Genomic DNA, 41424 nt, shown 5'->3' on the forward strand with positions numbered 1-41424 from the left:
TGTTCCGATACAAGTTTCAGATGGTACGTTGGTAACACAGTACGATAAAGATCGTGTCGAAGAGCTTGGTTTGCTTAAAATGGACTTTTTAGGACTTCGAACTTTGACGGTTATCAGTGATTGCCTGGATCATATAAAAGCAAATAGAGGAATTGACCTTGATTTAGACAGCATTCCACTTGAAGATGAAAAAACGTCACAAATGCTTTGCTTAGGTGCGACTGGCGGAGTGTTTCAGATGGAATCATCAGGGATGACAACGTTGGTAAAAGATTTGAGACCGACCGGTTTTGCAGACTTGATCCCATTAGTTGCTTTATACCGCCCGGGACCACTTGGCAGTGGAATGGTTACGGACTTCATCAATGGACGCCACGGGAAAAAAGAAGTAACATATATGCATCCGTTGTTGGAACCAATTTTGAAAGAAACGTTTGGTGTGGTTTTATACCAGGAACAGGTTATGCAAATTGTTCAAACTCTGGCAGGTTTTACGTTAGGACAGGCCGATCTTTTAAGGCGTGCTATGGGGAAAAAGAAACATTCTATTTTGATGGCACAAAAAGAAAACTTCTTAAAAGGAGCAAAAACAAAAGGTCTGGAAGAAAAAACAGCGAATACGATTTTTGATCTGCTGACACATTTTGCCGATTATGGTTTCAATAAATCACATAGTGCGGCATACGCTTTGGTGGCGTATCAGACCGCTTATTTAAAAGCCAATTATCCACAAGAATTTATGGCAGCGATGTTGTCGAGTGTTATGGGGACGAACGATAAGATCGGTACATATATCGAACAATCGCGCCATATGGGAATTGATGTGCTGCCACCAGATATTAATGCCAGCAAATCTTCCTTCACCGTTGATGGAAATGCGATTCGGTTTGGTCTGGCCGCTGTAAAAAATGTCGGAGAGGCAGCTCTGGTCAATTTAATCAAAGTCAGGGAAAAAGATGGACTGTTTAAATCATTGGTTGATTTTTGTGCGCGAGTTGATATGAGGACTGTTAATAAACGCGTCATGGAAAGTTTAATTAAATGCGGAGCCTTTGATTCAATGGGCGGGAAAAGATCACAGTTTTTGGCAGTGCTAGATAGAGCTGTTGATGCGGCAGGCGCCAAGCAGCGTGATGCGGCAAGTGGACAAATGGGCTTATTTGGTATGGAGGCAATGGAAGAGGTCGATGATCTTGCGCTGCCAGATATTGAAGAATTGCCTAAAAATGAAATATTGACGTTGGAAAAAGAAATCACAGGGTTTTATATTACAGGGCATCCACTTGATCAGTATCGTGATAAAATGCAAAGCTTTGTATCAATTCAAGACCTTTTAGCTGGTAAGTTTAAAGAGGGAAATGTAATCAAAATGGCAGGGATCATTTTATCGGCAAAACGGATTACCACTAAAAAAGGTGATACAATGTGTTTTATGGAAGTTGAAGATTTTACGCATGCGATTGAAGTAATTGTTTTCCCAAAAGTTTTTTACCAGAATGTAAATACGTTAGTACCAGATTTTCCTGTCGTAGTCAGCGGCCGTGTTAATGTAACGGATGATGGTGTGAAAATTATTGCGGAAAACCTGTGCTTAATTGCTGATTATCAGCCGGAAGTACGGATAAAACTTCGTAAGGATCAAGAACAGGCCGAGGTTTTTGAGGCATTGAAAAATGTGTTCCATGAATACCACGGCGATCATATTGTTTTTTTACATTTGATTGACAGCCGCAAGGTTATCAAAACAGAACCCGGTTTTTGGGTTATGCCATCGGAGCAATTTCTGGGGAAAATCGAAAATCTGCTGGGAAAAGGTGCCGTGCATTTTACATAAGTTCAATTAAATGATGTAAAATGCTTGATAAATTCTGTAATACAGGCAGGAATGAATCTTTTTATGGAGAAAAACATATAAAAATATAAAAATATAACTTTTATTGAATGGAGGGATGCTAAATCTAAAAATGTTATCTGGATACTTTGTGAGGACCTAGAATGTTTTCTTACGAAGTCGATAAAGAATGTTTTTTGGAGGAAATGTGCATGTGGACGTCTATATATATTGCAAATAACAGAAAGCAGGCAGATCATTTAAAAACCTTGTTGAGTAATGAGGAAATTTTAACCAATATTCGTCCGGTTGGTATTGCTGCAACAACCGGTGAAGGCATGTTTGAGATACAAGTCTTGGAATCAGAAGTCGATGAAGCACAGGCTATTGTTTGTCAAGGTTCAGCGAATCATTGATCTAAGCAATAAAAAACGGTCTCCAAAATGGAGACCGTTTTTTTGCTTATTTATTTTTAGGATAGATGCCAATTAATAGACTATTAATTATTGGATAAAATGTGCCGATTTTTCTAAATAAGGCGCCTGCTGCAATACTAACTATCGTGACTAGAAAATAAAACAAAATGGCAACAGGGGCAGTCATGATTTTTCCTTGCCAAGTAAGCAACATAGCTAAATAGGTAATGGCAAATGGATGAAATAAATAGGCAAAATAGGAATGCTTGCCTAGAATCGATAGTATGGAATGAACAAAAACTGGGAATTTCGTATTGGAAAATAGGGTGAAAAAGAAAAGTGAGGCACCAATCGTATAAAAAATACCGGCTGGGCATAGCTGATGGGCTGTATTGATTGCAGCTTCCAACGAATAAGATCGTTCGTAAATTAAATAGTAATAATAAATGACTAAAGAAGATAAACTTGCAATAAAAAAAGAACAAATCGAATTATAGTGTCGACTCATATAAATTTCAAATTTATTGTAATGGATCGCCAGATATCCACCAAAGAGAAAAATAAATATGTAATGCAGTACCCAATAATTTAAGCGATATTCAAAAAGGGCTTTGATAACAGGGTTTTCAATGCTATATGGATTCATAATAAAACTGGAATAATAGTCAAAGGCAAGCTGAAATAGAAGCAGCATCAGCAATCGACCAGCACTCATGTGTCGAATCATATAGATCCACACGGGCATAAGTGCATAAAACCAAAGTAAAATTACTAGAAAATATAATTGGTATGATGCAAAACCAAAAAATAAAAACTTTATCAAAATTGGAATTGATAGCAAGGACGTATCATGATATAAAAATGTATAATGGGCAATGTAGAGAAAAGACCATACGACATAAGGAATCAGGACCGTTTTGAAACGTTTTGTCATAAAGTTTTTATAACTGAATTTTTCAGTTAGATCGATATTATAAAATAAGCCAAAAGCTGAAATGAAAAAGAAAATTGGCACACTGAAACGTGTAAGAATTTCAAATATAGCAATCAGATGAATATTACTCGTGGGATTGCTGAGATATTGTGAACCGGTATGTATACCGATGACACCAAGCATAGAAATGCCACGAATATATTCGATGGCTAAAATACGATTTTTTTTCATAAATATATAAGCTCCTCTATATAACATATAAACTCTATTATAAAAGCTGACTATGAATAAGTAAATGCACAGATCTGAATAAATGATGATTTTGAAATTTATTGCGCCAAATTAGAGCGGCTATAGCCAAACAAGCTGGTAAAATGGTAGAATAAAATATGCAAAACATAAAGGGGGATTTTATATGCAGCCAATGATTATACGATTGCTGGCCATTTTTGTTGTAAGCGGCATAATTAAACTAATTCTTCAGATGACCGTAGGAGGCCCAATTGCTGTTGTTCTCGGGGTTTTGGTAGATATCGGGGTTTTATGGTATATTTATCAGCTTTTACGTCGTTATGGATATGTAGATTTAAAAAGGATTATGCTTTTTCTGAGTGGAATCACGTTGATTTCAATTTTAGTTGAAGTGGGGGTTTTACGAGGAGATCTTGGCAATTTGATTATATTATTGGCCATCGCCTGGATTCTGTTTGGTAAAGATGGACTTTGGGGTGGACGTCGCCGTGGGCGAAATTGGTTTTAAATAGTTTCGAATAAAAACAGTCCAATATCAAGTGTACTTGATATTGGACTGTTTTTGATTTAGGTAATTAATCCATTATAAATTGAACTTGTACAGTAGAATTAATATGGATTTCATCTGGTTCAATTGGTGTAGACAGTCCATCACTCTTTCGTAGGGAGAAACTGGCGAAATTACGCGATTCTATATAAGAATTGTTTTCACTGACACTGACAACGTTCGTTACATGTTTGCCAAGTGCTTTAGCAATACTGTCTGCTTTTTCACGAGCATCTTTTATTGCGGTTTGCAGAGCTTTTTGCTGCATATCTTTTGGATTTTTCATCGTGAAATTGATAGAATTGACCTTGTTAGCACCACTTTTGATACTAGAGTCGATTACGTTACTGAGCATAGCAATATCGTCGAGGGTTACGGATACTGTATTATCCGCTGTGTACCCGGTGATCTCATTTGCATGATCGGTAGTTGTATTATTGTTATATGTGGGATAAAATGTATAATTTTTTGTATGAATTTTATCTTTGGCGATGCCGAGTGCAGCTAAATTTGTTTGAATATCATTGGCAATTACGGCATTTTCTTGTGCGGCAATATTTGCTGTTGCTGCTGTAGTCGTTATACCAATCGAAATGTCAGCTTGATCTGGAGTTGCGGTAAGGGAGGAATTTCCCTGTACGGAAATGGTGTGGATGGCTGTGTTTTCAACACTTTCTGCCTGAACAGTACTGAGTGGCAGCCATAACAATGTGCATATAAACATTAAAAATGTAATTTTTTTCATAATAAATCTCCTTTTATATAATTTGAAATATTTCGTGGCTGTGCTGTTTTAACCACAATTTGTGCTTTGCGTAATCTGGCTGATGACTTTGGACTAAATACCAAAATTCTTTCGAATGGTTCATATAGTGACGGTGGGATACTTCGTGAATCACTAAATAATCAATCGTTTTCTCTGGAGCCATAATGATACGCCAATTATAATTGATATTGCCTAAAGAAGAACAACTTCCCCAACGGGTTTTTTGTTCTCTAATGGTAATTTTCCCAACATTTGTATTGAGTCTTTGGCACCAAAACTGGGTTTTTTGCAATAGAATTTTTTTCGCTTGCAGGATAAACCAAGTTTTTAGACAAGTTCGTAAATCTTGTGGTCGTGGTGCATATAAATTGACACATAATTCTTGCGCTGCTAAGGTAATGGCAGGTTTACAATAGGTCGATTTTACACGTAAGATGGTTTCATTTCCTTTAAATAACAAGATAGAACCATCTTTTAAATCGTTAAGAGGTGAGGCTTCTGTAAGTGGTTGATTTTGTAATATATTATTTTTTTGTTGAATCCAATCTGCTTTTTGTTGAATAAATGCAAGAATTACATCCAAGTTTATGCTTTTTGGTGCTTTGATGGACAGCGTATCAATTGCTGTAAGCTGCAATTGCAGTGTCTTGCGAACTTGTCGTTGTAGTGTATATTGATAGATATGCTGTTTGATTGAAATAGATGCCATATTTACCTGCCCCAAAAATCAGATTCACTTGTATCATAGCGGTATTTGGTTGATTTGTAAAGTTTGAATTTTATAAAAAAGGATATAGTGTGCCTCGGATTATACAAGATTACACAAGTTTTGCTTTATAAGGCTGGTTAAATATGATACTATAAGTAAGTAATCATAAATATTTATGTGGTAAAAAGATAGATACAAGGGAGAGATTTGCTATGATGTCATTGAATTTCCAAGCGAAAAAACATGAAAAATTATTAATTGCCCGTCAAAAAAATTGTACGGTTCGACTCGGTGATGTTCGTAAACATTATCCGGAAAGTTCCATTGTGTGGATTACAACTGGTGCAAAATTGGAAACAAAACATAAGTTGTTTACAGCTTTTATTGATAAAACGCAGGTCAAAACAATGGCTGATTTAACATCGAATGATTTAGGCCATCAAAATCCGGAAATTAATTCACGAGAAGAGCTCATTGCTGATTTTGAACGTATTTATAAAAAAAGAATTACCATGGATGATACTGTAACTGTAATTTATTTTTCAGAAGTAAATGAATAGAACGAAATAAGCTGTAAATTCTTTTCTTTAATAAGGGTTAATAATTACGGCGAATATCGATGTTGACATTTTGTTGACATCGATATTTTTTTGCTCATTTATTTTGTGAATTAAGTTTCGGTAGTACGATAGAGCATAAAACGGGTGTTTGTTGGTAAAAAGCAAAGTGCTGACTTTCTATTTGCGATGATACCCTTTGCTTGATCTGTGTTATGATGGAGTAATGGAAAGTGAAAATTCCTATTTGTGAAACTGGCGGGCCGCGCTCGTATTCATAACGGATGAAGCAAGGAGCTGAAAGCATGTTTAATAAAATAAAGAAATTTGTTTTGGGAAAGTCGTTACGCAGTAAACAGCTGGGAGAGCAAAAGTTTAATGTGTTTTGGGGACTGCCCATTCTTGCCAGTGATGCAATTTCTTCGGTTGCTTATGCGGGCGAAGAAATTCTTTATGTTTTGGTACCTATCGTCGCGCTAGCGGCTTATGCACAAATGTTTTATGTATCTTTAGCAATTGTGGCACTATTATGTATTTTAGTTTTTTCCTATCGCCAAACGATTGATGCATATCCTTGTGGCGGTGGTTCTTATATTGTAGCTCATGATAACTTAGGCGTTATTCCGGGTTTGACTGCTGCGGCTACGTTGTCGATTGATTATGTTTTGACAGTTGCCGTTAGCGCTTGTGCCGGTACGGCTGCGATTACTTCGGCTCTGCCGAGTTTGCTGCCGCACAAAATTTTAATGACGTTGTTTTTTATTTTCATTTTAACGATTGGTAATTTGCGGGGCCTTAAAGATTCATCGAAAATGTTTGGTGTTCCGACTTATACATTTATAATATCTATACTTATTATGATTGTTTATGGTGTCTTCAAAGTGAAAGTACTGGGCTTTGTACCAGTTGATCTAGTGCAAATGCCGGAAGTTACTGGAGATCTTACCATTTTTTTAATTTTACGTGCTTTTGCCGCTGGCTGTACAGCTTTGACTGGCGTGGAAGCTGTAAGTAACGGGATTCCTAATTTTCGTGAGCCCTCCCAAAAAAATGCGAAATCCGTTTTGGTTTTACTGGCATTGGTTGTTTTGGCTATTTTTAGTGGAACCTCTTATTTGGCAACATTGTATCATGCGGTGCCAAATCCGGATCAGACGGTTATTGCACAAATTGCTATGCAGGTTTTTGGGAATGGCGTATTTTATTATTTTATGCAGTTTACGACGGCACTGATTCTTATTATGGCGGCGAATACAGCCTTCAATGATTTTCCCTTACTCTTGTCGTTACTGGCTAAAGATTCATATGTACCACGTCAATTTGCCCAACGGGGCGGACGGCTTAATTATTCAAATGGTATTGATTTCCTTGCCTTGGCAGCGGGTATTTTGGTCGTTGTTTTCAATGGTGAAACGCATTTGCTATTACCATTATATGCAGTTGGGGTGTTTGCTTCGTTTACTCTTTCGCAGTCTGGCATGTGGCTGCGCTGGGTCAAAAATAAAACGCCGGGGTGGCGATACAAAGCCTTCATTAATGGGCTCGGCGCTATGGTGACTTTTATTACGATGATTATATTGGGTGTAACTAAATTTATGGCAGGTGCGTGGATTGTCTGTATTTTAGTTCCTATCTTTATTTATGGGATGCTGCAAATTAAATCCCACTATAATGTTGTGGCTGAACAACTGCGCCTGCCATTGCCAGAAGTTGCCAATGCAATGTCTTGGCGTGAACGAGAAATTAATCATGTGATTGTCCCCGTGGCATCAATTAATAGGGCCTCACTCAAAGCGTTGCTTTACGCGAAAGAAATTTCAAAAAATCAAAATATTATTGCTTTTCACGTAGCGATGAATGAACAATTCGCGAAAGAATTGCGTGCCATGTGGGAAGATTTTCAGCTTGGAATCCCTTTGGTTATTTATGCATCTCCGTATAGAGATTCTGTTAAACCACTGTTGGCGTTTATTGCATCACAAGAATACGCTGCTAAAAAAGATGATATCATTACAATTGTTTTACCTGAAGTAATTGTGAACAAAAAATGGATGAATATTTTGCATAATCAGACCAGCTATTTTATGCGGGGAGAGTTGATTCACGATCCGCGTATTGCAATTATTACAGTACCGTTTCAACTTAAGAAATAGCTTGGTATAGAAATCTTTATATAATGCAACTTATATAGTAAATATTTCTTGTATTATATAAAATGATATTGATTTTCGTTATCATGTATGTTATTCTATATGTATAGCTCTTCATTCACATCTCCCTTATTAATACATCGAAAAATACTCACCGATTTGGTGAGTATTTTTTATTGTAGTTGGTGTAATGTTTACATAATAATTTTTGTATGGGATAATCATATTTAGGTTTTAGTTCGTGTACTTGAATTTTATAGGGAGTTGAAATATATGTTTTTAGAAATTTTTGTAATTGGTATTTTAGCGGGAATGTCTCCGGGACCTGACTTTTTTATTGTAATGAAAAACAGTTTAGGGTTTGGGAAAAAAATAGGGATTGCATCGGCACTGGGTATAGGTGCAGCACTTATGATCCATGCAACATACACGGTTTTAGGTTTAGCTGTTATCATACAGACGTATATATATGTTTTCAAAACAATACAAATAATTGGAGCTGCTTATTTGGCGTATTTAGGTGTACAGGCGTTACTTTCTCTATTTAAAAAAGAGAAGTTGACACTAGAAGCACAAGTGGAGTCAGGAACTGGAAAGAGCTTTTGGCAAGGCTTTAAAAACGGATTTATATGTAATGTATTTAATCCAAAGGCATTTTTGTTTTTCCTTAGTGTATTTTCACAATTTTTTTCAGTGGATACACCAAAATGGATTGAGTGGGCTTATGGATTAGAAGTTGTGATGGCAGTTACGGGGTGGTTTATATTTCTTTCCTTAATGATTTCGTCAAAATTTTTTCGATCATTGTATCAAAGAGGCCATAAGGTTCTAGATGGTTTTTTTGGTGGTATTTTATTATATTTTTCTTATCGATTATCTAAAAATATTTTTGACTGATTTTTCTTTGTAGTTCTTTTTAGTTAAAAAGTATTGATTCTAAGCTTGAGATGCAGTATTATTAGAACATGTGTTTACTGGAAAATAAAGCCAGTTGATATACTGCAAGGTGGTGATAGGATGAATATGGATGCGTTATTTAATACATTTTTACATGGTATTGCATGGCATACTGGTGGAAAGTTAGTAAATATGTTTTTTGTGCCAATTCTTTTATGCTTTATAGCATATGGTATTTATAAATTCATTAAACGTAGAAAAAAGTAAAATTTATAATCGTGAATTAAAAAATGCAGAGTTATGTCTGTCCACGGGGTTTTAGAAATCTTGCAAAAGTCGTACTTTAAGGGTACGGCTTTTGTTTTGACCGAGCAGGACGGTTATTTCGTTCTATGTTGTAGCTGTAGTTTCTCGAAGTACCGTTTTTCTGCAATAAATAAGTCATAGGTACTATAGGGAAAATAGGCTGTAAATTGCAGGAGAAGTGCTGGCTGTGTTATAATAATTGAGGAAGATTCGTTGTGACTGCCTATATAGTGGTAGCCTGCTATACAAAAATAATAGAATAATTTTATGTAAAACCTGGATTTAAAATTATTTTTATAATGTGTTGACAACCTAAAATTAAAATGGTATTATATTACATGTTCGGTATGGCATTAATTGCTTTACAGAATAATGAATAGGAATATGCCGAAGTGGCGGAATTGGCAGACGCACTTGACTCAAAATCAAGCGATTTCCCAATCGTGCCGGTTCGAGTCCGGCCTTCGGCACCATTCAATAGTTTCATACTGTTTTAACTTTAATATGCCGAAGTGGCGGAATTGGCAGACGCACTTGACTCAAAATCAAGCGTTTTCCCAAACGTGCCGGTTCGAGTCCGGCCTTCGGCACCAGTACATCCAAGCCTTCCAGGGGTTTCCTCGGGAGGCTTTTTTTAGTGCTTACTGTCATGTGGATATTGCGGCAGCACTGGTTATTTTTTTATATAGATTCTAGGGGGAAGAGATGTTTTTATGTTAAAATATATGTTTTTTATTTTATGTTCCATTTTATTTTGTAACTCAATTATTCCGGCTGTTGAAGCAGCTGAATTGACGGGATTACAGTCAGCACATAAAATGAAAATTATGATTAATATACCAAGTCGATTGCTGACCTTGTTTTCGGATGGGAAAGCAGTTCGTATGTATGCGGTTGGAATTGGACGATTCGATGCACCGACACCAGTGGGGGAGTATCAAATTCTTTCAAAGGAAATCAATCCGACCTGGATTAAGCCGGGAGAAGAAGTAGTGAAAATTGAATCAGGCCCAGATAATCCTTTAGGTTATCGGTGGATGCAGATTGAGGGGAATTATGGGATTCATGGAACGAATCAACCCAATTCAATTGGCGGGTACGTTTCGAGTGGCTGTATTCGGATGCGAGAAGCCGATGTTGAAGAATTATATGATTTAGTGCCGATTGGCACGTCAGTAAGTATTCTTTATAAACGTTTAGTCATTGAAAAAAATCCAGATAAAGTCGTGACTTTTTATATTTATCCAGATGAATATCATTCACAGCCTTTGGATATTCAAGCTGTTAATAAAAAATTGGCTGAATTTGGTGTAGATCGTTTTGTCAGTGATGAAAAAATATCAGATAAACTGTTGGCAGCAAATGGTGAAGCTACATTTGTAGGAAAGTCTTTTTCTGTTATGGTAAATGAGCAGAAGCTTAATGTGGCTGGTGTCGTACAGAATGGTATGGTTTATTTGCCGGTGATACCGATTGCTTCTCAATTGAAATTAGCTGTGACTTGGAATAAAGAGAGTGAATCATTGAATACTGCCTATGGAACGGTTCCAGGATATGTGAAAAAAGATATTCTGTATATGAATGCAAATGATGTTGATCGTTTGTTTCATTTAGAACTTGATTGGCATGATAGTGATACTTTGTTTTTGAATCGAAAGATAAGTGTAGATACAGCTTTGCCAACACCACCAGTTACTTCAAGACCGGTTTCAAAAAACGATGTTGTCATGAAACATGCTAATGAATCTACACACACTACACCGATGATGCCTGATTTTGGGAAAATGGATCAAGTAAAAAATTAACCGATATTTAAACGAATGAATCGGCTGTGTTACAGTGGAATTGATTTTATAAAAAACTAGAGTGCTGCGTATAAGGTTGAATTTGGGGAGTGAATTGTGTGCAAAAACGATTTATTATAATTGATGGAAGCAGTCTTATGTATAGAGCATTTTATGCTTTACCGTTGCTGACAACAGCGAATGGCGAATACACAAATGCCGTATATGGCTTTGCGACCATGGTAACGAAACTGATTGATGATTTGAAACCAGATTTATTGGTGATTGCCTTTGATAAAGGGAAAAAAACATTTCGAAATGAAATGTTTGCTGACTATAAAGGTACACGAAAGCCAACACCTACCGAACTTTCGTCACAGATTCCTTTGATTCATGATTTGGCGGATGTATTTGGTATAAAGTTAGTGGAAAAAGCTGGCTTTGAAGCAGATGATATCATTGGAACATTGGCTACGAAGGCAGCGACGGCTGGACATGAATCCATTATCGTGACGGGAGATCGTGATGCATTACAGCTTGTTGGACCGAATCTTACGGTAATGTTGACGAAAAAAGGTATTTCAGAACTGGAGAGTTTTGATGAGACAGCTATTATGGAGAAATATGGCGTATCACCAAAGGCATTGATTGACTTAAAGGGCTTGATGGGAGATTCTTCGGATAACATTCCTGGTGTTCCAGGGGTTGGCGAAAAGACGGGCTTGAAATTGCTTTTGGAATATGGTTCTTTAGAAAATGTTTTGGCTCATATTGAAGATGTTACTGGTAAAAAATTAAAGGAACGTTTAACCGAAAATAAAGAGTTGGCGATTCTTTCGAAAAAGCTGGCAACTATTATTCGAGATATGGATATTCCTTTCGATGAAGACGAGTACGAGATTACGCCGGATGTTGCCAAACTTAAAAATTTTTGTTTGCGGTATGAATTTAGAAGTGTTGCGGCAAAAATAGAAAAATTATTTCCTGAAGTGGATGGCTTGGGCTTTGGTACAGTTGTAGAAAACGTATTGCCACCATTTGAAAAAATAGATGATCCGGAAAAACTTGTAGGCATTGCAAGCGAAGTAGAATCTGCAAAAAAAATAATTTTTTATCCAATCCTTATAGGAAAAATGCCAAAAATCGAGTTGCGGGGTATGGTTTTATGCCTTGAAGCAGGTATGGTTTATGTGGAGGCGGCTCTGCGAAATTGGAATTTAATCATGGACTTACTGGCTGATCCAAATGTTGTAAAGATAACGCATGATTTTAAACCTTTATACCATACCGGACAAGTCATTGATGGTATGGTTTTTGATACGATGCTGGCGGCTTATTTATTGGAACCGGCCGACACGAAATATGAAATTTCTACTTTGATGGAAAAATATCTTAATGAATTCAGCCAGCCTGAACAATGTGATGCTATTGAACATGGTGTTTGGGCCGGTTCGTGTATTCGTGATTTATATATTCCATTACAAGACGGACTTGAAAAAGCTCAATTAATGGATCTTTATCAAAAAATTGAAGCTCCCTTATTGCGAGTTTTGGCAGAAATGGAGCATAATGGAGTTTGTGTAAATCGTAACCATCTTGAAGTGATGTCTGCTGAAATTGCTGTGCAGATTGATGAATTATTAAAAGAAATTCATGCTTTGGCAGGGCTGGAATTCAATGTAAATTCACCGAAACAATTAGGTGAGGTGTTATTTGAACGGTTGCAATTGCCAGCGGTAAAAAAAACAAAGACAGGTTACTCAACGAATGCGGAAGTTCTTGAAGAACTTTTGCCGCAGCATCCAATTGTTGCAAAAGTTCTCGAATATCGTACCTGGACAAAGCTTAAATCAACCTATTTAGATGGTTTGGTAGTTTTGATTGACCCAGAGACAAACCGTATCCATACGAGTTTCAATCAAATGGTTACAGCTACTGGGCGCCTTAGCAGTTCAGATCCGAATCTGCAAAATATACCGGTTCGGACGGAAGCTGGTAAAAAGATCCGGGAATTATTTGAACCTGGAATCGGTTATCAGTATCTTATGTCAGCGGATTATTCACAGATTGAACTCCGTGTTTTGGCTCATATGTCCGAAGACAAAAATTTTGTGGAGGCTTTTACCCATAATCAGGATATTCATACGCGGACAGCTTCGGAGGTCTTTGGTATCCCTATGGATGAAATGACGCCGGAAATTAGAAATAAAGCAAAGGCCGTCAATTTTGGTATTGTATATGGGATTAGTGATTATGGTTTATCACGTGATTTGCATATATCTCGGAAAGAGGCAGCCCTTTATATCGAAAGCTATTTTGATAAATGCAGTGGTGTTAAACATTTTATTGATCGAGTTGTCGAAGAGGCTCATACAAATGGTTATGTAACGACATTATTTGGCAGACGCAGAAATTTGCCGGCGATTAACAGTTCAAACTATAATCAGCGTACTCTGGCGGAACGAATGGCAATGAATACGCCAATTCAAGGAACGGCAGCCGATATTATCAAAAAAGCGATGATTGAAGCATATCGTGAGCTTAAACAAAAAAATCTCAAGAGTCGTATCTTATTGCAAGTACACGATGAACTTGTTTTAGAGGTTATTGAAGAAGAGATTGAAATTGTTTCTTCTATATTAAAGAATACTATGCAAAATACCGTAAAGTTGATTGTTCCACTTACCATTGATATTAAAGTTGGGGTAAATTGGGCAAGAGCAAAATGAAGAAATCATAGGGGGCTGCAACATGCCAGAGTTACCGGAGGTCGAAATCATCAGACGCAGTTTGGTGGATAAATTAAAAAACAGGCAGATTATCAATACGAAAATCGATTTACCACGTCTTATCAAGTGGCCAAACCTAACAGGATTTCAGTCCATGGTCATAGGAAGATCCATTGTAGATATGACGCGGCAGGGTAAATATCTACTTATTGCCCTTGATAATGGCAATTTAATCGTGTTCCATCTGCGCATGACGGGTCGGCTGCGGTATCTTGATAGTGGAACCTCGGGTGATCCGTATACCAGGATTGTGTTCCAACTTGATAATGGGGCAATGCTGGTGTATGCAGACACTAGGACACTGGGAACTGTTTATGCGCTTTTACCAGGGGAAGCATGGCGTATATCCGGTCTTTCGACGATGGGGCCGGAACCTTTGTCGGCTGAATTTACAATTGTTTACTTGACAAGTCTGTTAGAGAAAAGCCGTGGTAAGATTAAATCGTTTTTATTGAATCAGAAATATATTGGAGGTCTGGGGAACATTTATGCAGATGAATGTTTGGCTCTGGCAAAGATTTATCCGGAAAGAACCGGTGCTAGTCTCACGGGCGCGGAAATCACAGCCTTATATGGGGCTATTAACCAAGTAATCACCGATGGTATTCGCGATGGCGGCACGACTTTTCGTGATTATCGGGATGGAAATGGTGAAAAAGGACATCATCAAGATCATTTATTGGTTTATGGAAGAACCGGAAAACCTTGCCATAATTGTAATGCATTGATACAGAAGATTGAAGTGGGCGGCAGGGGCACGCATTTTTGTCCACAGTGTCAAAAATAGGAGGCGTAGTTTTAAATATGTTTGTTATTGGTTTAACCGGAGGTATTGCTAGCGGGAAAAGTACGGTTTCTAAAATTTTGGCGCAGGCAGGGGCCCATATTATTGATGCAGACAAGATAGCTCATGACGTCGTGATGCCAAACCAGCTGGCTTGGCAAAAAATTGTGAGTCATTTTGGTATGTCGATAATTCTGGAGAATGGACAGTTAGACCGGGCTGCTCTAGGAGCAACGGTTTTTTCGAATCCGGCTCAGCGCAAATGGCTGGAAGAACTTATTCACCCGTTTGTTCGGGCGGCTATTGAAAAAGAAATTCAAGTCTGGAATGCAGAAAAAAAAGAAATTGTTGTTTTGGACATTCCACTTTTATATGAAGCTGGCTGGGATACCTTAGCAGATGAAACTTGGGTGGTCTCGGTAGATACAGCTACTCAGCTGAAACGGCTGGTGCACAGAGATCGACTTTCTCTCATGCAGGCTCAAAAAAGGATTGATTCACAAATGCCGCTTACAGAAAAAGTGAAGCGCGCAGACTATGTGATTGATAATATGTTTGATTTGGCAAAGACAAGAGAACAGGTATTAAAACGCTGGAATCAGATTCGAAAGAGGTGAACGGAGGCAATGGATAATGTGATGAGTCGTAGTTCAAGAAGCCGTGCGGTTAAAATTTCAAGCCGCCGTGTTTTATTTATAAGCAGTGTGATTTTATTTATCTGTATATACCTTGGCGTTCAATCGAATTGGTTCCAAAAAAAATATGTATATCCATATCCCTATCAAAATGTGATTGCACAATATGCAAAGTCACATAATTTAGAAACACATTTGGTTGCTGGTGTTATTATGAGTGAAAGTAAATTTCAAGATGAAGTGCATTCAGATACAGGGGCGATTGGTCTGATGCAGGTAATGCCTGAAACAGCAGAGTGGATTGCACAACAAATTGATGAACCGTCTTTTTCGGTTGAAAAATTACATGATCCTGATACAAATATTCGTTTTGGTACATGGTACTTGTCTTCTCTGCAAAAAGAATTTTGCGGGAATGAAGTTCTGATGCTGGCTGCCTACAATGCTGGGCGAGGAAATGTTCATGAATGGATGGATAAGTATGGCTGGGATATGAATTTTAAGGATATTAATCAGATTCCTTATCAGGAAACACGTGAGTATGTAGCGCGTGTTTTGAAAAATAAAACGAAATATCGCAGCTTATATCAATAATAAATTGACAAGGGCTGTTTACCGTGTTATCATATTGAAAGTACAATATTTGTAAGTGCCTTTAAGTATCGGTCCTGTGAGGCTGAGAAGGAAAGCTTTTTTATGATAGTATAGCTTATCTAGCTTTCTCATGTCTTCATATGGGAAAGCTTTTTTTGTATATTCATACAAAAAAATAGATTTTAGTTGAAAGTTTATGCACAAATAAGGTATAATTATTTATAGTTCATGTAAAAGTAAGACCAATACGGTGAATAAAAAGTAGTTATAGCTTTATGATTGAAAGATACGATCCTTTAAGTGATCCAGAGAGGTTGGCTAAGGAGTGTGTAGGGGAAGCAATTTCTGAAATTGCAGCACCAATATAACTTCTTGCCGCCGGTAAGAAGTTTATTTTTTATTAGAGGAGTGATTGGTTTGAGTAAAAACAACGTATCCTTAAGTGGAAAAAGTATTCTTGGTTTAGAATATTTTAATGCAGATGAAATTCAGTTGGTGCTTGAAACAGCAAAGGAAATGAAAAATATCATCAATCGTGATATTAAAAAAGTTCCTACATTACGTGGTAAGTCAATTGTGAATTTATTTTATGAACCGAGTACAAGAACTAGAAGTTCCTTTGAATTAGCTGGTAAATATTTGGGTGCCGATGTCATTAATATTACTGCTGGAACAAGCAGTATCGTAAAAGGTGAAAGCCTTCGTGATACATTGCTTACAGTTGAAGCCATGGGGGTTGATGCGATTGTAATGCGCCATAAATCAGAAGGTGCAGCAGAATATGCACATCAAGTCGTCAAACCAGCCATTATAAACGCTGGTGATGGAGCACATGCGCATCCATCACAAGGCCTTTTGGATTTATTTACAATTGCTCAGCATAAAAAAACATTAAAAGGCTTGAAAGTCGCCATTCTTGGTGATATTTTACATAGTCGGGTAGCGCGTTCTGATATATGGGGGATGCGTAAGATGGGAATGGAAGTTCATCTTGCCGGACCGCAAACATTATTGCCGCGATTCTTAACCGCAGAAGAAGGGGTTTTCGTCCATGAGCGTATTGAAGATGCCGTTGAGGCTGCCGATGTAATCAATGTACTTCGAATTCAGCTCGAAAGACAAAAATCAGGGTTGTTCCCATCGCCTCGTGAATATGCAAGAATTTTTGGCTTGAATCGTGAACGGTTATCAAGAGCGAAAGAGGATGTGCTAGTATTGCATCCGGGACCGATGAATAAAGGTCTTGAAATTTCACCGGATATCGCTTATTCAGATCATTCGGCAATTCAGGAACAAGTTCAAAACGGTGTTGCAGTCCGTATGGCTTTGTTGACTTTAGTTTTGATGGGAGGAAAAAATCTTGAAATTAATGCTTAAGGGTGGACGCATAATCAATCCAGGTAAAAGTTTTGATCAAATTGGTGATGTTTTAATAGAAAATGGGAAAATTAAAGAAATCGGTGTTGATTTACCAGCAGGAGATGCCACAATTATTGAAGCAGCAGGTTTGGTTGTTACACCAGGCTTGATCGATATGCATGTACATTTGCGTGAACCTGGTCAGGAAGCAAAAGAGGATTTTTCTTCGGGATCAAAAGCGGCAGCAGCCGGTGGCTATACAAGAATTGCTTGTATGCCAAATACAAAACCAGTTGTCGACAACGCAATTTTAGTGAATGGACTAAAAGAGAGAGCTAGGCAGGCAGCTGTGGTTCATATTGATATCATTGGAGCTTTGACCAAAAATCAAAAAGGTACAGAGCTTGCTGAGGTTGGTGATATGACCCAAGCTGGGGCAGTGGCTTTTTCCGATGATGGACATTACGTACAAAGTTCCAAAGTTCTGCTAAACGGACTGGATTATCTGCGTACGTTTGATAAACGAATTATTTCGCATGCGGAAGAAACGACTTTAGTCGAAGATGGTATTATGAATGAAGGCCATCGATCAGCGATGCTGGGAATGAAAGGGCGTCCAACCGTAGCCGAAGATATTGCTGTAGCAAGAGATATTTTACTTGCCGAATATGCCGATGCTAAAATCCATATCGCACATATTAGCTCGAAAAATGCAGTGGAAATTGTTCGCCAGGCGAAAAAACGTGGTGTAAAAGTTACAGCAGAAGTAACGCCGCAGCATCTTACGATGACAGATGATATGGTAAATGCCTTCGATACATCAACAAAAGTGAACCCACCCCTTCGTTCACAAGAACATTTAACAGCAATGATCGAAGGGCTTAAAGATGGAACGATTGATGCGATTGTAACCGATCATTCGCCACATGCCTATGAAGAAAAAGATGTTGAATACAATTATGCACCAAGTGGATTTCCTGGACTTGAAACAGCAGTGGGGATTTTGCTGACCGATTTGTATCATGAAGGAAAACTGGATTTACCAGAAATTATTGAAAAAATGACGTATGGCCCAGCCAAGACCTTTGATTTAACGGCGGGGGTACTTGAAGCTGGTGCTACAGCGGATGTTACCATTATTGATCCAAATCTGAACTGGACAGTTGATGCTGAAAAGTTTTATACACGCGGCACACATTCTCCCTTTGTTGGTAGAAAATTAAAAGGAAAAGCAGTTATGACAATTGTTGATGGTAAGATTGTTATGAAAGATGGCAAAATTATCGATTAAAAATTCATGTAAATAGAGTATGGAGGTGCTTTTTTGAAAGGGAAATTAATACTTGAAGATGGCAGTGTTTTTACTGGCAGACTTCTTAATGATGCAAAAGCAACCGGTGAGGTTGTTTTTAATACAGGTATGACAGGTTATCAGGAAATTTTGACAGATCCATCGTATTGTAGTCAAATTGTTACGTTGACGTATCCAATGATTGGCAATTATGGTGTGGCGGAGCTTTTCAACCAATCACGTAAACCCTTTGTTAATGGTTTTATTATCGGCGAATTGTGTGAAGAAGCTAGTAACTGGAAAATGCAAGGGAGTCTGGCGGACTTTTTAAACCAGCAGAAAATACCTTGTCTGTTTGATGTTGATACACGTGCGGTAACAAGAAAAATTCGTTCAGCAGGTACACTTCGTGGTGTCATTGTTCCAGATGATGCACCACAAGCTGAAATTGATAAACTTTTGGCAATGCCGATTAAAATCGATGTTGTACAAGAAGTAACAACACCGGAAACCTATACGATGGATTCAGATGGTCCGACCGTTGTGGTAATGGACTTTGGTATTAAACAAAATATCTTGAACTCACTCCATAAATTAGGCTGTAATTTGATTATTGTTCCGGCTGATACCACGGCGCAAGCGATTTTGGAACTCAATCCAGCGGGTGTCTTTTTATCCAATGGTCCTGGTGATCCGAAAGATTTGCCACAGGTCATTGAAAACATCAAAGGTTTGATTGGTAAAAAACCTTTATTTGGAATTTGCTTAGGACATCAACTTTTAGCATTAGCATTAGGTGCGGATACGTATAAATTGAAATTTGGTCATCGTGGTTCAAACCAGCCAGTTAAAAATCTGGCAACAGGAAGAGTGCACATTTCCTCACAGAATCATGGATATGCTGTAGATGAAAAATCGCTGATAGGCTTACCACTTAAAGTAACACATACTGCCGTAAATGATGATACTGTAGAAGGCATGCGTCATACAGAGCTGCCCATCTTTTCGATCCAATATCATCCAGAAGCTTCACCAGGACCGGATGATAATTTATATTTGTTTGACGAATTTTGGATAATGCTTACAAAGGGGGAATAATTAGTGCCGAAAAAAGAATATCTAAAAAAAGTTATGGTAATCGGATCTGGTCCAATTATTATTGGACAGGCCGCTGAGTTTGATTATGCAGGGACACAAGCCTGTCGCGCCTTGAAAGAAGAAGGACTTGAGGTTGTACTGGTCAACAGCAATCCGGCAACAATTATGACCGACACGCATATTGCAGATCGTGTATATATAGAACCACTCACCGTTGAATTTCTTGAAGAAATCATCAGCAAAGAAAGACCAGAAGGTTTATTGGCAACTTTGGGCGGGCAAGCTGGTCTGAATTTAGCCGTAAAACTTTCGGAGCAGGGGATTTTGAAAAAGTATAATGTTGAACTTTTGGGAACATCATTAGAAGCAATCAAAAAAGCGGAAGATCGTGAATTATTCAAAGAAACGATGCAGAAACTTGGCGAACCGATTCCGGCGAGCACGATTGTTGAAGATGTTGCGGCTGCGGTTCAATTTGCGAATGAAATTGGTTATCCGCTTATTGTGCGCCCGGCTTATACGATGGGCGGCAGTGGCGGCGGTATTGCCGATACGGAAGAAGAACTGATTGCCATTGTTATTCGTGGCATCAAATATAGTATGATCGGTCAAGTTTTGATCGAACGCAGTGTTGCAGGTTGGAAAGAAATTGAATATGAAGTTATGCGGGATTCAAATGATAACTGTATTACAGTATGTAATATGGAAAACTTTGACCCGGTTGGCGTCCACACCGGTGACAGTATTGTTGTTGCTCCTTCACAGACGTTAAGCGATCATGAATATCAAATGCTTCGCAGTGCATCCTTGCGTATTATTCGTGAACTTGGGATTGCTGGTGGTTGTAATGCACAATACGCACTGGATCCAGACAGCGATCAATATTATGTAATTGAAGTAAATCCGCGGGTAAGCCGCTCAAGCGCCCTAGCTTCTAAAGCAACTGGTTATCCAATTGCTAAGGTTTCAGCAAAAATCGCTATCGGTTATTCGCTCGATGAAATAACGAATGCAGTTACCCAGAAAACGAAAGCTTGTTTTGAACCAGCTCTTGATTATTGTGTCGTAAAATTCCCTCGCTGGCCATTTGATAAATTTATCTTTGCCGATCATACCTTAGGCACACAGATGAAGGCAACCGGCGAAGTTATGTCGATTGACCGAAATTTTGAAGGTGCTATCTTAAAAGCAGTTCGTTCGCTGGAAATCGGCGTTAACCGTCTGCATATGGAAAAAATGGATGAATGGGACGATGCGAAAGTCCTGAAAAGTTTAAATCGTATCAATGATGAACGTATTTTTGTTGTAGCGGAAGCCCTGCGCCGCGGTATTGCGACTGTAGACGAAATTCATGCGGTGACAAAGATCGATGAATGGTTCTTATCAAAAATTAAACATATCACGGATATGGAAAATTGTATTATTAAAAATGAACTTACACCAAAACTGATGCTTGCAGCGAAAAAACTTGGATTGGCAGATCGTTCGATTGCAGAAATTACTGGAAAAACAATGGATGAAATCCGGGTTACGCGCAAAACAATGAATATTCTTCCTTGCTATAAGATGGTTGATACTTGTGCGGCTGAGTTTGAAGCGGCTACGCCGTATTATTACTCTACTTTTTCGGCACAAGAGGATGAAGTTTTAACTTCTAATAAAAGAAAAGTACTGGTGCTGGGGTCTGGACCAATTCGTATTGGACAAGGGGTCGAATTCGATTATTGTTCTGTTCATTCCGTATGGGCACTTCGCGAGCTGGGCATTGAAGCTATTATAGTAAATAATAATCCCGAAACAGTTAGTACGGATTTTGATATTTCGGATCGACTTTATTTTGAAGCACTTACGACCGAAGATGTATTAAATATTATTGATAAAGAAAAACCAGAAGGTGTCATTGTTCAGTTTGGTGGGCAAACGGCAATCAATCTGGCGGATTCTCTGCAAAAAGCAGGTGTCAAAGTTTTTGGTACATCCGTTGATGATATTGATCGTGCCGAAGATCGGGAACGATTTGATGAACTTTTAGAACAAACGGGAATTCCACGTCCAAATGGTGCCAGTGTAACAACTCCAGATGCTGCGATTACAGCTGCCAATCAAATTGGTTATCCGGTAGTGGTCCGCCCGTCCTATGTACTGGGTGGTCGCGCGATGGAAATTGTTTATAACGAAGAAGAACTCCGCGATTATATGGGACGTGCCGTGAAGGTAACACCAGAACATCCGGTCTTGGTTGATCGTTATATGCAAGGAACTGAAGTTGAAGTAGACGGTATCGCTGATGGTACAGATGTTGTTATACCAGGCATTATGGAGCATATCGAACGAGCGGGTGTCCATTCGGGTGATAGCATCGCAGTTTATCCACCGCAGACTTTATCTGCAAAGGTAATTTACACAATTATTGACTATACAAAACGGCTGGCACTTGGCCTACATGTTAAGGGCTTGCTCAATATCCAATATGTTGTTATGAATGATGATGTTTATGTAATCGAAGTAAACCCACGGTCAAGTCGTACGGTACCATTTTTAAGTAAAGTAACCAATATTAAAATGGTCAATCTTGCTACGCAGATTGCTCTGGGAGCTACACTCAAAGAACTTGGTTATAAATCGGGCCTTGTGCCGCCGAAACCATATGTTGCGGTTAAAGCACCAGTGTTTTCGTTTGCTAAGATGCAGGATGTAGATATTTCGCTCGGACCTGAAATGAAATCAACTGGCGAAGTTATGGGAATTGATTATCACTATGCCAGGGCTTTATACAAAGCTATTATCGGTGCTGGTATGAATATTCCAGTCGCGGGAACGATCTTATTTACAGTCGCTGATAAAGATAAAGAAGAAGTAAAACAACTTTCTAAAGCGTTTGCAGAACTTGGCTTTCATCTTGTAGCAACACAAGGAACTGCGCAGACGATACAGTCCATCGGAATTGATGCCGATATTGTCGGCAAAGTACATGAAAGAAGCATTGATATCATTCAAATGATTAAAACAGGTAAAATTAATATGGTCATTAACACGTTAACGCAAGGTAAAGGTTCAGAACGCGATGGCTTCCAGATTCGTCGTGCAACAGTAGAACATGGAATTGCCTGTTTGACTTCGATGGATACCGCCTGGGAAGTGCTGCGCGTCTTAAACTTTATGCGGGAACGCCGATTGATTTACTCGCTGGCCATTCAAGACTATGTTGGTGGAGGGGATACGCTTGCCTAAGGTTGCTATGGATGTAGTAGTACTTGAAAATAAACATCTTTCCGATGACGTAAAGGAACTTATTGTTTATGCCCCTGACATTGCAAAGCAAGCGATGCCGGGACAGTTTGTTCATCTGAAAGTAATAAAAAGTGAACCTCTTTTACGGCGTCCAATCAGTATTGCATCGGTTGATGAAGCAAAAGGTACTTTGAGCTTAATCTATCGTATTGTTGGGAAAGGTACTGCTGCTATAGCAGATCTTAAAGCAGAAAATCAGGTCAATTGTCTAGGCCCTTTAGGGCATGGGTTTGATTTGAATTGTAAAAGACCCCTTCTTATTGGAGGAGGTATGGGAATTGCGCCGCTGATCTTTTTGGCTCAGCGGCTTTGCCCTGCAACAACATCGATATTGATGGGTGGACGAAATAAAGCGGAACTGTTTTGGCAGAAACGCTATGAAGGGCTCGTTAATGAAATATTTATCACAACCGATGATGGTTCGCTCGGGGTTAAAGGATTTACCGTTACTTTACTGCCAGAATTACTCAAAACAAAACAATATGATCGTATTTTTGTTTGCGGTCCTGAAATCATGATGGCAGGGGTTGTCAAAATAGCACAAAGTCAGGGTATTGCCTGCCAGGTTTCGCTGGAAAAACACATGGCCTGCGGTCTTGGTGCCTGCTTATCTTGTACACGCGAAAGCAAGGATGGCAGTAAACGCAAAAAAGTCTGCAAAGATGGTCCTGTATTTTGGGCACAGGAGGTTTTTTAATGAAACAAAATTCGAGGCTCGCTACCGAAATTGCTGGAATCAAGATGAAGACTCCCGTAATGACAGCTTCGGGAACCTTTGGTTTTGGCGAAGAGTTTAGTGAATTTGTCGATCTCAATCAAATCGGAGCTATTGTGGTTAAAGGTACGACACTAAAACCGCGTAGTGGTAATACTGGGGTTAGAATCGCAGAAACGCCAAGTGGCATGCTCAATTGCATTGGGTTGGAAAATCCTGGCATAGAATATTTTTTAACGGATATTTTGCCACGCATTTCGCACTATGATGCACCGATTATCGTTAATATATCAGGTAGCTCGGTTGAAGAATATGGTATTTTAGCTAAAAAGCTCGATATTCCAGAAATTGCGGCTATTGAACTTAATATTTCCTGTCCGAACGTCAAAGAAGGCGGGATTATTTTTGGTACAGATCCCCTTAGTGCTGCTGCGGTTGTAAAAGAAGCAAAAAAGAATACAAAAAAGCCGGTTATTGCCAAGCTGTCTCCAAATGTAACAGATATTGTAGTTATGGCAAAAGCAGTGGAAGAAGCCGGTGCCGATGTGATTTCAATGATCAATACATTACTGGGAATGGCCATTAATATTAATAGCTGGAAACCGGTTCTTGGCAATATGACGGGTGGACTTTCTGGTCCGGCTGTAAAACCAATAGCCTTACGGATGGTTTGGCAGGTAGCACAGGCAGTACATATCCCTATTATAGGTATGGGGGGGATTATGAAAGCAGAGGATGCTATTGAATTTTTTCTGGCAGGAGCTAGTGCGGTAGCTGTCGGCACAGCAAACTTTGTTAATCCATCTGCCGCCGAGGATGTTGCGAAAGGGATTATTAAATATCTTGAGAAAAAAAATGTAGAACATATCAGTCAATTGGTGGGGCAGCTAAAATGTAATTGACCTGTTTATTTGAATGATAGAAATTAAACGTGAGCGGAGGATGAATATGGCTGATGAAAGATTGATTGTTGCCTTGGACTTTCATGAAATGGATAAGGTACAAGCTTTAGTTGAAAATTTAGGTGAGAGTGTATCTTATTATAAAGTTGGAATGGAATTGTTTTATAGTGTTGGTGCAGAAGTTGTTACATATCTGAAACAACAAAACAAAGAAGTTTTTCTTGATCTGAAATTGCATGATATTCCAAATACAGCAGCCCAGGGCTTATGTTCTTTGGCACGGCTTGGTGTTTCAATCTTGAATGTCCATGCATCGGGCAGTTATACGATGATGAAGACAGCCATAGATCAATTAAGGCAAGAAACAGCTCGGACGGGTATACCTTGTCCAAAATTGATAGCAGTAACGGTTTTGACTAGTATCGACCAAGCGGATTGGACGGCGATTGGACAAAAGACAAATATCCAAGAGCAGGTGGTTCGTTTAGCGAAACTGACAAAACAAGCTGGACTCGATGGTGTAGTCGCTTCGCCGCAGGAAGCACAGTCGATTCGTCAAGCTTGTGGTGAGGAGTTTATGATTGTAACACCAGGCATTCGTCCATCTGGTGTGGCAACCAATGATCAGAGCCGCATTGCTGTGCCGATGCAGGCTCTTAAAAATGGTGCATCGCATTTGGTTATTGGCAGACCAATTACTGCAGCGAAAGATCCGCATGCGGCAGCTTTGGCAATTATAAAAGAAATGGAGATGGTGAGATAAATGACAGAAGCACAAGTAAAAGAGTTGTTTATTAAAACAAATGCAATTATGGAGGGACATTTTTTATTAACATCTGGGCTGCACAGCCCTATGTATGTAGAAAAGTTCAATGTTTTGCAGCATCCTGTTTATACAGAACAATTATGTACAGCTTTAGCTGAAAAATTTGCTGATCAAAAGATTCAAACGGTTGTGGGTCCGGTAACGGGTGGCATTTTACTTGCACATGAAGTGGGCAAAGCCTTGGGAACAAGGGCTATTTTTACGGAACGAGAAAATGGGAAAATGGCATTTCGCCGTGGCTTTAAGCTGGAAAAAGGTGAACGAGTCCTCATTGTAGAAGATATTGTAACCACAGGCGGATCGGTTAAAGAAGTGATTGATGTTGTAAAAGCACAGGGAGCAATCCCTGTGGCTGTGGGGATGCTTGTGGATCGAAGCGGTGGGGCGGCAAACTTCGCTGAAGTACCATACCAAGCTCTATTATATCTTGATGTTACAACATATCCGGCCGCCAGCTGTCCGCTTTGTGCAGCGGCTGTACCGATGACAAAACGTGGTCGTACTGGTAAATAAGTAGTCTATAATCCATATAAATTTCATCTAGACTATTAGGTTGCCATGCAAAATACTTAATGTAACTTATATAGTAACAGAAAAAGCCTCAATACATTTTCGAGTATTGAGGCTTTTTCTTGTGTTGTGTTTTTGTTATTTTACTTTCAAGCAGTCGTGCAGCCATAGGCAATCGGTGCGATCACAATGGTTATTGTCTGACAGTCCAAAACAAGGAATATTGTTTTCTGCTTTTTGAATTTCATGGATTAAATCAGCTTTTCTTAGATTTCGCGAAACGACTCCCAGTGATTTTGCTTTTACACGGATCTCTTTTAAGGTCATGCCCGTTCACTCCTTGATACAAAAATTTTAAATATATAAAATCTGTGAAAATAAGATTTATTCACGATACTTGGATACATTTCGTAGTAAAATAAATAGATAAAAATACAAAGGGACAGATAAGTATCGTTAATGAGAAAAGTATATACTTTTTTGCAGGTTTTTGTCAAATTAAAAAGAATATTTACATATATGGGTTGTAGAAGTGGGGTAGAAAAGTGAAAGTAGAAACAAAAGAAAAAATTGAGGCGGAAATTCAAGATTGGCAATATATGAAGGATTTGCCTCCAATGTGGTTTGGCTTTGTCTTTACCTTGGAAATGAAAGTATATGGTGATGTCTATGATTTGTATAGTTATGAAAATGCAGCCATCCATCGAAAAATCACTGTGTATTATCATGAAGAAACAAAAGAGTATAAAGTGCGTGTTTTGATCGGATTGACCGAATTTTGTAATATAGAATATATATCACCAACACGAGCGGGTTTAGAGAAAATTCTCTTGGAGCGTTTTGAAACGACATTGCAGTCACTGGCGAAATTTAATGCGGATACAGTCAGTTGTATTGTACTTGAAAAAAAAATATTAGAGTGGGATTATGTTGCTAAGCTTCCTGAGACAATTGAAGGATTCAAGCTTTTTATTAAACCGGATCAGCCGGTAAAGACAATCAATGGTTCTTATATTTTATTTGATTACTGTGATTTTGCTACTGACAGCAATTTTATTATTTATTATAATGTATTTCGGGATGAATTTTTTGGCGAAGCCAAGATACGGAAAATACCAGAAGTGAATTATGTTTTTGATTCGCATGAATTAATTGAACTAGAAGAAAAATTAGATGAGCATCTTTTGGCAAGATTAAAAGAAATTCGTTCGAGAATAGATCAATAAGGGGATATATATTATGAAAACAGCATTGACGATAGCAGGTTCTGATTCAAGCGGCGGAGCAGGAATACAAGCAGATTTAAAAACATTTTCTGCTTTGGGAGTCTTTGGAATGAGTGTCATTACTGCAATTACTGCGCAAAATACATGTGGTGTTACAGCAATACGAGAAATGGATACAGACATCATCAAGGCACAAATCCATGCAGTATATGATGATATTGAAGTAAATGCGGTAAAGATAGGGATGCTGTCTAGCTCGGCAATTATTAAAGAAGTAGCAGCTGGCATTGAAGCCTATACCATTCCGAAGGTTGTATTAGATACCGTTATGATATCAAAAAGCGGGAGTTACTTACTGCAGAAAAATGCTGTACAGACATTGATTACAGATCTTATACCAAAGGCCTTTGTTGTTACACCAAATTTACATGAAGCAACTGCTCTAGTTGGATTTGAAGTTGTCGATCAGCCGACGATGCAAAAAGCGGCAAAAGTGATAAAAGATATGGGGGTAGAGTATGTTGTAGTCAAAGGTGGACATTTAGAAGGGGATGCCTGTGATTTGCTTTATGATGGAAAAACGATGGAGTTTTTTCCTAATAAACGAATTCAGACCATTCATACGCATGGAACAGGATGTACGTTTTCGTCCGCAATTGCTGCTGGTTTGGCGAAAGGAATGGATGTATATAATGCTGTTGCTGAAGCTAAGAAGTATGTTACAATGGCAATACAACATGGGTTTCCGTTAGGAAAAGGGGTTGGACCTACAAACCATTTTTTTGCATTATATGAAAAAGTTGGAATACTTTAAAAAAGTATTGACAAGATTAGGAAGCGTAGGTATAATAGTATTTGTCGCTGAGATGAGTGGCAATGAAAAATTATTTTATTAAAGAAAAATACGGCCCGGTAGTTTAGTTGGTTAGAATGCCGCCCTGTCACGGCGGAGGTCAGGGGTTCGAGTCCCCTTCGGGTCGCCATGCGGAAATAGCTCAGCGGTAGAGCATCGCCTTGCCAAGGCGGGGGTCGCGAGTCCGAATCTCGTTTTCCGCTCCAATTTAACTTTTATGGCGACATAGCCAAGCGGTAAGGCAGAGGTCTGCAAAACCTTTATCCCCAGTTCGATTCTGGGTGTCGCCTCCATAAAAGAATATATTGCCGGGGTGGCGGAACTGGCAGACGCACGGGACTTAAAATCCCGCGGTTGGTAACAACCGTACCGGTTCAATTCCGGTCCTCGGCACCATATATAGTGTAAGTTGTCTTTTTTTGATTAATTGAATATTGATATGCATGCGGAAATAGCTCAGCGGTAGAGCATCGCCTTGCCAAGGCGGGGGTCGCGAGTCCGAATCTCGTTTTCCGCTCCAATTTAATTTTTATGGCGACATAGCCAAGCGGTAAGGCAGAGGTCTGCAAAACCTTTATCCCCAGTTCGATTCTGGGTGTCGCCTCCATAAAAAAATATATGCCGGGGTGGCGGAACTGGCAGACGCACGGGACTTAAAATCCCGCGGTTGGTAACAACCGTACCGGTTCAATTCCGGTCCTCGGCACCATTTGCCAATTAAAGACACAAGCAGTTGTGTCTTTTTGTTTTATAATACAATAATTTTATATATAGAAACAAAAAAGCAATGTTTTTTCATTCGAAAAATACATTGCTTTTAATTTTCAATCAATCGACGGCATCGCAAGAGCGCATGGCAAGAATTGTTTTGGTAATGAGTTCTTCAAGACTCCAGCCAAGCATTGCAGCACCACGTTCAATTACTTCACGTGAGCAGCCTGCCGCAAAACCTGTCGATTTATACTTCTTTTTTACAGATTTGTATTCGAGGTCTTTGACACTTTTTGATGGTCGCATCAAAGCTGCGGCACCGATTAAGCCGGTTAACTCATCCGTGGCATAGAGTATTTTTTCCATCATATGTTCGGGTTTAATATCCACTGTGATAGAATAGCCATGACTGGCGGCTGCATGAATCATCCGTTCATCGATATTGTTTTTTCGCATCAATTCCTGCCCTTTTATACAATGCTGGTCTGGATATTGCTCAAAATCAAGATCGTGAAGTAAACCTACAATGCCCCAAAAATCTTCTTCATCGCCATACCCTAATTCTTTCGCAAAATAACGCATAACTCCTTCGACAATCAAAGCATGTTTTAAATGAAAGGCATCTTGATTGTATTCATTCAATAATTGCCAAGCGGCATCTCTCGTAATGGCTGTACTCATGTGATAACCTCCTTGATATATAGACTGGAATGTATGATTTTTAAGACTCGGTAATATACAATCTAGCCATTATCTTACGCGTGTAAAAAAGAAAAGTCAAATAACAGTTATGGGATTGTACGTTTGCTCCTGTTTCGTTTTTGGCGGAGTCTTATTTGATTTTGCCCAATGATTCGTCTATAATAAGTTTATTGGGAAAATGCTCATGAGCGATCAGGAGCTTTTTTTATGGAAAATACCTGAAAGTAAATAGGGGTGTGAAATGGAAAATCAAGTACAACCAGAAAATATTACAAATCAATTATTGAACGTGTTTAATTATGCATTTGTGGAGTCAGCACCATATAGTTTTTTTGTGCCAAAAAAAGAAAAATACGTTGCTGTTCATGTAACGAAAAAAATATACACTTGTTTAGCTTGTACAAGACAAATTGAAGTCAAATACCATGAAGCTGGTGTGGTGTATTTTTCGAAAGACCGTTTTGAAAAGCAGCGGGCTGTATATGAAAAAAAAGGTCTGCCTTTTTTAGATGAAAAAGATTTACAGGCGGAAAAAGAATTTATTTATCAAGAAACAGGGTATTGTGAGCAGTGTGCGCCAGAGCTCCTTTTAACAGGCGATGTGAAACAAAAAATTTATAATATATGCCAAGAAATACATAAAGAAGATGAATTCCTTTTGGTAGCGGCTAAAGTTTGTATGGAAGAACAACTTAAAAAATGGCTAAAGACGATTACGAATTCTTCACAACTTATACAGTATGACCTATCTAGTTACAATGGCCTTAAAGATTTAGTTTGTGCGGCAATTTTGGACGATACAACTGGTGTGGAACACTGTCTAATTTCTTATAAAAATAAAACAGAAAAAATGATTGCGGACACAGAACAATTGCTGCGTACGATGCCGGCCAAATGGTCGATTTATGCAGCTAAGTCGACGGCGATTTACGAATCCATGTCGGATGAAGTATATCATGAATATACGGTTGTTTTTCCCGAGAAAAATACCATACCACAGGATTTCTTTATAAATCGCGTTATTGAAAAAATACGGATTGAAATGTTTTTAAAACAAAATAGAATCTTCAGCGTTGAACAACTGATGCTTGAAGCAGGTTTTGAAACTGCTTGGCTTGATTTGCTTATTGACCATATCGCAACTTTCGAGAAATAAAAAAAGCTCTCAATTGAGAGCTTTTTTTATAAAATAGAATACGAACAAATGTTTATTAGAACGAGGAGGTCATTGGAAAATGGAAACTATTCTTATAATATTAGCTATTTTACAGCTTATATTAATCTTTTGTGTTTTACTGTATTTGCTTAAAAACCAAGATAAAAATAAAGATATGAACCGGAATTTCACACTATTGCAAGATACTTTTTTGCAGATGAATCATTTGCTGCGTGATGAAATGAAAGAAACAAGGGTCGAAAACAAGGCGGAAATCAGATCCTTTCGCGAAGAGCTTGGGCAGACGATGAATCAGTTTAATGAATCTGTTATTACGAGAATTTATGAAAATAGTACGAATCAATTAAAACAACTTGACAGCTTTTCGCAGCAGTTGTCACAATTGACACAACTCAATGAGACTAAATTTGAAAAACTGCGTGAGGTAATCGAACGTCATTTGAATCAATTGCGTCTTGATAACCAGACCAAATTGGAAGAGATGAGAAAAACGGTTGATGAAAAATTAAATGATACCTTGGAAAAACGACTGGGCGAAAGTTTTCGTATGGTGAGTGAAAAACTGGAACAAGTCCATCGTGGTCTAGGCGAAATGCAAACACTGGCGGTTGGTGTTGGTGATCTCAAAAAAGTATTATCAAATGTCAAAACCCGTGGTATTTGGGGGGAAATCCAGTTGGGAAATTTACTGGAACAGATTTTGACGCCGGAGCAATATGCAACGAATATTGCGACTGTGCCAAATAGCAATGAGCGGGTAGAATTTGCTTTAAAGCTTCCTGGACGTGATGAAAAAGGTACGCCGGTATGGATGCCGATTGATGCAAAATTCCCGCAAGAGGATTATCAAAGACTCTTGATTGCCCAGGAAAATGCAGCAACGGCTGAAGCAGAAGAATCGGCGAAGGCACTTGAGGTTCGCATTAAAGCGGAAGCGAAAGATATTCATACGAAATATATTAGTGTTCCATATACGACCGATTTTGGCATCTTGTTTTTACCAATTGAAGGGCTATATGCGGAAGTTTTACGTCGACCAGGTCTTTGCGAATACATTATGACAACGTATCATGTCGTTGTGGCAGGACCAACAACACTGGCGGCACTTCTCAATAGCTTGCAAATGGGCTTTCGAACTTTAGCAATCGAAAAACGCAGCTCGGAAGTTTGGTCGATTTTAAGTGCGGTAAAAACAGAGTTTGGTAAATTTGGTGATTTATTAGATAAGACGCATAAAAAATTACAAGAAGCAAGTAATTCGATTGACACGGCAGCTCGAAAAACAAGAACTATTGAACGTAAATTAAAAAATGTTCAAGAGCTGCCACAAAATGAAACAGCGGCTGTTTTTCAATTAGACGACACAGAAGAAGATGATGTAGACGAAAATAAAATAAATGTTGAATAAATTTGCAAAATATAGCCTTTAAATTTTTGTATACATGAAAAAGACCTAGACAAATATTGCGGAAATGTGTTATTATATGGCTGTAAGAAATACCAGAATATTGGCAATGGAGCCATATGATAGGGCATATTCTATTATGCGTGTGCATTTGTACTTGTATAGTAAAGTGCAGTCATATGGTTTTTTTATCGTTGAAATTTTGTTGTCATTAAAATTCTACATATAATATTAAAAAAATTTAAAGGTGGTACAAAAGATGAGTGATTTATTGTATGTGATTCCTGCAGATTCCAAGAAAGAAGACGTACTTGAGCTGCTTAAAACGCATCCGGAAATTAAATTTGTTTCATTAGTGGGTATTGATCTTGCCGGAAATGATACAGATGAAAAAATTCCAATGAGTTTATTCTTAAAAGATATCGATGATTTTTATGCGGGCACAGCTGTTCAAACAGATGGATCGTCTGTTGTATTAACAGGTATTGCCGTATTGAACAATGCAAAAGTAGATATGCCAATTGACCCAAGTGTGAATTGGTTTGTTGATTATAACGTTGAACATTATGATGAAGAATTAGAAAAACCAGTTGGTACTTTGCGTATTCCAGCGTTTTTGATTCATGAAGGCAAACGTGTGGATTCACGTGCTGTTCTTGCTGAAACATTAGTTCATGTTAAAAAAGAACTTTTAGAATTATTCAAAAAACATCCAAAAGTTTCTGGTCTTGAACATATTGATGGTGCTGATATAGCAGATATCTTATTTACATCAGCTACAGAACTTGAATTTTGGGTAAAAACTCCACTTGTTGAAGCTGAAATTGCTGAAATGTCTGCTTCTCAGGTTATGCAGGAACAATACTGGCAGCGTACTCGTGGGGCTGTTCGTACTGCACTTGAACAATGCGTATTGACAATGGATCAATATGGATTGGGTACAGAAATGGGTCATAAAGAAGTTGGCGGCATCAAAGCTCATATTGATGAAGCTGGTAATTTGACACATGTTTGTGAACAAATTGAAATTGACTGGAGATTTGCTGATGCTTTGCAAGCAGCAGATAATGAACTCTTAGTTCGTATTCTGGTTAAAGAAATCTTTAGAGAAAACGGTTTAGAAGTGAATTTCAAAGCCAAACCAATGATTGGTCTTGCCGGCAATGGTGAACATACTCATATTGGTATGGCAGCAAAATTGAAATCGGGTAAAATTGTAAACTTGTTCTCTCCAACTAAAATGGATAAAGATTTCATGAGTGCTGTTGGTTATGGTGCAATCATGGGTTTACTTAAAAATTATGAAGTAGTTAATCCGTTTGTTTCGGCAACGAATGACTCTTTAAATCGTTTAAAACCTGGGTTTGAAGCTCCTGTATGTATTGTTACATCTCTTGGTCATACACCAGCAATTCCATCGCGTAACCGCACAATCTTAGCAGGTCTTGTACGTGATTTGAATAATCCGTATGCAACAAGATTTGAACTTAGAGCTTGTAATCCTTATACAAATACGTATATTGTTTTAGCTGCTATTTATACTGTTATTCTTGATGGTGTTAGAGCTGCTATTACAAAAACTACTGATGAACTTTTAGCCGAACTTTCCAAAAATGCCGGTGAAGAAGGCTTCTACCTTGAAAAAGACAGAGCATATCGTAGTGAAGAAGATGTTTTCGAAGATTATACAGAAGAAGAACGTAATCGTTTGTTTGGTGCGCCTCCTGCAACTGTATGGGAAAATATCAATAGTATTGAAAATCATCCAGATAAACGTGCTGTTCTTACTTCGGGCGGAGCTTTATCGGATACGATTATCAATGCGTTTTCAGCAGGGGCTTTGCTTCGTTGGAAAACAGAAATCATCAGCCGTATTATCCCTGAAAACCTTGATATTGTAAGAGGCAGTAAAGAAATTCACTCTACTTACGTAACGGATCAAGATTCTTATACTTGGAATAAAATTAATAATATTCGCTGTTACTTAGCAAAAGACAGCATTGATGAAAAATCCTTGTTTACTTTGCTGATTAATTCATTAAATGAAGGCGATTATGCCACAGCTTCTGGACTCCAAGTTGAAATGTATGATAAAGTACAAGAGCTAAAAGCTTTGTATGTTGCTTATAAGAAAAATATGATTTAATTTTTTGGAGTAAAGTCGCTCTCTTTTTTGGGAGAGCGGCTTTTTTAAAATAAAAAAAGATTGAATTGTCTGAAAATGCTGTTTTTTTGACGCAACGTTTTGTCCATAGTATAATGATATATAAATATTTTTTTGAGGTGATGCTATTGAAGAAAAGATTTTGTGTATTGATTACAGTCGGAATGTTTGTTTTTATGATGCATACAGTTGTTTTTGCGTCTGCTTTTCTTGTGAAATCAGGTATGCAGGGAGAAAATGTTAAAATTGTACAGAACTTACTTGTTGAATTGGGATATTCGCTAGGGACTGTTGACGGGGTCTGTGGTTCAGCAACAGTAGCTGCTATCAAGAATTTTCAATCAACCCAAGGTTTAACCGTTGATGGTGTTGTAGGTGATCTTACCTATTCCTATTTGACTCGGTCTGTACCAGACAGCGACAGAGGAGGACAGCGGACACTTTATATGTCAGCATCAGCTTACAGTGCACACGATCCAGGAAATTCAAATCGTACAGCTACCGGGAAATTGGTCAAAAAAGGATTGGTTGCAGTAGATCCTAATGTGATTCCTTTAGGAACACATTTATATATCCCAGGCTATGGTGAAGCCATAGCAGCGGATGTTGGGTCCTCCATTCAGGGGAATCGCATTGATATCGCCTTTGATACACACGAAGAGGCTATCGATTTTGGCCGGCAGTCTATTACTGTATACATAATAGATTAAGTTGCCATGCTATTTACTAACTTGACATCTCTTTTTATAACGTAGTATACTATATAGGTAATTGAATATCGTTGTATGACCTGAGAGGGAGTAACTAGAGAATTACTGTCAACAAATATGTTGTGTTTTATGCAGCTGGCAGTAGTGTTAAATAGTAAATATTTAATTAGTGAGACTTTTAATGTAGTGATTAGTACATAAAATCATTATAATAAGAGTCTTTTTTTGTTGCTGCACCTTATAGAGTTGTGCTTGAATCAGTATAGTATAGTAAATTAAAATTAAAGGGAGATTGAAATGGAGATTTTATCAGTACAATTTTTAATGGCATTAGGATCGATTATTATATTGGATTTGGTTTTGGCAGGTGACAATGCTGTTGTTATTGCACTAGCATCGAGGTCTTTGCCAGATGAATTACGGCAAAAAGCCATCTATATTGGTACAGTGGGAGCCATTGGTATTCGTATGCTGATGACAATCGTAGCCGTATGGATCTTAACAATTCCTTTTTTACAAGCAGTGGGTGGTCTGGTTTTGATTCCAATTGCGATAAAATTATTAAAACATGAAGATTCAAGTGCAAATGTTGAGTCGGCTCATGACTTTTGGGGTGCGATCAAGACGATTATTGTTGCGGATGCGGCTATGGGGATTGATAATGTTTTAGCTATTGCTGGTGCTGCCCATGGAAATTTTATATTAGTCTTTATGGGATTGCTGATTAGTGTGCCAATTGTGGTTTGGGGCAGTCAACTGATTGGTACGCTTATGCAAAAATATCCAGTGTTAATCTATTTGGGTTCGGGGATTTTGGGCTGGACGGCCGGGACAATGGTTATACATGATAAAATCATTGGTGCTTATATTACAGCTATATCACCAATGCTCCTTTATGGATTACCGGCATTTATTACGGTTATTGTTTTACTTAGCGGTTGGATGCTTGCTAAAAAGACCGCATAAGATCTATGAATTTGCACGAGACATTCTAAAAAAACACTTGCATTTGCAAAGGAAAAGAGTTAATATAGATAAGTAAGTTAACCGACTTGCGAATCTTGTATGACTCACTAGCTCAACTGGCAGAGCAACTGACTCTTAATCAGTAGGTTCGGGGTTCGATTCCCCGGTGTGTCACCATTTGAATATTATTCTCATTCATATGTAGATATAGTGAGAGTTTAAAATCCGATCCTTTGTGATCGGATTTTTTTAGATTCGTCTTTTATTTCTGCTAAATGTATTTCTTGACGGAAAAATCTTATAGTAGTATACTAAAAAATAAGCATTATCAACGGAGATCATAGCTGTAACAACAGTTATGATCTTTTTTTAACCATTACTTCTACTTCGAAAAAGATGGTCAGGTATTTTATACTATAAAGAGTAAGGCACTGCTGCCGTGGAGATTTTGTATCTCTTGGCGGCTTTTTTTGCGTGAAATGAGAAACTTATTGTATGAGGGAGGGGATATCATGATGCTAGTGAAAATAATTCTAACAGCTATTCCTTTTATATGGACGATTGGTATGGTTCCTTTTGTCAATCAAGTAAAACCACTTGTCCTAGGGATTCCTTTTTTTGCTTTTTGGATGATTGCGGGGATCTTTGTTTGTTTTCTCTGTATTAATGGCTTGTACTATATTGATAATAAAAAAAATAGAGCGCGATAGCTCAATAAAAAGGACTAAAGAGGTGATACTATTATGTCAGATCAAACAGCAGCATTGCTCATTATTTTTTTATTTGTTATTGGCGTAACCGTTCTGGGGATGATTCCAGGGATGAGAGATCATACGAAAGGTGGTATGAAATTAGAGGATTGGGCTGTTGGCGGTAGGAATTTTGGACGTTGGCTCAACTGGTTTGTTTTAGCTGGGGAAATTTATACAGCGTTTGCTTTTCTTGGTGCCAGTGGTTGGGCTTATGCACGAGGTGGACCAACCTTTTATATTTTGGGTTATGGTGCATTGGCTTATTTAGTTGGTTATTATATTTTACCAAGTATGTCGCCGATTGGGCGTAAATATAATCTTATGACACAACCCGATTTAATTGAACACTTATATGGTAGTAAAACATTAGGTATTTTGACAGCGGTCATTGGTATTGCTTTTTTGTTGCCATATCTCCAACTTCAACTTACAGGATTGGGGTTAATTATTGAAACCTGTTCGTATGGACAAATTACTCGTGTTCCAGCTATGCTTATTGCTTTTATGATGGTTGCTGCTTTTGTCTATTTTAGTGGGTTAAAAGGGGTGGCAACAACAGCTGTCGTAAAAGATGTTATTATGATTATTGCCATTTTATTCTTTGGAATTTATCTTCCTACGCATTATTTTGGCAGTGTTGGAGGAATGTTTGAAGCCCTTGATACGGCTAAGCCCGGTTTTCTATCCTTACCAGGAGGGACAAAAAATCTCGATGTATCATGGGTCATGTCGACACTTGTGGTAACAAGCCTTGGTTTTTATATGTGGCCTCATTTTGCAACGAATAGCTTTAGTGCGAAAAATCCGGATGTTTTACGACATAATGCCGTTTATCTGCCTCTTTATCAAATATGTTTGTTATTCCCTATGCTAGTTGGGTTTACAGCTCTATTAATATTGGCTGAACCGCTTAAAACACCAGATATGGCGTTCATGGTAATTGTTCAACAACTTTTTCCGGCATGGGTATTAGGTTTAGTTGGTGGTGCTGGAGCTTTGGCCTGTATGGTTCCAGCAGGGGATCTACTGCTTTCGACATCAATGTTATTTACCCGAAATGTATACGGACGGACTTTTGGAAAAGAACTTACTCCTTATGGACAAGCCCGTATGGCAAGATTTGTGGTGTTGGGGCTTACCGCTATTGCACTTAGTTTAGCTATTTTTTTACCTAATATGCTGGTTAATTTACTTTTAACGGGTTATTCTGGCGTAACACAATTTTTCCCAATGATTGCTTTAGGACTTTTTTGGGGGAAAGCGACTCGCCTCGGCGCTTATGCAGGGCTTATTGTAGGTGAAATTCTTGTTTTTGGTCTAATTCTTGGCAAGATGGATCCTTTAGCTATAGGCGGGATGAATTTAAATGCTGGTTTTGTTGCTTTGTTTTTCAATTTTATTATTTATATTGCTATATCTTTATTAAGTAGTTCGGATAAACATCTTGTCAGTGATAAGGCACAAGATTTATAAGAAGTGTTTGTCATCTAAGTGCAACAGCAGAACATTAGTTAGCACCTGAAAATTTCTTGGACGGTTATAGGGCAGTATGTATATTCGCCAGATTAAATATTGTTATTCAAGTACGGAGGTTACTATTATGAATTTATTACACGATTTAGTAAAAAAACATCAGCAGGAAGTCGTTAATCTACGGCGTTATTTTCATACTCATCCTGAAATAAGTAAAAAAGAATTTAATACGCAAAAAAAAATCATGGAAAAATTGACTGCCTTAGGATTGAAACCAAAAGTCATTGCAAATACAGGGGTCATGGCTGAATTAACTGGTGCTAAACGAGGAAGACGCATTGCCATTCGTGCCGATATTGATGCCTTAGAATTACAAGATGAGTGTGGAAAATCATATCAATCGGTTAATCGTGGTGCTTGCCACGCTTGCGGACATGATGGCCATATTTCGATGCTTCTCGGAGTTGCAAACGTCCTAACTGACTACCGTGAGAATATAGCAGGTACAATCCGGTTTCTTTTTCAACCAACAGAAGAACGTTTTCCTGGTGGTGCACTTAGTATGATTGAAGAAGGTGCTTTAGATGGAGTCGATGCCATTATTGGTGCACATTTGTGGCAGCCTATTCCAATCGGTACCGTCGGAATTAAGTCTGGACGATTCATGGCCTCCCCTGATGAATTTTCTATTGCGATTCAAGGACGAGGTGGTCATGCTTCTATGCCTCATCAAACAGTGGATGCCTTGCTTACAGCCTCACAAATCGTGTTGGCTTTAAATACAATCGTTAGTCGTGGTGTCGATCCTTTAGAGCAAGCTGTTTTGTCTATTGGTTCTTTGCATAGTGGAGATACATTTAATATTATTCCTGATACAGCTATTTTGCAGGGAACGGTACGTTCTTTTGAAGAAAATATTCGACAACTGATTTTTGAACGTATTGAAACTATTACCAGAGGCATCTGCGAAGCAGCTGGTGCAACTTATAAAATTGAAAAAATTCTAGGATTTCCCCCGGTTATCAATGAACTAAGCTGTACGAATGTCGTGATGTCAGCTATAAAAGAGTCTCTTGGCGAGAATAAAGTTTTTGCCGTAAATCCAAGTATGGGAGGGGAAGATTTTTCGTATTACCTAGAAAAAGTTCCCGGCGCGTTCATGTTCGTAGGTGTTGGCAATGATGCTAAAGGCATTATCTATCCGCAGCATCACCCTAAGTATGATATTGATGAAGATGCCTTAGCCTATGGTACGGAGGTCATGGCTCGCACAGCTGTTCATTTATCTGCAATGGAAGAACCATTTCCTGTAGTTAACAATTGAGCCTTTAAATCAAGAAAGGGCGAGCATATTGCAGGGGAGACTTATAAGCACAATGACTGTGAATTCTTACTGTATACTAAATGTTTTTTCGGTATAAACTTCAATGCCATTTTCTTTAAGCAATTTTGTAAAAAGACCATCTCCAGTAATTAAACGACCAGAAAATGTACCGTCATAAATAGTGCCACAACCACAGGTAGGTGAATTGGATTTTAAAATCGCTTTCTTACAGTGAACTAACAAGGCGATTTTTAATGCAATTGTTGAACCCAATAAATAATCGGCAGTTTGATCATCACCATTTTCTGAAAGAATGCTTCCCTTTTGTTGCTCTGCCGGGGGCCGTGGTGTTGGTAACCCGGCAAGCAATTCGGGACAAAGCGGGATGGCTTTACCCGTTTTAACCATTTCAACTATTTGGGGTATTGTATGTGAAGTGTTATTATATCTACATTCCACACCTGCTAAACAAGCACTTACTACGATCATATATTCGACTCCTTCATTATAACGTGTTTTAAACAAGGAAGATTATTGGCTCCTATAAGATAGATTATAGCTTTTTTGAGTATAAAAGAATAGTTGTGGTTCAAGTGGATTTTAGCGAATCTGCTACAGATTATGCAAATTTTTAAGTCGATATAGAAGAGAATGGCTTTTTGTTAAAATACTCTTGTTGTAAATGAAACAATATAATAGTAGAATGACAATAAAGATGAAAGTTAATGGGGGATAAAGATGAAAATTGATTCTAAAGATTTTCGTGTTCCCAAAAATGCGAAAATTAAATTGAAAAAATGGCCAACTGAAGTTAAACCGTGCTTTGAATCCAAAGAAGAGTATCAGAATATTTTGGAAAATCATGTCCATGAATTGAGTGATTGGCAGCGTTTGTTGGAGTCAGACCATCACTATTCCCTGCTACTGATCTTTCAGGGAATGGATACTGCTGGTAAAGATGGTGCAATTCGACATGTAATGTCGGGTGTAAATCCACAAGGCTGTCAGGTATATAGTTTCAAAAGCCCTAGTACGGTAGAACTGGAACATGATTTTCTTTGGCGCACCACCTGTCAGTTACCGGAAAGAGGACGAATTGGCATTTTTAATCGTTCTTATTATGAAGAGGTGCTTATTGTCCGTGTCCACCCCAATATCCTCGCCGGTGAGAACCTGCCTAAAGAAGCTCAGAATAAAAAAAATATTTGGAAGGATCGCTATCGTTCTATTGTTGATCTGGAAAAGCATTTGCATTGTAATGGTACGAAGGTCATCAAATTTTTTCTGCATCTTTCTAAAGATGAGCAGCGCAAACGTTTTCTGGAACGAATCGATGATCCTGATAAAAATTGGAAACTAACTCGTGACGATATTGAAGAACGCCAATATTGGGATGACTATATGGAAGCTTACGAAGAATGCTTGGGGGCGACAAGTACTAAGGAGTCGCCGTGGTATATTGTGCCAGCGGATGATAAGGAAAATAGCAGAATAATCATTTCAACGATTATCCTGGATACGCTGAATAAAATGAAAATGAGTTATCCAGAAACAGATGCTAAACGTCGTGAGGAGCTGCAAGTGATTCGCAAGTCGCTTACTGAATAAATAGTAATGCATCTCTTTTATCTAGTGAAATAGCGAAACCAACTAGAAATCAACTAATTGAATATGGGAATAAACCAGTAAAAGTGCATGAGAAAAGTAAAAATTATATAAATTTTAGCGGATAAAGAAAAAAATAATCGTTCAACTTAAAAGAGTTGACGATTATTTTTTATTTTATTAACTGTTCGAAATAAACCACCGGCTTAGCCGGCGGAATCGACGGTTTTGACTTTAGTCGAAAAAAAATCCCTGTTACAATAAATGCAGGTCTAGCCAACCGCATAAAAAATAACAGGGAGGTCTTTATCATGCAAGATAAAGATATACAAAGTTTAGAACATACTAAGTGGAGATGTCAATATCATATTGTTTTTGCGCCTAAATATCGTCGGATGGAAATTTATGGAGAA

Annotated in this window: 37 protein-coding genes, 10 tRNA genes and 1 pseudogene (1 of these 48 cut by a window edge); 42 read left to right on the plus strand and 6 right to left on the minus strand. The window is 38.3% G+C overall.

Features of this window, described 5'->3' with window-relative positions; all coding sequences use genetic code 11:
- Positions 1-1834 carry the 3' portion of a DNA polymerase III subunit alpha gene (locus tag F606_RS0113105; protein WP_019554348.1) on the plus strand. It extends 1571 nt beyond the left edge of the window, so the window shows 1834 of its 3405 coding nt (coding positions 1572-3405); its start codon lies beyond the left edge, outside the window; it ends in the stop codon at positions 1832-1834.
- Between the two features lie 209 nt (positions 1835-2043).
- Positions 2044-2247: a hypothetical protein gene (locus F606_RS0113110; RefSeq protein WP_019554349.1), complete on the plus strand. Its 204-nt coding sequence runs from the start codon at positions 2044-2046 to the stop codon at positions 2245-2247.
- Between the two features lie 46 nt (positions 2248-2293).
- Here F606_RS0113110 and F606_RS0113115 read toward each other — a convergent pair whose 3' ends face one another.
- Positions 2294-3412: an acyltransferase gene (locus F606_RS0113115; protein ID WP_019554350.1), complete on the minus strand. Its 1119-nt coding sequence runs from the start codon at positions 3410-3412 to the stop codon at positions 2294-2296.
- 184 nt (positions 3413-3596) lie between these two features.
- On the opposite strand from F606_RS0113115, the gene F606_RS21130 reads away from it, so the two are divergent.
- Positions 3597-3941: a hypothetical protein gene (locus F606_RS21130; RefSeq protein WP_019554351.1), complete on the plus strand. Its 345-nt coding sequence runs from the start codon at positions 3597-3599 to the stop codon at positions 3939-3941.
- A gap of 67 nt (positions 3942-4008) precedes the next feature.
- Here the strand turns inward: F606_RS21130 and F606_RS0113125 are convergent, their stop codons facing one another.
- Positions 4009-4725, minus strand: coding sequence for an SIMPL domain-containing protein (locus tag F606_RS0113125; protein WP_019554352.1), 717 nt, complete (start codon positions 4723-4725; stop codon positions 4009-4011).
- A gap of 13 nt (positions 4726-4738) precedes the next feature.
- Complete coding sequence (locus F606_RS22370) at positions 4739-5455, minus strand: M48 family metallopeptidase (protein WP_019554353.1); 717 nt, start codon at positions 5453-5455, stop codon at positions 4739-4741.
- A 212-nt stretch (positions 5456-5667) separates the two neighbouring features.
- Between F606_RS22370 and F606_RS0113135 the strand changes: the two genes are divergently transcribed.
- The 19 genes from F606_RS0113135 (at position 5668) to pyrE (ending at position 25946) form a co-directional block, all read left to right on the plus strand.
- Positions 5668-6015, plus strand: a complete 348-nt coding sequence (locus tag F606_RS0113135) for an ASCH domain-containing protein (protein ID WP_019554354.1) — start codon at positions 5668-5670, stop codon at positions 6013-6015.
- A gap of 302 nt (positions 6016-6317) precedes the next feature.
- Complete coding sequence (locus tag F606_RS0113140) at positions 6318-8165, plus strand: APC family permease (RefSeq protein ID WP_019554355.1); 1848 nt, start codon at positions 6318-6320, stop codon at positions 8163-8165.
- Between the two features lie 270 nt (positions 8166-8435).
- The gene (locus F606_RS0113145) at positions 8436-9059 is read left to right on the plus strand and encodes a LysE family translocator (protein ID WP_019554356.1); all 624 of its coding nucleotides are present in this window, start codon (positions 8436-8438) and stop codon (positions 9057-9059) included.
- 120 nt (positions 9060-9179) lie between these two features.
- Entirely contained in the window at positions 9180-9326 is a 147-nt protein-coding gene (locus F606_RS23230) for a hypothetical protein (RefSeq protein WP_019554357.1), read from the plus strand.
- 425 nt (positions 9327-9751) lie between these two features.
- Positions 9752-9838: transfer RNA gene (locus F606_RS0113155), tRNA-Leu, on the plus strand.
- Between the two features lie 33 nt (positions 9839-9871).
- A tRNA-Leu gene (locus F606_RS0113160) sits at positions 9872-9958 on the plus strand.
- Between the two features lie 120 nt (positions 9959-10078).
- Complete coding sequence (locus tag F606_RS21140) at positions 10079-11170, plus strand: L,D-transpeptidase (RefSeq protein WP_019554358.1); 1092 nt, start codon at positions 10079-10081, stop codon at positions 11168-11170.
- Positions 11171-11268: 98 nt separating this feature from the next.
- Positions 11269-13878, plus strand: coding sequence for a DNA polymerase I (polA, locus tag F606_RS0113170; RefSeq protein WP_019554359.1), 2610 nt, complete (start codon positions 11269-11271; stop codon positions 13876-13878).
- A gap of 22 nt (positions 13879-13900) precedes the next feature.
- Entirely contained in the window at positions 13901-14725 is an 825-nt protein-coding gene (gene mutM / locus F606_RS0113175; protein WP_019554360.1) for a DNA-formamidopyrimidine glycosylase, read from the plus strand.
- Between the two features lie 17 nt (positions 14726-14742).
- Positions 14743-15339 (plus strand): dephospho-CoA kinase, encoded by a 597-nt coding sequence (gene coaE / locus F606_RS0113180; protein WP_019554361.1) that lies wholly within the window; start codon positions 14743-14745, stop codon positions 15337-15339.
- A gap of 9 nt (positions 15340-15348) precedes the next feature.
- Positions 15349-15951 carry a lytic transglycosylase domain-containing protein gene (locus tag F606_RS0113185; protein WP_019554362.1) on the plus strand — a complete coding sequence of 201 codons (603 nt, stop codon included), beginning with the start codon at positions 15349-15351 and terminating at the stop codon, positions 15949-15951.
- A 417-nt stretch (positions 15952-16368) separates the two neighbouring features.
- Positions 16369-17328, plus strand: coding sequence for an aspartate carbamoyltransferase catalytic subunit (locus F606_RS0113190; protein WP_019554363.1), 960 nt, complete (start codon positions 16369-16371; stop codon positions 17326-17328).
- Positions 17312-18601, plus strand: coding sequence for a dihydroorotase (locus F606_RS0113195; protein WP_019554364.1), 1290 nt, complete (start codon positions 17312-17314; stop codon positions 18599-18601). Before F606_RS0113190 ends, F606_RS0113195 begins: the two co-directional genes overlap by 17 nt.
- A 33-nt stretch (positions 18602-18634) precedes the next feature.
- Entirely contained in the window at positions 18635-19699 is a 1065-nt protein-coding gene (gene carA / locus F606_RS0113200; protein ID WP_019554365.1) for a glutamine-hydrolyzing carbamoyl-phosphate synthase small subunit, read from the plus strand.
- 3 nt (positions 19700-19702) lie between these two features.
- Complete coding sequence (carB, locus tag F606_RS0113205) at positions 19703-22930, plus strand: carbamoyl-phosphate synthase large subunit (protein WP_019554366.1); 3228 nt, start codon at positions 19703-19705, stop codon at positions 22928-22930.
- Entirely contained in the window at positions 22923-23687 is a 765-nt protein-coding gene (locus F606_RS0113210; protein ID WP_019554367.1) for a dihydroorotate dehydrogenase electron transfer subunit, read from the plus strand. Before carB ends, F606_RS0113210 begins: the two co-directional genes overlap by 8 nt.
- Positions 23687-24607 (plus strand): dihydroorotate dehydrogenase, encoded by a 921-nt coding sequence (locus tag F606_RS0113215; RefSeq protein ID WP_019554368.1) that lies wholly within the window; start codon positions 23687-23689, stop codon positions 24605-24607. The genes F606_RS0113210 and F606_RS0113215 overlap by 1 nt, the downstream gene beginning before the upstream one ends.
- Positions 24608-24653: 46 nt before the next feature.
- Positions 24654-25370, plus strand: coding sequence for an orotidine-5'-phosphate decarboxylase (gene pyrF / locus F606_RS0113220; protein WP_019554369.1), 717 nt, complete (start codon positions 24654-24656; stop codon positions 25368-25370).
- Positions 25371-25946: an orotate phosphoribosyltransferase gene (gene pyrE, locus F606_RS0113225; protein ID WP_019554370.1), complete on the plus strand. Its 576-nt coding sequence runs from the start codon at positions 25371-25373 to the stop codon at positions 25944-25946.
- A gap of 135 nt (positions 25947-26081) precedes the next feature.
- Here the strand turns inward: pyrE and F606_RS0113230 are convergent, their stop codons facing one another.
- Positions 26082-26270 carry a Rho termination factor N-terminal domain-containing protein gene (locus F606_RS0113230; RefSeq protein WP_019554371.1) on the minus strand — a complete coding sequence of 63 codons (189 nt, stop codon included), beginning with the start codon at positions 26268-26270 and terminating at the stop codon, positions 26082-26084.
- A gap of 218 nt (positions 26271-26488) precedes the next feature.
- Between F606_RS0113230 and F606_RS0113235 the strand changes: the two genes are divergently transcribed.
- The 9 genes from F606_RS0113235 (at position 26489) to F606_RS0113275 (ending at position 28731) form a co-directional block, all read left to right on the plus strand.
- The gene (locus F606_RS0113235) at positions 26489-27169 is read left to right on the plus strand and encodes a hypothetical protein (RefSeq protein WP_019554372.1); all 681 of its coding nucleotides are present in this window, start codon (positions 26489-26491) and stop codon (positions 27167-27169) included.
- 13 nt (positions 27170-27182) lie between these two features.
- Positions 27183-27983, plus strand: coding sequence for a bifunctional hydroxymethylpyrimidine kinase/phosphomethylpyrimidine kinase (gene thiD, locus F606_RS0113240; protein WP_019554373.1), 801 nt, complete (start codon positions 27183-27185; stop codon positions 27981-27983).
- 92 nt (positions 27984-28075) lie between these two features.
- Positions 28076-28152 (plus strand) — tRNA-Asp (locus tag F606_RS0113245).
- Position 28153: 1 nt separating this feature from the next.
- A tRNA-Gly gene (locus tag F606_RS0113250) sits at positions 28154-28228 on the plus strand.
- 13 nt (positions 28229-28241) lie between these two features.
- Positions 28242-28315: transfer RNA gene (locus F606_RS0113255), tRNA-Cys, on the plus strand.
- Positions 28316-28329: 14 nt separating this feature from the next.
- Positions 28330-28418, plus strand: a tRNA-Leu gene (locus F606_RS0113260).
- A 49-nt stretch (positions 28419-28467) separates the two neighbouring features.
- Positions 28468-28542 (plus strand) — tRNA-Gly (locus F606_RS0113265).
- A gap of 13 nt (positions 28543-28555) precedes the next feature.
- Positions 28556-28629, plus strand: a tRNA-Cys gene (locus F606_RS0113270).
- A 13-nt stretch (positions 28630-28642) separates the two neighbouring features.
- A tRNA-Leu gene (locus F606_RS0113275) sits at positions 28643-28731 on the plus strand.
- A gap of 119 nt (positions 28732-28850) precedes the next feature.
- Here F606_RS0113275 and F606_RS0113280 read toward each other — a convergent pair.
- A complete protein-coding gene (locus tag F606_RS0113280; protein ID WP_019554374.1) occupies positions 28851-29414 on the minus strand; it encodes a hydrolase in 564 nt (187 codons plus the stop codon).
- A 262-nt stretch (positions 29415-29676) separates the two neighbouring features.
- Between F606_RS0113280 and F606_RS0113285 the strand changes: the two genes are divergently transcribed.
- The 9 genes from F606_RS0113285 (at position 29677) to F606_RS0113325 (ending at position 39406) form a co-directional block, all read left to right on the plus strand.
- Positions 29677-30591, plus strand: coding sequence for a hypothetical protein (locus tag F606_RS0113285; RefSeq protein ID WP_019554375.1), 915 nt, complete (start codon positions 29677-29679; stop codon positions 30589-30591).
- A 79-nt stretch (positions 30592-30670) separates the two neighbouring features.
- The gene (locus F606_RS21145; RefSeq protein WP_019554376.1) at positions 30671-32020 is read left to right on the plus strand and encodes a DNA recombination protein RmuC; all 1350 of its coding nucleotides are present in this window, start codon (positions 30671-30673) and stop codon (positions 32018-32020) included.
- 256 nt (positions 32021-32276) lie between these two features.
- Positions 32277-34163 (plus strand): type I glutamate--ammonia ligase, encoded by a 1887-nt coding sequence (locus F606_RS0113295; RefSeq protein ID WP_019554377.1) that lies wholly within the window; start codon positions 32277-32279, stop codon positions 34161-34163.
- Positions 34164-34303: 140 nt separating this feature from the next.
- On the plus strand, positions 34304-34891 hold the full coding sequence (locus tag F606_RS0113300; protein ID WP_083924040.1) for a 3D domain-containing protein: 588 nt from the start codon (positions 34304-34306) through the stop codon (positions 34889-34891).
- A 291-nt stretch (positions 34892-35182) separates the two neighbouring features.
- Positions 35183-35857, plus strand: a complete 675-nt coding sequence (locus tag F606_RS0113305; protein WP_026329394.1) for a TerC family protein — start codon at positions 35183-35185, stop codon at positions 35855-35857.
- Positions 35858-35958: 101 nt separating this feature from the next.
- A tRNA-Lys gene (locus F606_RS0113310) sits at positions 35959-36034 on the plus strand.
- Positions 36035-36369: 335 nt separating this feature from the next.
- Entirely contained in the window at positions 36370-36567 is a 198-nt protein-coding gene (locus F606_RS0113315; protein ID WP_019554380.1) for a DUF3311 domain-containing protein, read from the plus strand.
- Positions 36568-36600: 33 nt separating this feature from the next.
- Positions 36601-38082 carry a sodium:solute symporter family protein gene (locus tag F606_RS0113320; RefSeq protein ID WP_019554381.1) on the plus strand — a complete coding sequence of 494 codons (1482 nt, stop codon included), beginning with the start codon at positions 36601-36603 and terminating at the stop codon, positions 38080-38082.
- A gap of 127 nt (positions 38083-38209) precedes the next feature.
- Positions 38210-39406: a M20 metallopeptidase family protein gene (locus F606_RS0113325; protein ID WP_019554382.1), complete on the plus strand. Its 1197-nt coding sequence runs from the start codon at positions 38210-38212 to the stop codon at positions 39404-39406.
- Positions 39407-39472: 66 nt separating this feature from the next.
- Here the strand turns inward: F606_RS0113325 and F606_RS0113330 are convergent, their stop codons facing one another.
- Positions 39473-39895, minus strand: a complete 423-nt coding sequence (locus F606_RS0113330; protein WP_019554383.1) for a 2-thiouracil desulfurase family protein — start codon at positions 39893-39895, stop codon at positions 39473-39475.
- Between the two features lie 249 nt (positions 39896-40144).
- Between F606_RS0113330 and F606_RS0113335 the strand changes: the two genes are divergently transcribed.
- Both F606_RS0113335 and F606_RS23235 read left to right on the plus strand, forming a co-directional pair.
- Complete coding sequence (locus F606_RS0113335; protein WP_019554384.1) at positions 40145-41014, plus strand: ADP-polyphosphate phosphotransferase; 870 nt, start codon at positions 40145-40147, stop codon at positions 41012-41014.
- A 308-nt stretch (positions 41015-41322) separates the two neighbouring features.
- Positions 41323-41424, plus strand: a pseudogene (locus F606_RS23235) (IS200/IS605 family transposase); the annotation flags it as partial.

Source organism: Propionispira raffinosivorans DSM 20765 (assembly GCF_000381065.1).
Classification (GTDB): Bacteria; Bacillota; Negativicutes; order Selenomonadales; family Selenomonadaceae; genus Propionispira; species Propionispira raffinosivorans.

Coding starts and splice junctions, on each gene's coding strand:
- F606_RS0113110 (WP_019554349.1), top strand. CDS start 2,044: ATGTGGACGTCTATATATATTGCAAATAACAGAAAGCAGGCAGATCAT.
- F606_RS0113115 (WP_019554350.1), bottom strand. CDS start 3,412: ATGAAAAAAAATCGTATTTTAGCCATCGAATATATTCGTGGCATTTCT.
- F606_RS21130 (WP_019554351.1), top strand. CDS start 3,597: ATGCAGCCAATGATTATACGATTGCTGGCCATTTTTGTTGTAAGCGGC.
- F606_RS0113125 (WP_019554352.1), bottom strand. CDS start 4,725: ATGAAAAAAATTACATTTTTAATGTTTATATGCACATTGTTATGGCTG.
- F606_RS22370 (WP_019554353.1), bottom strand. CDS start 5,455: ATGGCATCTATTTCAATCAAACAGCATATCTATCAATATACACTACAA.
- F606_RS0113135 (WP_019554354.1), top strand. CDS start 5,668: ATGATGTCATTGAATTTCCAAGCGAAAAAACATGAAAAATTATTAATT.
- F606_RS0113140 (WP_019554355.1), top strand. CDS start 6,318: ATGTTTAATAAAATAAAGAAATTTGTTTTGGGAAAGTCGTTACGCAGT.
- F606_RS0113145 (WP_019554356.1), top strand. CDS start 8,436: ATGTTTTTAGAAATTTTTGTAATTGGTATTTTAGCGGGAATGTCTCCG.
- F606_RS23230 (WP_019554357.1), top strand. CDS start 9,180: ATGAATATGGATGCGTTATTTAATACATTTTTACATGGTATTGCATGG.
- F606_RS21140 (WP_019554358.1), top strand. CDS start 10,079: ATGTTAAAATATATGTTTTTTATTTTATGTTCCATTTTATTTTGTAAC.
- mutM (WP_019554360.1), top strand. CDS start 13,901: ATGCCAGAGTTACCGGAGGTCGAAATCATCAGACGCAGTTTGGTGGAT.
- coaE (WP_019554361.1), top strand. CDS start 14,743: ATGTTTGTTATTGGTTTAACCGGAGGTATTGCTAGCGGGAAAAGTACG.
- F606_RS0113185 (WP_019554362.1), top strand. CDS start 15,349: ATGGATAATGTGATGAGTCGTAGTTCAAGAAGCCGTGCGGTTAAAATT.
- F606_RS0113215 (WP_019554368.1), top strand. CDS start 23,687: ATGAAACAAAATTCGAGGCTCGCTACCGAAATTGCTGGAATCAAGATG.
- pyrF (WP_019554369.1), top strand. CDS start 24,654: ATGGCTGATGAAAGATTGATTGTTGCCTTGGACTTTCATGAAATGGAT.
- pyrE (WP_019554370.1), top strand. CDS start 25,371: ATGACAGAAGCACAAGTAAAAGAGTTGTTTATTAAAACAAATGCAATT.
- F606_RS0113230 (WP_019554371.1), bottom strand. CDS start 26,270: ATGACCTTAAAAGAGATCCGTGTAAAAGCAAAATCACTGGGAGTCGTT.
- thiD (WP_019554373.1), top strand. CDS start 27,183: ATGAAAACAGCATTGACGATAGCAGGTTCTGATTCAAGCGGCGGAGCA.
- F606_RS0113280 (WP_019554374.1), bottom strand. CDS start 29,414: ATGAGTACAGCCATTACGAGAGATGCCGCTTGGCAATTATTGAATGAA.
- F606_RS0113285 (WP_019554375.1), top strand. CDS start 29,677: ATGGAAAATCAAGTACAACCAGAAAATATTACAAATCAATTATTGAAC.
- F606_RS21145 (WP_019554376.1), top strand. CDS start 30,671: ATGGAAACTATTCTTATAATATTAGCTATTTTACAGCTTATATTAATC.
- F606_RS0113295 (WP_019554377.1), top strand. CDS start 32,277: ATGAGTGATTTATTGTATGTGATTCCTGCAGATTCCAAGAAAGAAGAC.
- F606_RS0113300 (WP_083924040.1), top strand. CDS start 34,304: ATGCTATTGAAGAAAAGATTTTGTGTATTGATTACAGTCGGAATGTTT.
- F606_RS0113315 (WP_019554380.1), top strand. CDS start 36,370: ATGATGCTAGTGAAAATAATTCTAACAGCTATTCCTTTTATATGGACG.
- F606_RS0113320 (WP_019554381.1), top strand. CDS start 36,601: ATGTCAGATCAAACAGCAGCATTGCTCATTATTTTTTTATTTGTTATT.
- F606_RS0113325 (WP_019554382.1), top strand. CDS start 38,210: ATGAATTTATTACACGATTTAGTAAAAAAACATCAGCAGGAAGTCGTT.
- F606_RS0113330 (WP_019554383.1), bottom strand. CDS start 39,895: ATGATCGTAGTAAGTGCTTGTTTAGCAGGTGTGGAATGTAGATATAAT.
- F606_RS0113335 (WP_019554384.1), top strand. CDS start 40,145: ATGAAAATTGATTCTAAAGATTTTCGTGTTCCCAAAAATGCGAAAATT.